Source organism: Massilia aurea (assembly GCF_040790145.1).
Taxonomy (GTDB): Bacteria; Pseudomonadota; Gammaproteobacteria; order Burkholderiales; family Burkholderiaceae_D; genus Telluria; species Telluria aurea_C.
In genome coordinates, this window is the sequence record NZ_JBFMMP010000017.1 from 1 (window position 1) to 56,576 (window position 56,576).

Annotated in this window: 52 protein-coding genes (1 of these 52 running past the window's edge); 22 read left to right on the forward strand and 30 right to left on the reverse strand. The window is 65.2% G+C overall.

Translation table 11 applies throughout. From position 1 onward, the window contains the following. Positions 1-134 precede the first annotated feature (134 nt). The 8 genes from AB2N08_RS19125 to AB2N08_RS19160 all read right to left on the reverse strand — a co-directional run bounded on the left by AB2N08_RS19125 (position 135) and on the right by AB2N08_RS19160 (position 9,320). Positions 135-1,064 (reverse strand): electron transfer flavoprotein subunit alpha/FixB family protein, encoded by a 930-nt coding sequence (locus AB2N08_RS19125; RefSeq protein WP_367612492.1) that lies wholly within the window; start codon positions 1,062-1,064, stop codon positions 135-137. Between the two features lie 34 nt (positions 1,065-1,098). Continuing rightward, the gene (locus AB2N08_RS19130) at positions 1,099-1,848 is read right to left on the reverse strand and encodes an electron transfer flavoprotein subunit beta/FixA family protein (protein WP_367612493.1); all 750 of its coding nucleotides are present in this window, start codon (positions 1,846-1,848) and stop codon (positions 1,099-1,101) included. Between the two features lie 220 nt (positions 1,849-2,068). Beyond that, complete coding sequence (locus AB2N08_RS19135) at positions 2,069-2,296, reverse strand: sulfurtransferase TusA family protein (protein WP_367612570.1); 228 nt, start codon at positions 2,294-2,296, stop codon at positions 2,069-2,071. 312 nt (positions 2,297-2,608) lie between these two features. Further along, positions 2,609-3,610 carry an OmpA family protein gene (locus AB2N08_RS19140; RefSeq protein ID WP_367612494.1) on the reverse strand — a complete coding sequence of 334 codons (1,002 nt, stop codon included), beginning with the start codon at positions 3,608-3,610 and terminating at the stop codon, positions 2,609-2,611. A 113-nt stretch (positions 3,611-3,723) separates the two neighbouring features. Continuing rightward, positions 3,724-6,345 (reverse strand): alanine--tRNA ligase, encoded by a 2,622-nt coding sequence (alaS, locus tag AB2N08_RS19145; protein WP_367612495.1) that lies wholly within the window; start codon positions 6,343-6,345, stop codon positions 3,724-3,726. A 112-nt stretch (positions 6,346-6,457) separates the two neighbouring features. Next, positions 6,458-8,113 (reverse strand): flagellinolysin, encoded by a 1,656-nt coding sequence (locus tag AB2N08_RS19150; protein WP_367612496.1) that lies wholly within the window; start codon positions 8,111-8,113, stop codon positions 6,458-6,460. 92 nt (positions 8,114-8,205) lie between these two features. Beyond that, positions 8,206-8,958 carry a glycerophosphodiester phosphodiesterase gene (gene ugpQ / locus AB2N08_RS19155; RefSeq protein ID WP_367612571.1) on the reverse strand — a complete coding sequence of 251 codons (753 nt, stop codon included), beginning with the start codon at positions 8,956-8,958 and terminating at the stop codon, positions 8,206-8,208. 11 nt (positions 8,959-8,969) lie between these two features. Then, the gene (locus AB2N08_RS19160) at positions 8,970-9,320 is read right to left on the reverse strand and encodes a DUF1294 domain-containing protein (RefSeq protein WP_367612497.1); all 351 of its coding nucleotides are present in this window, start codon (positions 9,318-9,320) and stop codon (positions 8,970-8,972) included. A gap of 685 nt (positions 9,321-10,005) precedes the next feature. On the opposite strand from AB2N08_RS19160, the gene AB2N08_RS19165 reads away from it, so the two are divergent. Then, positions 10,006-10,434 carry a DUF3597 domain-containing protein gene (locus AB2N08_RS19165; protein WP_367612572.1) on the forward strand — a complete coding sequence of 143 codons (429 nt, stop codon included), beginning with the start codon at positions 10,006-10,008 and terminating at the stop codon, positions 10,432-10,434. Between the two features lie 61 nt (positions 10,435-10,495). Here AB2N08_RS19165 and AB2N08_RS19170 read toward each other — a convergent pair whose 3' ends face one another. After that, positions 10,496-11,545: a serine endopeptidase gene (locus AB2N08_RS19170; protein ID WP_367612498.1), complete on the reverse strand. Its 1,050-nt coding sequence runs from the start codon at positions 11,543-11,545 to the stop codon at positions 10,496-10,498. A 125-nt stretch (positions 11,546-11,670) separates the two neighbouring features. Next, positions 11,671-12,714, reverse strand: a complete 1,044-nt coding sequence (gene trpS, locus AB2N08_RS19175) for a tryptophan--tRNA ligase (protein WP_367612499.1) — start codon at positions 12,712-12,714, stop codon at positions 11,671-11,673. 300 nt (positions 12,715-13,014) lie between these two features. Between trpS and AB2N08_RS19180 the strand changes: the two genes are divergently transcribed. The 3 genes from AB2N08_RS19180 to AB2N08_RS19190 all read left to right on the forward strand — a co-directional run bounded on the left by AB2N08_RS19180 (position 13,015) and on the right by AB2N08_RS19190 (position 18,631). Continuing rightward, positions 13,015-15,330: a family 1 glycosylhydrolase gene (locus AB2N08_RS19180; RefSeq protein ID WP_367612500.1), complete on the forward strand. Its 2,316-nt coding sequence runs from the start codon at positions 13,015-13,017 to the stop codon at positions 15,328-15,330. Between the two features lie 234 nt (positions 15,331-15,564). After that, on the forward strand, positions 15,565-17,346 hold the full coding sequence (locus AB2N08_RS19185) for a cation:proton antiporter domain-containing protein (RefSeq protein WP_367612501.1): 1,782 nt from the start codon (positions 15,565-15,567) through the stop codon (positions 17,344-17,346). Positions 17,347-17,380: 34 nt separating this feature from the next. Next, complete coding sequence (locus AB2N08_RS19190) at positions 17,381-18,631, forward strand: CaiB/BaiF CoA transferase family protein (RefSeq protein ID WP_367612502.1); 1,251 nt, start codon at positions 17,381-17,383, stop codon at positions 18,629-18,631. A gap of 46 nt (positions 18,632-18,677) precedes the next feature. Here the strand turns inward: AB2N08_RS19190 and AB2N08_RS19195 are convergent, their stop codons facing one another. Then, on the reverse strand, positions 18,678-19,076 hold the full coding sequence (locus tag AB2N08_RS19195) for an ASCH domain-containing protein (RefSeq protein WP_367612503.1): 399 nt from the start codon (positions 19,074-19,076) through the stop codon (positions 18,678-18,680). Further along, entirely contained in the window at positions 19,073-19,276 is a 204-nt protein-coding gene (locus AB2N08_RS19200) for a hypothetical protein (RefSeq protein ID WP_367612504.1), read from the reverse strand. Before AB2N08_RS19200 ends, AB2N08_RS19195 begins: the two co-directional genes overlap by 4 nt. 268 nt (positions 19,277-19,544) lie before the next feature. Between AB2N08_RS19200 and AB2N08_RS19205 the strand changes: the two genes are divergently transcribed. Beyond that, complete coding sequence (locus tag AB2N08_RS19205; protein ID WP_367612505.1) at positions 19,545-21,194, forward strand: DUF4394 domain-containing protein; 1,650 nt, start codon at positions 19,545-19,547, stop codon at positions 21,192-21,194. A gap of 90 nt (positions 21,195-21,284) precedes the next feature. Here the strand turns inward: AB2N08_RS19205 and AB2N08_RS19210 are convergent, their stop codons facing one another. From AB2N08_RS19210 to AB2N08_RS19225, 4 genes are read right to left on the reverse strand one after another with little or no spacing between them, the layout of a single operon-like run. Continuing rightward, on the reverse strand, positions 21,285-21,980 hold the full coding sequence (locus tag AB2N08_RS19210) for an anti-sigma factor (RefSeq protein WP_367612506.1): 696 nt from the start codon (positions 21,978-21,980) through the stop codon (positions 21,285-21,287). After that, the gene (locus AB2N08_RS19215) at positions 21,977-22,534 is read right to left on the reverse strand and encodes a sigma-70 family RNA polymerase sigma factor (protein ID WP_367612507.1); all 558 of its coding nucleotides are present in this window, start codon (positions 22,532-22,534) and stop codon (positions 21,977-21,979) included. The genes AB2N08_RS19210 and AB2N08_RS19215 overlap by 4 nt, the downstream gene beginning before the upstream one ends. A gap of 28 nt (positions 22,535-22,562) precedes the next feature. Further along, positions 22,563-24,299 carry a response regulator gene (locus AB2N08_RS19220; protein WP_367612508.1) on the reverse strand — a complete coding sequence of 579 codons (1,737 nt, stop codon included), beginning with the start codon at positions 24,297-24,299 and terminating at the stop codon, positions 22,563-22,565. Continuing rightward, positions 24,289-25,776 carry an ATPase domain-containing protein gene (locus AB2N08_RS19225; RefSeq protein WP_367612509.1) on the reverse strand — a complete coding sequence of 496 codons (1,488 nt, stop codon included), beginning with the start codon at positions 25,774-25,776 and terminating at the stop codon, positions 24,289-24,291. Before AB2N08_RS19225 ends, AB2N08_RS19220 begins: the two co-directional genes overlap by 11 nt. Before the next feature lie 453 nt (positions 25,777-26,229). On the opposite strand from AB2N08_RS19225, the gene infA reads away from it, so the two are divergent. Continuing rightward, positions 26,230-26,496: a translation initiation factor IF-1 gene (infA, locus tag AB2N08_RS19230; protein WP_183549881.1), complete on the forward strand. Its 267-nt coding sequence runs from the start codon at positions 26,230-26,232 to the stop codon at positions 26,494-26,496. 93 nt (positions 26,497-26,589) lie between these two features. Here the strand turns inward: infA and AB2N08_RS19235 are convergent, their stop codons facing one another. From AB2N08_RS19235 to AB2N08_RS19255, 5 genes are read right to left on the reverse strand one after another with little or no spacing between them, the layout of a single operon-like run. Beyond that, positions 26,590-27,798: an MFS transporter gene (locus AB2N08_RS19235; RefSeq protein ID WP_367612510.1), complete on the reverse strand. Its 1,209-nt coding sequence runs from the start codon at positions 27,796-27,798 to the stop codon at positions 26,590-26,592. 16 nt (positions 27,799-27,814) lie between these two features. Beyond that, complete coding sequence (locus tag AB2N08_RS19240; RefSeq protein ID WP_367612511.1) at positions 27,815-28,693, reverse strand: hypothetical protein; 879 nt, start codon at positions 28,691-28,693, stop codon at positions 27,815-27,817. Positions 28,694-28,707: 14 nt separating this feature from the next. Next, positions 28,708-29,511, reverse strand: coding sequence for a hypothetical protein (locus AB2N08_RS19245; protein WP_367612512.1), 804 nt, complete (start codon positions 29,509-29,511; stop codon positions 28,708-28,710). Beyond that, entirely contained in the window at positions 29,501-30,010 is a 510-nt protein-coding gene (locus AB2N08_RS19250) for a hypothetical protein (RefSeq protein ID WP_367612513.1), read from the reverse strand. The genes AB2N08_RS19245 and AB2N08_RS19250 overlap by 11 nt, the downstream gene beginning before the upstream one ends. 56 nt (positions 30,011-30,066) lie before the next feature. After that, positions 30,067-30,360 carry a DnaJ domain-containing protein gene (locus AB2N08_RS19255; protein WP_367612514.1) on the reverse strand — a complete coding sequence of 98 codons (294 nt, stop codon included), beginning with the start codon at positions 30,358-30,360 and terminating at the stop codon, positions 30,067-30,069. A 175-nt stretch (positions 30,361-30,535) separates the two neighbouring features. Here AB2N08_RS19255 and AB2N08_RS19260 point away from each other — a divergent pair, with 175 nt between their 5' ends. The 4 genes from AB2N08_RS19260 to AB2N08_RS19275 all read left to right on the forward strand — a co-directional run bounded on the left by AB2N08_RS19260 (position 30,536) and on the right by AB2N08_RS19275 (position 37,509). Next, positions 30,536-32,290: a glutamine--tRNA ligase/YqeY domain fusion protein gene (locus AB2N08_RS19260; protein ID WP_367612515.1), complete on the forward strand. Its 1,755-nt coding sequence runs from the start codon at positions 30,536-30,538 to the stop codon at positions 32,288-32,290. A 141-nt stretch (positions 32,291-32,431) separates the two neighbouring features. Then, complete coding sequence (locus tag AB2N08_RS19265; protein ID WP_367612516.1) at positions 32,432-34,627, forward strand: metallophosphoesterase; 2,196 nt, start codon at positions 32,432-32,434, stop codon at positions 34,625-34,627. Between the two features lie 189 nt (positions 34,628-34,816). Next, positions 34,817-36,670, forward strand: coding sequence for a sensor histidine kinase (locus AB2N08_RS19270; protein ID WP_367612517.1), 1,854 nt, complete (start codon positions 34,817-34,819; stop codon positions 36,668-36,670). 227 nt (positions 36,671-36,897) lie between these two features. Then, the gene (locus tag AB2N08_RS19275; RefSeq protein ID WP_367612518.1) at positions 36,898-37,509 is read left to right on the forward strand and encodes a glycine-rich domain-containing protein; all 612 of its coding nucleotides are present in this window, start codon (positions 36,898-36,900) and stop codon (positions 37,507-37,509) included. A 21-nt stretch (positions 37,510-37,530) separates the two neighbouring features. Here AB2N08_RS19275 and AB2N08_RS19280 read toward each other — a convergent pair whose 3' ends face one another. Then, the gene (locus AB2N08_RS19280) at positions 37,531-38,418 is read right to left on the reverse strand and encodes an NAD(P)H-binding protein (RefSeq protein ID WP_367612519.1); all 888 of its coding nucleotides are present in this window, start codon (positions 38,416-38,418) and stop codon (positions 37,531-37,533) included. A 154-nt stretch (positions 38,419-38,572) separates the two neighbouring features. On the opposite strand from AB2N08_RS19280, the gene AB2N08_RS19285 reads away from it, so the two are divergent. Together AB2N08_RS19285 and AB2N08_RS19290 are read left to right on the forward strand one after the other, a co-directional pair. Next, positions 38,573-39,601: a CDP-6-deoxy-delta-3,4-glucoseen reductase gene (locus AB2N08_RS19285; RefSeq protein WP_367612573.1), complete on the forward strand. Its 1,029-nt coding sequence runs from the start codon at positions 38,573-38,575 to the stop codon at positions 39,599-39,601. A 5-nt stretch (positions 39,602-39,606) separates the two neighbouring features. Then, a complete protein-coding gene (locus AB2N08_RS19290; RefSeq protein WP_367612520.1) occupies positions 39,607-40,878 on the forward strand; it encodes an MFS transporter in 1,272 nt (423 codons plus the stop codon). Positions 40,879-40,882: 4 nt separating this feature from the next. Here the strand turns inward: AB2N08_RS19290 and AB2N08_RS19295 are convergent, their stop codons facing one another. Next, positions 40,883-42,499 carry a methyl-accepting chemotaxis protein gene (locus tag AB2N08_RS19295; protein ID WP_367612521.1) on the reverse strand — a complete coding sequence of 539 codons (1,617 nt, stop codon included), beginning with the start codon at positions 42,497-42,499 and terminating at the stop codon, positions 40,883-40,885. A gap of 216 nt (positions 42,500-42,715) precedes the next feature. Between AB2N08_RS19295 and AB2N08_RS19300 the strand changes: the two genes are divergently transcribed. After that, complete coding sequence (locus AB2N08_RS19300) at positions 42,716-43,108, forward strand: HPF/RaiA family ribosome-associated protein (protein ID WP_367612522.1); 393 nt, start codon at positions 42,716-42,718, stop codon at positions 43,106-43,108. Positions 43,109-43,167: 59 nt separating this feature from the next. On the opposite strand, the gene AB2N08_RS19305 is transcribed toward AB2N08_RS19300, so the two are convergent. Further along, positions 43,168-43,968, reverse strand: a complete 801-nt coding sequence (locus tag AB2N08_RS19305) for a helical backbone metal receptor (protein ID WP_367612523.1) — start codon at positions 43,966-43,968, stop codon at positions 43,168-43,170. A gap of 132 nt (positions 43,969-44,100) precedes the next feature. On the opposite strand from AB2N08_RS19305, the gene AB2N08_RS19310 reads away from it, so the two are divergent. Beyond that, complete coding sequence (locus AB2N08_RS19310) at positions 44,101-45,063, forward strand: GGDEF domain-containing protein (RefSeq protein ID WP_367612524.1); 963 nt, start codon at positions 44,101-44,103, stop codon at positions 45,061-45,063. A 108-nt stretch (positions 45,064-45,171) separates the two neighbouring features. Then, positions 45,172-46,620, forward strand: coding sequence for an exodeoxyribonuclease I (sbcB, locus tag AB2N08_RS19315; protein WP_367612525.1), 1,449 nt, complete (start codon positions 45,172-45,174; stop codon positions 46,618-46,620). Positions 46,621-46,745: 125 nt separating this feature from the next. Here the strand turns inward: sbcB and pyrF are convergent, their stop codons facing one another. After that, entirely contained in the window at positions 46,746-47,570 is an 825-nt protein-coding gene (pyrF, locus tag AB2N08_RS19320; protein ID WP_367612526.1) for an orotidine-5'-phosphate decarboxylase, read from the reverse strand. 149 nt (positions 47,571-47,719) lie between these two features. Here pyrF and AB2N08_RS19325 point away from each other — a divergent pair, with 149 nt between their 5' ends. Genes AB2N08_RS19325 through AB2N08_RS19335 form a run of 3 tightly spaced genes read left to right on the forward strand, consistent with a single transcriptional unit; the run spans position 47,720 to position 49,707 of the window. Next, positions 47,720-48,331, forward strand: a complete 612-nt coding sequence (locus AB2N08_RS19325) for a LemA family protein (RefSeq protein WP_367612527.1) — start codon at positions 47,720-47,722, stop codon at positions 48,329-48,331. Positions 48,332-48,340: 9 nt separating this feature from the next. Then, the gene (locus tag AB2N08_RS19330; RefSeq protein ID WP_367612528.1) at positions 48,341-49,195 is read left to right on the forward strand and encodes a TPM domain-containing protein; all 855 of its coding nucleotides are present in this window, start codon (positions 48,341-48,343) and stop codon (positions 49,193-49,195) included. Next, positions 49,195-49,707, forward strand: a complete 513-nt coding sequence (locus AB2N08_RS19335) for a TPM domain-containing protein (protein ID WP_367612529.1) — start codon at positions 49,195-49,197, stop codon at positions 49,705-49,707. The genes AB2N08_RS19330 and AB2N08_RS19335 overlap by 1 nt, the downstream gene beginning before the upstream one ends. On the opposite strand, the gene AB2N08_RS19340 is transcribed toward AB2N08_RS19335, so the two are convergent. The 3 genes from AB2N08_RS19340 to AB2N08_RS19350 are packed head-to-tail and all read right to left on the reverse strand — an operon-like array spanning position 49,697 to position 50,975. Then, the gene (locus AB2N08_RS19340) at positions 49,697-50,308 is read right to left on the reverse strand and encodes a hypothetical protein (protein WP_367612530.1); all 612 of its coding nucleotides are present in this window, start codon (positions 50,306-50,308) and stop codon (positions 49,697-49,699) included. The genes AB2N08_RS19335 and AB2N08_RS19340 overlap by 11 nt on opposite strands. Beyond that, positions 50,305-50,811, reverse strand: a complete 507-nt coding sequence (locus AB2N08_RS19345) for an RNA polymerase sigma factor (protein WP_367612531.1) — start codon at positions 50,809-50,811, stop codon at positions 50,305-50,307. Before AB2N08_RS19345 ends, AB2N08_RS19340 begins: the two co-directional genes overlap by 4 nt. Further along, positions 50,808-50,975, reverse strand: coding sequence for a hypothetical protein (locus AB2N08_RS19350; protein ID WP_367612532.1), 168 nt, complete (start codon positions 50,973-50,975; stop codon positions 50,808-50,810). The genes AB2N08_RS19345 and AB2N08_RS19350 overlap by 4 nt, the downstream gene beginning before the upstream one ends. Before the next feature lie 146 nt (positions 50,976-51,121). Between AB2N08_RS19350 and AB2N08_RS19355 the strand changes: the two genes are divergently transcribed. The 4 genes from AB2N08_RS19355 to AB2N08_RS19370 all read left to right on the forward strand — a co-directional run bounded on the left by AB2N08_RS19355 (position 51,122) and on the right by AB2N08_RS19370 (position 53,985). Next, a complete protein-coding gene (locus AB2N08_RS19355; RefSeq protein WP_367612533.1) occupies positions 51,122-51,889 on the forward strand; it encodes an SDR family NAD(P)-dependent oxidoreductase in 768 nt (255 codons plus the stop codon). Positions 51,890-52,459: 570 nt separating this feature from the next. Further along, positions 52,460-52,765, forward strand: coding sequence for a hypothetical protein (locus AB2N08_RS19360; RefSeq protein WP_367612534.1), 306 nt, complete (start codon positions 52,460-52,462; stop codon positions 52,763-52,765). Positions 52,766-52,882: 117 nt separating this feature from the next. Next, complete coding sequence (locus AB2N08_RS19365; protein WP_367612535.1) at positions 52,883-53,308, forward strand: VanZ family protein; 426 nt, start codon at positions 52,883-52,885, stop codon at positions 53,306-53,308. A 155-nt stretch (positions 53,309-53,463) separates the two neighbouring features. Continuing rightward, positions 53,464-53,985 carry a hypothetical protein gene (locus tag AB2N08_RS19370; RefSeq protein ID WP_367612536.1) on the forward strand — a complete coding sequence of 174 codons (522 nt, stop codon included), beginning with the start codon at positions 53,464-53,466 and terminating at the stop codon, positions 53,983-53,985. A gap of 96 nt (positions 53,986-54,081) precedes the next feature. Here AB2N08_RS19370 and AB2N08_RS19375 read toward each other — a convergent pair whose 3' ends face one another. Continuing rightward, positions 54,082-55,917: a glycoside hydrolase family 2 protein gene (locus AB2N08_RS19375; protein WP_367612537.1), complete on the reverse strand. Its 1,836-nt coding sequence runs from the start codon at positions 55,915-55,917 to the stop codon at positions 54,082-54,084. Then, a protein-coding gene (galK, locus tag AB2N08_RS19380) for a galactokinase (RefSeq protein WP_367612538.1) crosses the window boundary here: on the reverse strand, positions 55,904-56,576 show its 3' portion. 443 nt of this gene lie beyond the right edge of the window; 673 of the gene's 1,116 nt are visible here — the last part of the coding sequence; its start codon lies off the right edge, out of view; its stop codon occupies positions 55,904-55,906. Before galK ends, AB2N08_RS19375 begins: the two co-directional genes overlap by 14 nt.

Sequence of the window (56,576 nt, forward strand, 5' to 3'; positions counted from 1 at the left end):
AAATCAGGGATGTCTATTCTGATGCGACAGTCAACAAGATTATTCCGGACAGCAGTGCGCCTGCGCGGGAACGACGGTTTGTTATACGTTGGCAAAGGAAGCAGACGGATACGCATCGCTTCCCCGCCTGATGCCTAGCCCAGTTCCTTGACCAGCTCCGGCACTGCCTCGAACAGGTCGGCCACCAGACCATAGTCGGCCACCGAGAAGATCGGCGCTTCCGGGTCCTTGTTGATGGCGACGATGACTTTCGAGTCCTTCATGCCGGCCAGGTGCTGGATCGCGCCCGAGATGCCGACGGCGATGTACAGCGTTGGCGCGACGATCTTGCCGGTCTGGCCAACCTGCCAGTCGTTCGGCACGAAGCCGGCGTCGACGGCGGCGCGCGAGGCGCCCATGGCCGCGCCCAGCTTGTCGGCCAGCGGTTCCAGGATCTTGAAGTTGTCGGCAGAGCCGATGCCGCGACCACCCGAGACGATCACCTTGGCGGCGGTCAGCTCAGGACGGTCCGACTTGGCCAGCTCGCGACCGACAAAGCTCGACGTGCCGGCGTCTGCCACGGCAGCGATGGCTTCGATGGCAGCCGAGCCGCCAGCGGCGGCGGAGTCGAACGCCGTGCCGCGCACGGTGATGATTTTCACGCTGTCGCTCGACTGCACGGTGGCAATCGCGTTACCGGCGTAGATCGGGCGCTCGAACGTATCGGGCGAGTCGACCTTGGTGATTTCGGAGATCTGCGCGACGTCGAGCTTGGCAGCCACGCGCGGCAGGATGTTCTTGCCGTAGGCGGTGGCTGGCGCCAGGATGTGCGAGTAGCTGCCGGCGATCGCCAGGATCTGCTCGGCGACATTCTCGGCCAGGCCGTCGGCGAAGTGCGGCGCGTCGGCGACCAGCACTTTCGACACGCCTGCGATCTGCGCGGCGGCTTCGGCGGCGGCGCCGCAATTGGCCCCAGCGACGAGGATGTGCACGTCGCCACCGCACTGGGCGGCTGCGGTCACGGTGTGGTGGGTAGCGCCCTTCAGGGAGCCGTTGTCGTGTTCAGCAATGACTAATGCGACCATGTTGATTCCTATTCTTTAAGTGACGACAGACAGCTCAGATGACTTTGGCTTCAGTGCGCAGCTTCTGCACCAGCGTTGCGACATCGGGCACCTTGACGCCAGCCGAGCGCTTGGCCGGCTCGACGACTTTCAGGGTTTTCAGGCGCGGCGCCACATCCACGCCCAGGTCGTCCGGCTTGATCGTCTCGAGCGGCTTTTTCTTGGCCTTCATGATGTTCGGCAGCGTCACGTAGCGCGGCTCGTTCAGGCGCAGGTCGGTGGTGATGACCGCAGGCAGCTTGAGCGCCACGGTTTCCAGGCCGCCGTCGACTTCACGGGTCACGGTGACCTTGTCGTCGTCGAGCACCACTTTCGACGCGAACGTCGCTTGCGGCCAGCCCAGCAGCGCGGCGAGCATCTGGCCGGTCTGGTTCGAATCGTCGTCGATCGCCTGCTTGCCCAGGATGATCAGCTGTGGCTGCTCTTTGTCAGCCAGCGCCTTCATGATCTTGGCCACGCCCAGCGGCTCGGTGTCGCCTGCGGTCTCGACCAGGATCGCGCGGTCGGCGCCGATCGCCAGGCCGGTGCGCAGGGTTTCCTGGCACTGGGCCACGCCGATCGAGACCGCCACCACTTCGGTAACCTTGCCGCCTTCTTTCAGGCGGGTCGCCTCTTCCAGCGCGATTTCGTCGAACGGGTTCATCGACATCTTGACGTTGGCGATATCCACACCGCTGTTGTCGGACTTGACGCGAACCTTGACGTTGTAGTCGACCACGCGTTTGACGGGTACCAGGACTTTCATGGGGTGCCTTTTAAAATGAGATGGAGACAGACTAAAGTGGCTCAGATTATAAGAGAAATCGGGGCGACGGGCCAAATTAAAGCACGAGCGTGCGATTTTTTAGTAGAGGAAATCACCTAAAGTGCTCGTTCTGCCGTGGATTCGGGGGAGACAGACGGGGCGCACGCCCCGTCACAACATTGCGCGCTCTGTGTCGACAGGCGCAACAAGGTCGGTTGTATTACTTGCGACGCATCAGGAAAGTGAACTCGCCGTGCTCAAAGGTGTGGGCCAGCAGCGCATTGCCGGTTTGCTTGGCAAATGCCTGGAAGTCACGCACGGAGCCGGTGTCGGTGGCCACGATGCGCAGCACCTGGCCACTCTCCATTTCGGCGAGCGTCTTCTTCGCTTTCAGGATGGGCAACGGGCAATTGAGCCCCCGCGCATCCAGATCTCTCTGGAATTCCATGGTGTCGGTGTCGGTGTCGAAAATGATGTCGCTCATCGCATTCCTGATCAGTAGGATGGTGCTGGAACTCGAATACTACTCCAATTCAAGCAGTATGACGCACCGCACCAAAATAGTCACACATTGTTGCGAGACTGCAACCTGGTGTTAAATGCTTGACGAACTTACACCGGGTCTGTACTGGATGCTCACGAAAAAGCACTGCGGCGGTGCATCATGCCAACAAGATGTGGTCCAAAACGGCGCGCGCAATAGACGTTCCGGCAAGCTGGCGGAATAAAACGTCGCGGTGTTTGCGCTTGATGTCAGACCTTACTGCTCGACCAGTTCGACCCGCCGGTTCTGCTGGCGACCCGCCTCGGCACGGTTCGACGCCAGTGGCGCGTACGCCGCCACGCCCTTCGGACTGAGCCGGGCCGCATCGACCTTGTAGGTGCCGGCCAAGGCCCCGACAACCGATTCGGCGCGCCGTTGCGACAGCGCCAGGTTCTGGGCCACGGCGCCCTGATTGTCGGTATGGCCGACCACGAACACCTTGAGCTTCGGAGCTTGCTTGAGCATGGCGGCCATCTCGGCCAGCGCCGCCGCCGATTCGGGCTTGACGTCGGCCTTGCCGGTGTCGAAGTAGACGCCGTAGATCGCGATTTTGCCGTCCGTCGCGATGCCCTTGGCCATGTCGGCCGCGTTCAGGTTAGCGGCCACCTTGCCCCCTTCCATCGGCTGGCCTTCGACGATGTCGAGATACACACCGCCCAGCTTGCCCTTGACCGGATCGACAACGTACACGGCGACGGTGAGCGCGGACCCATCGGGCCGGGCACCCGATGCGAGCAGATAGCGGTTGTCATTGCGGCCGTAGTTGAAGGGCGAGTACGCCGCCTCGCCGCCTTCGATGAAGTTGTTGCCAACCCGCTGCTGCTGGAAGAAGTCGCCGAAATCCTCGCCGCAGGTTTCCTTGACGCAGGCGAACGTGCTCTTCATGCCGGCCTTTTCCAACGCCGCCTGGTAGTTGCGCAGGACTTCGAGCGACGAACGGTCCTGGGGATAGACATAGGCGATGCGGGTGTACTTGCCTTCGAGGCGCAGGGTTTTCTCGAAGCCCCACTTGCCTGCGATACGGGTGCGCTTGCCCGCCGGCAGCATGGCCTCGTCGAATTGCTTGACCTCGTAGCCGACCAGTTTCGCGCCCTCAAAGCGCGTGAGCAGCGGATGATCCTTGCCGCCCTTGACCGTGTCTTTCGCCGGCATCTGGGCCTGCGCCACCGATACCACCGTTGCCAGCAAACCCGTTACCAGAACCCGAAGTGTCAGCATGATCGCCTTGATGAAGGTTAACGTTCGTGCACGATTCTATGAGGACGATGCAAAGAAGGCAATAAAAAACGCCGCCAAAAAGTGGCGGCGTTTTTTAATTGGCAGAATGTTGCTTACGCGCGCTGACCCACCCAGCCAGCCACGCCGGCCAGCGCCGTCGGCAAGCCCGATGGATCGGTACCGCCGGCCTGCGCCATGTCCGGACGGCCGCCGCCTTTGCCGCCCACCTGCTGGGCCACGAAGTTGACCAGTTCGCCGGCCTTGACCTTGCCGGTGGCATCCTTGGTCACGCCCGCGATCAGGCTGACCTTGCCATCGAGCACACTGGCCAGCACGATGGCGGCAGTGCCCAGCTTGTCCTTGAGCTTGTCCATCGCTTCGCGCAGGGTCGCCACGTCGGCGCCTTCCATTGTTGCGGCCAGCACCTTGATGCCGTTCACGTCGATGGCTTGCGCGATCAGCTCGTCGCCCTGCCCCGAGGCCAGCTTCGACTTCAGCGCGGCGACTTCTTTCTCGAGCAGCTTGACTTGCTCTTGCACCTGGCCGATGCGGCTGGTGAGTTCGTCAGGATTGGTCTTGAGGGCGCCGGCCGCTTCGATCAGCTTGCGGTTGATCGATTGCACCAGTGCCAGCGCGCCTTCGCCCGTGACCGCCTCGATGCGGCGGATACCGGCCGCGACGCCGCCTTCCGACACGATCTTGAACAGACCGATGTCGCCGGTGCGGGTCACGTGGACGCCGCCGCACAGCTCTTTCGAGGTGCCGATATCGAGCACACGCACCGTATCGCCGTATTTCTCGCCGAACAGCGCCATGGCGCCGTGCTTGACCGCGTCATCGAACGTCATATTGTGCGATTGCGTGGCGTGGTTCTCGAGGATCTCGCGATTGACGATCGCCTCGACCTGCGTGATCTCGTCGAGCGTCAGCGCCTGCGGATGGCTGAAGTCGAAACGGGTCTTGTCCGGATCGACCAGCGAACCTTTTTGCTGGACGTGCGTGCCCAGCACTTCGCGCAGCGCCTTGTGCATCAGGTGCGTTGCCGAGTGGTTGCGGATCGTGCGGGCGCGCTTGGCCGTGTCCACCTGCGCGTCGACCGTCGCGCCAACCTTCAGGGTGCCTTCGCGCAGCACGCCGTGGTGACCGAACACGTCAGCCTGGATCTTGAGCGTGTCTTCGACCTCGAAACGGATCGCGCCGTCGCCACCAAGGTTGCCAATGAGACCCTGGTCGCCCACCTGGCCGCCCGATTCGGCGTAGAACGGCGTGGTGTCGAGCACCACGATACCGGCCTGGCCAGCCTTGAGCTCGTCGACCTTCACGCCATCGGCATACAGCGCCAGCACGTGCGTGTTGTGGGCCAGCGAATCGTAGCCGACGAATTTCGTTTTTTCGCCTGCGTAGTCGACGTTGGCGGCCATCTTGAACTTGCCGGCGGCGCGCGCGGTTTTCTTTTGCTGTTCCATCGCCGCGGTAAAGCCCGCTTCGTCGAGCGTGATGCCACGCTCGCGGCAAATATCGGCCGTCAGGTCGAGCGGGAAGCCGTAGGTGTCGTACAGCGTGAACGCCGTGCCGCCGTCGAGGTTCTTCGGATCCTTGGCCAGCTGGGCTTCGAGGATCTTCATGCCGTTTTCGAGCGTTTCGCCGAAACGTTCTTCTTCCGCCTTGAGCACTTGCGCCACGCGCTCTTTCGCGCTGCGCAGTTCCGGGTAGGCTTCACCCATCTCGGTGTCGAGGTCGGCGACCAGCTTGTAGAAGAATGGCTTGGTCTGGCCGAGCTTGTGGCCGTGACGCAGCGCGCGGCGCACGATGCGGCGCAGCACGTAGCCGTGGCCTTCGCTGCTCGGGATGATGCCGTCGACGATCATGAACGATGCGGCGCGGATGTGATCGGCGATGACCTTGAGCGAATTGTTCTCGAGGTCAGGGGCGGCGGTTTCGCGCGCGGCGGCCTTGATCAGATTCTGGAACAGGTCGATTTCGTAGTTGCTGTGTACGTTCTGCAGCACGGCGGCCAGGCGCTCCATGCCCATGCCGGTGTCGATCGACGGCTTTGGCAGAGGGGTCAGCGAACCGGACTCGTCGCGGTAGAACTGCATGAACACGAGGTTCCAGATTTCAATGAAGCGGTCGCCGTCTTCTTCGGCCGAGCCAGGAGGACCGCCCCAGATGTCGGCGCCGTGGTCGTAGAAGATCTCGGTGCACGGACCGCACGGGCCGGTGTCGGCCATCTGCCAGAAATTGTCCGACGCGTAGCGCGCGCCCTTGTTGTCGCCGATGCGGATGATGCGCTCTTTCGGCACGCCGATTTCGTTGGCCCAGATATCGTAGGCTTCGTCATCCTCGAAATAGACAGTGATGGTCAGCTTGTCGGCCGGCAGCAGATACACCTTGGTCAGCAGTTCCCAGGCGAGCTGGATCGCATCGCGCTTGAAATAGTCGCCGAAGCTGAAGTTGCCCAGCATTTCGAAGAACGTATGGTGACGCGCGGTGTAGCCGACGTTTTCCAGGTCGTTGTGCTTGCCGCCGGCGCGCACGCAGCGCTGCACGGACGTGGCGCGCGAGTACGGGCGCGAATCCAGGCCCAGGAAGACATCCTTGAACTGCACCATGCCACTATTGGTCAGCAGCATGGTCGGGTCGTTGCCCGGCACCAGCGGGCTGGAACGCACGATGGAATGGCCTTTGGATTCAAAGAACTTGAGGAACTTTTCGCGAATGTCGGAGGATTTCATGTCTGATCGGTGGGCGGAGTGAGGCAGCGTGCCAATAAAGGAACGATTATAGCCTAGCTCCCCCACGGAATATCGGTCGCACCGATATTGACACCTGCCGTGCGCGGCGCCGTCAGCGCAGCAGGTTCAGCACCGAGCGCGGCTGGCCGTTGGCCTGCGCCAGCATTGCCGACGCCGCCTGCTGCAGGATCTGCGAGCGCGTCAGCCGGGCCGTGTCGCTGGCGTAATCGGTGTCCTGGATGCGCGAGCGCGCCGCCTGCATGTTCTGCGCACCCGTCTCCAGCGTGCTGGCGGCCAGGTCGAGGCGGTTGCTCGACGCGCCGGTGCGCACGCGTTGCTCGTTCACGAACGCCAGCGCCCGGTCGATCGACAGCAGCGCCACGGTCGAGCGCGTCATGTCGAGATTGGCCAGGCCCAAGGCGCGCGCGTTCATCGACGAGAATTGCAGGTCGATCAGGTCGCCCGCATTATCGCCGGCCTGCACCTGCACGCGCCGCACGCCGGAAGCGCCGCCTTCGTCCGGATACAAGACCTTGAAGCCGGCCAGGCCGTCCGCCGCATTGTTCGTGCCGCTGGCTGGCACCACCGCACGGGCGTCACGCACGGCGCCGCCGTCGGCGTCGAAACCACCGATGGCGCCGGTATCGGCATTGGTCAAGTTCATTTTTGTATTGATAAATTGTTCGCCGTTGGCGCCGAAGTCGGCCAGGAACGCGGCGTTGCTGGTGTACACGCCTTTTGAGACGGCATCGAGCGCCTGGTCGAGATTGGCGGACTGGTTGTTGTTCAAATATTGCATGACGCCCTTGACGCCGCCCTCCACGCCCAGGTCTTTCATGCGGTCGTGCAGGTAACGGCTGGCGGCATACCCGCCTTCGTACGAGAAGCCCCCGCCGGCGATGGTGGCGACCACGCCCGCCATGCTGCCAGCGCCGGCCAGGCGTTCGTCGGCGCCATTGATCAGTTCGGCTGTGCCTTCGACGAACCATTGCGGCAGCGCGCCCATATTCATCGTGCGGCCCATCACGGCGTGCACCATTTCATGGGCGACGATGCGGTCGCTGTAGAGCGGCGCACTGCCGCCGTCCGGCGTGGCCGCGCTGCCGAAATCGGCCATGTCGAGGTTCAGGTGCAAGTTGCTCATCTTGCCGCCGGACGTGGTGCCGGACACCGAGGCGAGCACGTTGTAGGCGCCGTCCGTGGTGTCGAGGTTGACGGTCAGTGTCGCGCCGTCGCCCATCAGCCCGTAGTGCTGCTTGATCATGTCTTCGGCCGAACTGAGCCAGCCCCCTTGCAGGCCGTCAAGCACGGCGCGCCGTTTCTCATCGCCACCGATACTGACCGTGTCTTGCGAAAACACTTGCTCGCCGTTGAAGCGGGTATCGGCGCCAACCTGCGTGATGTGTTTCAGCAGTTCCTGCGCCTCTTTCTGGAGCGCGCCGCGATCGCCGTCCGTGTAGCTGCCATTGCCGGCCGCCACCGCCAGTTCGCGCAGGCGCTGCAGGGTGTCGGTGACGCTGGCCATGGCGCCGTCGGCCACCTGCAGCATCGAGGTAGCGTCGCTCAAACTGCGCATGGCCTGGCTCGCGCCGCGCAGGTTCGACGTCAGGCGTGTGGCGATCGCCTGGCCGGCCGCATCGTCGGCGGCGCGGTTGATGCGCATGCCGGAACCCAGGCGCTCGATGAGTTTGGCCTGTTCGGTGTCGTGCGTGCGCAGGCTGCGCTGCGTACTGAGCGATAGCGTGTTGGTGGTGATGGAAAGTGCCATGGCGGCAACCTTGTCCCGGTGATCGTCATTTCTTAACGTCAACCATCCAGCGGTTCTTGAGGCCTGTTTGTAAATATATTGCGTGCTTGGCGTCAGGCGAAATCGGGGCCGATCAGGTCGATGCGGTCGGTGCAGAAGGCATCCACGCCCCAGTTCAGCAATTCGCGCGCGCGGCCCGCATCGTTGACGGTGTAGCAGAACAGACTGTAACCCGCGTCTTTCACGGCGCGCGCCTGCGCCTGGCTCAGATGCAGGTGATTGGTATGGATGGCGCGCGCACCGAGTGCCGCCGCCCGCGCCTGCCAATCGGCGCCGAGCGCGCTGATCAGGCAGGCGCGCGGCACCGCCGGCGCCGCCGCACGCGCGGCCGCCAGCGCCACGTCGCTGAACGACGACAGCAGCGGCGCTGCGGCGGTGTCGCCGGATACGAGCGCGTCGGCAAACAGCGCGGCCGTCATCTGCGCCACGGTACGGCCGGTTTCCAGTTCGTAGCCGGGCGCCGGCTTGATCTCGATATTCATCCAGATGCCGTGGGCCTTGCACAAGCAGGCAAACGCGTCGAACAGCGGCACCGGCTCGCCCGCGAATGCGGGGGCGAACCAGCTGCCGGCGTCCATCGCGGCCAGTTCCGATGCATCGTGTTCAAACACGCTGCCGCTGCCCCGCACGGTGCGGCCCAGGCCGGGATCGTGCAGCACCACGGGGACGCCGTCGCGCGCCAGCATGACGTCGAACTCGATTGCCCGAAAGCCGGCTGCCATGCCGCAGCGCAGGCCGGCGACCGTGTTTTCGGGCGCGAGCGTGCCGCCGCCACGGTGCGCGAGGATGCGCGGCCAGGGCCACACAGGATTGTTCTTCACGACGCGGCCGGTTGCGCGAAGCGGTACGCGAGCCAGGCAAACATGCCCAGGTTCAGCGCCACCGTCGCTTGAAACTTCCACTGGAAAGAGTGCTTGCTGGTCTTGTGCCGCAGCCATTGCTGCGCCAGCACGGCGCCGGGCCAGCCGCCGATCAGCCCCAGCAGCAAAAGCGTCGCTTCGGGCGTGCGCCAGCTGCTGGCGCGGGCGGCCGACTTGTCCATCGCGTAGGCCACGAAGCAGGTCAGGCTGATGACGAGATAGGCGGCCCCGACGATCTGCGACATGCTCCAGGCCAGGCTGGCAAACAGGTACAGGACAAGGAAGACGACGAGCGCGAGATAGGGCATGCCGACAGCTTACCGCCCGCTGCGGGCACATGTCCACTTGGCAAATTGGCGCCGGACGCCCTGGGGGTTCGTCATCGAACAGAGCGCTCCCGCTCAACGGCCTACGCTGGTCGTCCATTCCCGGATTCACGGAGCAGGAGAGCATATGGCTTTTGATTTAGGAAATTTGTTGCAACAGTATCTCGGCGGTGCAGGCGCCGCCGACACCAATGGCAAGGCTGCCGCTGACTTCGACCAGGTGGCGCAAAACGCGCCCCGGGCCAGTGTCGCCCAGGGCATCGCCAGCGCACTGCGCTCGGACCAGACACCACCCTTCTCGCAGATGGTCAGCCAGCTGTTCGGCCAGAGCGACCCGAACCAGCGCGCCGGCATGCTCACCAGCTTGCTGGGTGGCGCCGGCGGCGGCGTGTTGTCGTCGGTTGCCGGCGGTGCACTGAGCAAGATATTTGGCAACAATGTGCCAACGCAAGTGACGCCCGAACAGGCGGCGCAGGTCTCACCTGAGCAAGTGCAAGAACTGGCTGAAAAAGCGCAACAACAGAATCCCGGCATTGTCGACCGTATGAGCGATTTCTATGCCGAGCATCCGACGCTGATCAAGGCTGCCGGGGGCGCCGCCCTGGCCGTTGCATTGGGCTATATGGCAAACAATATCCGAAAGCAATCACCAGAAAAGGAGGGTCCCGTGGGTATCCTGAGCAATATTTTCCATAAAATTTTCCCTGGCAAGAAAGATGCGGCACCGGCGGCAACGCCAGCGGCCGCACCTGCTGCACCGACTGCTGCCCCAACCGCAGCACCGGCGCCAGCAGCACCAGCGGCCAGCGCACCGGCACCGGCAGCGGCGCCGGCCCAGCCGGTCGACGTCGAGCAAATCCTCAACGGCATGCTCGCCTCGTCGGGCCAGCAACTGAACTGGCGCACGTCGATCGTCGACCTGCTCAAGTTGCTCGGCCTGGACAGCAGCCTGCAGTCGCGCAAGGAACTCGCTGCCGAACTGAACTACACCGGCGACACGAACGATTCGGCCAAGATGAATATCTGGCTGCACCGCCAGGTCATGAACAAGCTGGCGGCCAACGGCGGCAAGGTGCCAGCCGACCTGCGTGACTGATCCCGGTTAGCGTATTACCTGCAAAACCGCAACCGGCCCGGCCGGCTGCGGTTTTTTTTCATCAATCGGCCAGCGTGGTGTTAGCAGCCGTGCCGCAGGCGAAGCAGAAGCGCGCAAACGCATTCTTGCGCGTCGTACAGGCCGGACAACCGTTGAACAGGCAGATGCCGCAGTGCGGGCAGAAATCGTTCTTGCCATCCTTCAGGTCGACGGCCCGCTCGCAGCCCGGACACAGGCTTTTGGCAATCCGGGTCTGGGCCACGTCGTAGCGCATCCCCTGGCGCCGCTCGGCATCGGGCATCGCCTCGGCCAGTTTCTGGCGTGCCAGGTAGCCCTGCAGCCAGGCAATGGCATAGCGCCCGGCAACCACCGTCAGGATGATGCCGACGATGTAGCGCACGTAACCGCCATAACTCGGGAGGTGCGGCACCAGTTCAAAAAAGAACGTAAACAGCGCAAACAGGATGAAGCCCCAGGCGAATGGCCAGTCGGGCGTCTTGCGCTTGTGCTTGAACAGCCAGCCGGCCACGAGCAACAGCGGCAGGGTCAGCGCCAGCCGATACCCGAACACGCGCAGCTCGCGGGCATCGATCTCCTTCATCAACGCTTGCCGGGCCGGCGCTTCCAGCGCGCTCCAACGCAGGCTGGCGCGCTCTTGGGCCTGGGTTGCGTCCAGCAGTGCCTGCTGCTCGGCCTCGACTGCCGCCAGTGCCGTGCGTTCGACGCGCGCCAATTCATCGAGTGCTTCGGTGCGCCTGATCAGTTCAGGGTCCTGGTCGGGCCGCGCAGTCGCTTGCCGGGTTGCCAGCCAGTTGCTGAACGTCTCCTGCGCCGAGCTTGTGTTCGACTGCGCTACCCTATGCTTCTGGCTGGCTTGTTCAAGCCGGGATTGCGCCGCGTCGCGGGCCTTCTCCGCAGCATCCACCTCGGCGCGCGTCCTGGCCGCCTGTGCCGGATCCATGAACTGCTCGACCTCCAGTGGCGCTTCGACGTTGCGCAGGTTTTGTACGATCAGACCGCCCAGCCCGATCAAAAAGCCGGCAAACGCGAAAGCAACGAGCCACAGGGCGCCTTGCATCCATTTTTCAGTCAGGCGCAAGCCTTTGCTCATGAGAACCCCCGGGTAATTGGACAGGCGTGAAGCTTGCCATTCCCGGGATCGTCACGCTACTGGCAGAACCGATAGCGTCGCGCCGCGCTACCGGCGGCATTGTTTGACGCTACTCAAGGCGCACTTTAAAAGTAAGACAGGCCCAGCGCCTTCTTGACTTCATCGGTGGTCGCCGCCGCCACTTCGCGCGCCTTCATCGTGCCGTCCTTCAGCATCTGCATGACGTAGGCCGGGTCTTTCGCAAACTCTTCGCGGCGGGCGCGGATCGGCGCCAGCATCTCTTGCAGGATGCCTTCGAGGCGCTTCTTGACGATGCTGTCGCCCAGGCCGCCGCGCTGGTAATGCGCCTTCATCTCGGCCAGGCCGTCCTTGTCGGTATCGAACGCATCGAGGTATGTGAAGGCGACGTTGCCCTCGATATGGCCTGGATCGGACACCTTCAGGTGCAGCGGGTCGGTGTAGACATTCCGGACGGCGGCGCGGATCTCGTCGGCGCTGGCGCCCAGGTTGATCGTGTTACCGAGCGACTTGCTCATCTTGGCCTTGCCGTCGATACCCGGCAGGCGCCCCACTTCGGGCACGAAGGCCTTGGCTTCGACCAGGATGTCGCGCCCGACGATGCGGTTGAACTTGCGCACGATCTCGTTGCACTGCTCGATCATCGGGATCTGGTCTTCACCCACCGGCACCATATTGGCCTTGAAGGCGCTGATGTCGGCGGCCTGGCTGGCCGGGTAGGTCAGGAAGCCGGCCGGGATGTCGCGCTCGAAGCCGCGCAGGACGATTTCGGCCTTGACGGTCGGGTTGCGCTCGAGGCGCGCGACGGTGACCAGGTTCAGGTAATAGAACGTCAGTTCGGTCAGTTCGGGAATCTGCGACTGGATGAACACGGTGGTCTTGCCTGGGTCGATCCCGACAGCAAGGTAATCGAGCGCCACCTCCACCACGTTCCGGTGTACCTTACCCAAGTCATCCATATTGTCGGTCATGGCCTGCGAGTCGGCGAGCATCACGAACTGGCGGTATTGATGCTGGTAAGCGACGCGATCGCGCAGGCTGCCGACGAAGTGGCCCAGGTGCAGTGGGCCCGTCGGCCGGTCACCGGTAAGGATGATCGAATTTGCAGCAGGGGTCGTTGGAGCAGTCGTAGTAGTGGTAGGCAGTGTCATCGAGGTTCCTGGTTCTATGCCCCGATCGCTGCGTCACAAAGTGAACGCCGCCTGAATCGAGGCGGCTATGAAATGCACATCATTTCCCGTGGCCGCGCGCTATCAGCGGCGCCACCAGGAAACAAGAATTGGATGTGCTTTCGGAAAGATCATGGACCGCATGGTTGCAGGTTGACGCCGCCCTGTCAACCGCAACCCGATCCATGGCTCGGCAGCAGGGCTCTCCCATACACAGCACCGATGATCCAGAGCACTTCATGTCGACCAGCTAGTTGCAATAATATTAAGGAATAACAAGCCATGAACAAGAGCACGAACAGCCAGAACCATCCACTCGAACTTTGGGGCGGCCTCGAATGCACCGTCAATCGGGTGCAGGACGAGTACTTCAGCCAGCTCGACCGTAACGGCCACACCGACCGCCCCTGCGACATCGCCCGCTTCGCCGCACTTGGCATCCGCGCCATCCGCTATCCCATCTTGTGGGAACGCACGGCCCCGGACGGCCTCGAACACGCCAGCTGGCACTGGCCCGACGAACGCTTGAACGCCCTGCGCGATGCCGGCGTCACCCCGATCGCCGGCCTGGTGCATCACGGCAGCGGCCCGCGCCACACGAGCCTGGTCGACCCGGCCTTCGCGCAAGAACTTGCCGACTACGCCGGCGCCGTCGCCGTGCGCTATCCGTGGCTCGAGTACTACACCCCCGTCAATGAAATCTGCACCACGGCGCGCTTTGCCGGCCTGTATGGCGTGTGGTACCCGCACGGCCGCGACGACCGCACCTTCATTCAGGCATTGTTCAACCAGTGCCGCGCGACCGTGCTGGCGATGCGCGCGATCCGCGCCGTCAATCCCGATGCCAAACTGATCCAGACCGACGATCTCGGCAAGACCTACAGCACGCCCGAACTGAGCGAGATCGCCGACTTTTACAACGAGCGCCGCTGGCTGGGCTGGGATCTGCTATGCGGCAAGGTCGGTCCCGAGCATCCGCTCTGGCACTACCTGCTGCGGAGCAGCTTCGAGGCTGCCGAGATCCTCTGGTTCCGCGAAAATCCGTGCCCGCCCGACATCATCGGCTGCAATTACTACGTCACCAGCGAACGCTGGCTCGACCACCGCCCCGAGCGCTATCCGGCGCACCACCGCGGCATGGCCGATGGCATCCCATGCGCCGACGTCGAAGCCTCGCGCGTGCTGGCCACGCCCACGCCCGGCATCGCCCCGCTGCTGCTCGAGATCTGGGAACGTTACGGCATTCCGCTGGCAATCACCGAAGCGCATATCGACGCCAACCGCGAAGACCAGATGCGCTGGCTGCTTGAAATCTGGGAAGCGGCGCAGCAGTCGCGCGCCAACGGCGTCGACGTGCGCGCCGTCACGGTCTGGGCGCTGCTCGGTTCCTTCGACTGGAATTGCCTCGTCACCGCCAATCGCGGCTATTACGAACCGGGCCCGCTCGACGTGCGCTCGCCGCTGCCGCGCCCCACCGCGCTGGCGGCCATGATGACCGAACTGGCGGCCGGTACGCCGCTGTCGCATCCGGTGCTGCGCGCGCAGGGCTGGTGGCGCCGCCCGGGGCGCTTCGTGTGCCAGCCGGTCGCCACGCCCGACGCGCTCACGTCGATCGCCGCCGACGGCCACCGCCTGGTCGGCTCGAGCGCTGCGCCGATCCTGATCCTGGGCGCCACCGGCACGCTGGGCCGCGCCTTTGCCCGCATCTGCGAAAAGCGCAACCTGGCGCACCGCCTGCTGTCGCGCCAGGACATGGACATCGCCGACGCCGAGTCAGTCGAGCGCGCGCTGGCCCGCTACAAGCCGTGGGCGGTCATCAATACCTGCGGCTATGTGCGCGTGGACGACGCCGAGCGCGAACTCGAACGCTGCATGCGCGAAAACACGGTGGGCGCGGCCACGCTGGCCGCCGCCTGCGCGCAGCATGGCATCCACCTGACCACGTTCTCGAGCGACCTCGTGTTCGACGGCAGCAACGAGCGCCCGTATGTCGAGTCCGACCCGGTCGCGCCGCTGGGCGTGTACGGCCGCAGCAAGGCCGAGGCCGAGCGCGTCGTGCTGCTCAACCACCCGGGCGCGCTGGTCGTGCGAACGAGCGCCTTCTTCGGCCCGTGGGACGGGCACAACTTCGTCACGCAGGCACTGGCCGCGCTGGAACGGGGCGACTCGTTCGTGGCCGCCAGCGACCTGACGGTCTCGCCCACCTTCGTGCCCGACCTGGTGCATGCGTGCCTGGACCTGGCGGTGGACCGCGAAGCCGGTATCTGGCACCTGGCGAACCAGGGCGAACTGACCTGGGCCGATCTGGCGCGGCGCGCTGCCGACCTGGCCGGCATCGACGCGGGCCGGCTGGAAGCGCTGCCGGCCGAAGAGTTCGGCTTCACGGCGCCGCGCCCACGGTATTGCGCACTCACCAGCGAACGGGGCGCGCTGCTGCCGTCGCTGGACGACGCACTGCGCCGCTATGTCGACCTCCGCAATGCCGATCGCGATGAGCGGCGCGAGCTGGAGGCAGAAGCCGAACGGCGCCAGGACGTGGCCGGTGGGGACAGCCGGGTCGAGGCTGAGGACGTGGAAGCGGTGCAGTCGGGGGCGTAGTCATGTGAGGCCGCGGGTCGGCGTGCAGACTTGGGTTCCCGCCTCCGCGGGAACGACGGGTTGAAGCATGGGGCACGAAGTTCACCTTTGGCACGCGACCTCAGCACGTCGTCCCCGCGGAGGCGGTGACCCAAGTTCCTGCCCGACGTCGCCAGCTGCGAACAACCCCGACAATCACAGCGACCCACCACCCACAAGTTACAATCCCCCGGCCCCTCACCAACAGGCCACCCAGTGAACGACCACCACGCCTTCCCCTTCCTGCGCGAAATCCTGCTGTTCCTGATCCTGGCCGGCATCCTCATCCCCACCCTGCAGCGCCTGCGCATCAACCAGGTGCTCGGCTTTCTCGCGGTCGGCGCCCTGCTCGGCCCCTTCGGCCTGGGTTCGCTGGCGCCCGCCACGCCGTGGCTTTCCTTTCTCACCTTTCCCGCCGGCCCCGGCATCTCGATGCTTGCCGAAATCGGCGTGCTGTTCCTGATGTTCATGATCGGCCTGGAGCTCTCAGCCGCCCGCCTGTGGGCGATGCGGCGCTGGGTGTTCGGCGCCGGCAGCGCGCAGGTCGCGGCCAGCGCCAGCCTGATCGGCGCCGCGCTGTACATCTACGGCCTGGCGGGCCAGGCCGCCGTCATCCTCGGGCTCGTGCTCTCGCTCTCGTCCACCGCCGTCGTCATGCAACTGCTGAACGGGCAGCAAAGCACCGGCACGCCCCTCGGCCAGGCTGCGTTCGCGGTGCTGATGCTGCAGGACCTGGCCGTGGTGCCGATCCTGATCCTGATCGGCGCGCTGGCCAAGGGCGCGGGCGGTAGTGACGCCAGCGGCGACCACGTGGCAATGCTCGCCGCCATCACGCTGGCCAAGGCCGCCGGCGCCATCGCCATCATCTACCTGGTCGGCGGGCGCGTCGTGCATCCGCTGTTTCGCGCCTTCGCCCGCCAGCGCCAGCCCGACGTGTTCATGGCGCTCGTCCTGCTGGCGACTTTCGGCATCGCCGCGCTGTCAGCCGCCGCCGGCCTGTCGATGGCGCTGGGCGCACTGATCGCCGGCCTGTTGCTGGCCGAGACCGAATTCAAGCACGAAGTCGAGCTGATGGTCGAGCCGTTCAAGGGCCTGCTCATGGGCCTGTTCTTCATGACCGTCGGGATGACGATCGACACCCGCCAGATCCTCGATGCGCCGCTGTGGCTCGCCACCTTCGTGCTCGGGCTGGTGCTGGTCAAGGGCGTCGTGATCGCCCTGCTGTTTCGCATCGGCGGCCTGCCGTGGGGCCGCGCCGTCGAGGGCGGGCTGCTGCTGGGCCAGGGCGGCGAGTTCGCCTTCATCGTGATCGGCTACGCGGCCAGCAGCGGCGTGCTCGATCCGGCGCTCGGTGCGCGCGTGATGCTGGCCGTGGGCCTGTCGCTGTTCATCACGCCGTTGATGGCGCGCCTGGGCACGGCCATTGGCGAGCGTATGGAAACGCGCGCGGACCAACTGGCCGCGCAGCACGACCACGCGGCGCTGGAGGGCGCACGCGGGCAGGTCGTCATCGCCGGCTTCGGCCGCGTGGGCCAGCAGCTGGGCAAGCTGCTCACCGCGCAGAACATCGCCTTTGTGGCGTTCGAGACCGATGCGCGCCTGGTGGCGCAGCTGCGCGCCGAAGGCTGGCCGGTCTGGTTCGGCAATGCCGCCCGCCCCGAACTGCTGCGCCGTGTGCACGCCGGCGAGGCGCCCGCGATCGTGCTCACGATGGACCAGCCCCTTGCCGCGCTGCAGGCCGTGCACGGCATCCGGCGCGAGTTCCCGCACGTGGCCTTGTTTGCCCGCTCGCGCGACGAGAAGCACGCGCGCGACCTGCGCCAGGCCGGCGCCTCGGTCGTGGTGCCCGAGACGCTGGAAGCGAGCCTGCAACTATCCAGCTTCGTGCTCGAGGCGATGGGGCTGGAGGCCCGCACGGTCGACGCCATCGTCGAGCGCGAACGGGCGCTGTTCGCGGCTGGGTTGCTGGCGCCAAAGCCCACGCCCGGCCCGCTATAATCGGCGCTTCCCGACCGCTCATCCCGATGCCTCCATGACGCCATCCAACGCCCCCGCTTCCCTGCCCAAGGCCCTCGGCCACATCCGCGTGCTCGACCTGTCGCGCGTGCTGGCCGGGCCATGGTGTTCGCAGAACCTGGCCGACCTGGGCGCCGACGTGATCAAGATCGAGCGCCCCGGCAGCGGCGACGATACGCGCGCCTGGGGCCCGCCGTATGCGAAGGACGCCGCCGGCCGCGACACGCCGGAAGCGGCCTATTACCTGGCGGCCAATCGCGGCAAGCGCTCGGTGACGGTCGATATCGCCAGCAGCGAAGGCCAGGCGCTGCTGCGCGAGCTGGTGCTGTCGTGCGACGTGGTGCTCGAGAACTTCAAGGTGGGCCACCTGGCGCGCTATGGCCTCGACTACGCGAGCCTGAAAGTGCTGAAACCCGACCTGGTCTACTGCTCGATCACGGGCTTTGGCCAGGACGGGCCGTACGCGCACCGCGCCGGCTACGACTTCCTGATCCAGGGCATGGGCGGCCTGATGTCGGTGACCGGCGAGCGCGACGACCTGCCCGGCGGCGGGCCGCAAAAAGCCGGCGTGGCGCTGACCGACCTGATGACCGGGATGTATGCGACGGTGGCCGTGCTGGCCGCGCTCACGCACCGCGACCGCAGCGGCGAAGGCCAGCACATCGACATGGCGCTGCTCGACACGCAGGTGGCGATGCTGGCCAATGTCGGCAGCAATTACCTCAACAGCGGCAAGGCGCCGCAGCGCTGGGGCAATGCGCACGCCAATATCGTGCCGTACCAGACCTTCGCCTGCCTCGATGGCCACATCATCGTCGCCACCGGCAACGACGGCCAGTACCGGAAGTTCGTCGAGGCCGGTGGCCGGCCCGAGCTGGCGGTCGACGCGCGCTTTGCCACCAACCCGCTGCGGGTGCAGAACCGCGACGTGCTGGTGCCGCTGCTGGCCGCGATGGTCGCCACGAAGTCGCGCGCCGACTGGATCGCGCTGCTGGAAGAACACGGCGTGCCGTGCGGGCCGATCAACGACGTGGGCGAAGTCTTCGCCAATGAGCAGGTGCGCGCGCGCGCGATGGCGATCGCGCTGACGCATCCGAGCGCCGGCCAGGTCACGCTGGTGCGCAATCCAATCCGGATGTCGGCCACGCCGGCCACGAGCGACATCGCCCCGCCGACGCTGGGCCAGCACACGCTGGACGTCTTGCGCGATGTGCTGGGCAAAAGTGACGAAGAGATCGCGGCGCTGCAGGGCCGTGGGGTAGTGTAGATCCTGGCGCACCCGAAGCACGATCCAGGCACGACCCCGGCACGGGCTACCCAGCGACGATCTCGACCAGCTCGAAGTGCAGCGTGACGAATTCAAAGTCATCATGCAGGTCCAGGTGCGGCAGGCAGTCGATATGCACCTGCCTGAATTCCTCGGCGCTGGCAAAGGTTTCGCCGCGCCATACCTCTTCGGGAATCTCGCCGAACCGGATCACCATCACCTTCGTCGCCCGGATGATGCAGCGCAGCCGCTGCTTCAGGTCATACACCTCGATGACGTCGCCCGGCGCATAACTGCCGTCGCCATAGTCGCCATACGGCTTGTAATAGTCTTCGACCGTATCGGCGGTGACGGTCTTGTGGCCCGCCATCACGCTGCGCGGCAGGCTGTCGTCATCGTCGTGCGCGCCCCAGAACGTCAGGCGCTTGCGCCGGCCCATGCTCATCGCACCCGTGTCCACGCGCGCACCGATGCAAAGGCCAGCAGCAGTAGCGAACAGATCAGCATGCTGAAGATGCCGCTGGCGATATAGAACGCCGGGCTGAACTCCGCCTTCGACAGGACCGACCAGGTCTTGATCCCCGAGCTTGAAAACGCCACGGCAAACGTGACGACAGAGACGACCTCACCCAACGAGACACGCATGAAAGAACCATTGATCAGAGGTTAGTGGTGCAAAACAATCGCAGCAGAATTTCATAACAGTAACATGCGACATTGTTATCAAAATGCGTGCATTCTCACGCCTATGCGAAATGCATGAGCACGGCGGGCTGTTTGACAAAATAATTTTTAAACTGCTGCATCCAATCCTGCATCTGGCGCGTAGTACCGGTGTCGATATCGCAAGCCTGCCGGTTGCGATGCGCCCCGATTCATCAATGACGACTAATTCTACTAATAAGGACACACCATGAACAAACCACAATTCGCCAAGCTCGTCCTCGCTTCTTCGATCGCACTTGCCCTGACCGCCTGCGGCAGCGATGACGACGATTACGTCGATGTGACGCCGCCGACCACCCCGCCGCCGGCATCCGCGACTGTTGGCGATGTGGTTGCCCTGACCGTCAGCAACCGTCTGGTCTCGTTCGACCGCGCCACCCCGGCCACCATCCGCACCAATGTGCTGGTTACCGGCCTGCAAAGCGGCGAAAACCTGGTCGGCATCGACGTGCGCCCGGCCGACGGCATGCTCTACGGCGTCGGCTCGACCGGCCGCATCTATACGCTGGACGCCGCCACCGGCGCCGCCACCAACAAGTCACGCCTGGCCGCGGACGCCACAGACACGACCGACGCGTTCACCGCGCTGGCTGGCGCCAACTTCGGCGTCGACTTCAACCCGATGGCCGACCGCCTGCGTATCGTCAGCAACACGGGCCAGAGCCTGCGCATCAACGTCGACACCGGCGCGACGACCACCGACGGCAGCATCAACGGCGGCGCGGCCAATACTGCGATCAGCGCCTCGGCCTACACCAATTCGTTCGCCGGCACCGGCTCGACCACGCTGTATGGCATCGATGCCGTCAACAACACGCTGTATTCGCAGATCCCGCCAAACAACGGCACGCTGGCCAGCCCGGTCCCGCTGGGCATCGTCACCGGCCCTGTGAATGGTTTCGATATCGATGCGCGCACGAACATGGGCTATATGGTTGCCACCGTCGGCGGCGCCCGCAATCTGTACGGCGTGAACCTGGCCGCCACCACCGCCCCGACCACGCTGGTGGGCGCGCTGGGCGTGACCGAAGACATCCGCGGCATCGCACTGCGCGCGGCGCAGGCGCCGGTCGTGCTGGGCCTGACCGACAATAACCGCCTGGTCGGCTTCAAGGTGACCACGCCGAACACGCTCGACACCAATGTCGCCATCAGCGGCCTGGCTGCCGGCGAAGTGGTGCTCGGCATCGACGTGCGGCCGCGCGACAATATGCTGTATGGCCTGACCTCGACTGCCCGTCTGATCACGATCGATCCAGCCACGGGCGTGGCCACCGTGAAGGCGACGCTGGCGGCCGACGCCACCGACACCACGCTGCCATACACCGCGATTGCCGGCACCGCGTTTGCCGTCGACTTCAACCCGGTGGCCGACCGCCTGCGCGTGATCAGCAACAGCGGCCAGAGCCTGCGCATCAACGTCGACACCGGCGCGACGACCACCGATGGCGCCATCAACCGCGCCGGCGTGGCGCCAGTCGTGGCAGCTGCCGCCTACACCAACAGCATCCCGAACGCGACCGCGACCCAGCTGTTCGACGTGGACAGCGCCAGCTCGGTGCTCGCGCTGCAGAACCCGCCGAATGACGGCACGCTGGTCAATGTCGGCCCGCTGGGCGTGACGATCGCCGGCGACGGCGGCATGGACATCGCCGGCGGCGCCAACGGGCTGGTGCTGGCGGCCCTGCGCACGACCGACGGCGGCCCGACGTCGCTGTACCGCGTCGACATCACCACCGGCGCCGGCACGCCGATCGGCGGCGCCGCCACCCCGGCCACCTCGGTGATCGGCAGCGGCACGCCGGGCGTGAAGGACATCGCGATCTGGCTGCGTTGATCTGGCTGCATTGATCACGTTGTAGATTGAAAAAGGGCGTTCCCGCTTGCGTGGGAACGCCCTTTTTTTGTTGTACCGTTTTTGCTTTGTTCAGATCACAACGGCGCGGCCGATGAACAAAATCGGGCCGGTCGGCTTGCCGATCGGCGAGCCGGCTTCCGGTTCGAGCGTGATCTCGAACAGCTGGTTCGGCACGACCTTCGGCAGCTTGTCGAGCCTGACCTCGACGCTCTCGCCCGGCTTGACGAGGCCCAGCGACACCGGCCCGCTCCAGTCGTCGGCCTTGGTCCACAATTGCAGCGCGCGCTGGGCCGGCACGGCGGTGGCCACGAGCGGTTCGAGGCGCAGCGTGGACTCTCCCGTCATCTTGAGCACCCAGCCCGGCGCCGCGTTCTGCGGCGCGGCCAGCACGACCATATAGCGCGGCTGCTCGACCTCGACCACGCGGATCCCCACCACCACCGCCATCACGGCAGCGGCGGCAAAACCACCTGCGGCCAGGCCGCGCCACAGGCCCAGGCGTTCCCACCAGCTGCTGCGCGCGGCAGGTGCCGGCGTGGCCACCGGCCCCACGCTGCGCTCGATGCGCGCCCACAGCGACGCCGGCGGCGTGCTCGGTTCTACCAGCGTGGTCAAGGGCAGCAGGCGTTCTTCCCAGAAGGCGACGCGGGCGCGCAGCGTCGCATCATTGGCCAGCGCCGCATCGACCGCGAGCCGCTCGGCGCGCGGCAGCGTGCCAAGCACGTATTGGCCGGCCAGGTCGTCATCATCGTGTGTCGCGTTCATACCATGCACTCCCGCAGCGCGCTCATGCCGCGCTTGATCCAGGCCTTGACCGTGCCCAGCGGCGACTTGAGCCGCTCGGCGATTTCACTGTGCGAGAAGCCATCCACATAGGCGTGCAGGATGCTGTTGCGCTTGGCCGGGTCGAGCCGCGTGAGGCACTCGTGCAGGCGGCCCATGTCCTGGCGCAGCTCGAAGGCATCCGCCATGTTCGGGTCGAACGCATCGGCATCGAGCGCGTCGAGCGTGTCTTCGTCGACGCCGACTTCGTGGGCGCCGTCGCGCACGGCGTCGAGCGCAGCGTGCCGCACGATCGTGTACATCCAGCCGCGCCCGGAGCCGCGCGTGGCGTCGAAACTGCCGGCGCGGGTCCAGATGCTGACGAAGGCATCGTGCACGACGTCTTCGGCGCTCTGGCGGTCGCGCACGATGCGCAGCGCCACGCCCAGCAGGCGCGGGCTTTCTTGGTCATACAGCCGGCGCAGGGCGTGCCGGTCGCCGCGGGCGCAGGCGCCGATGGCGGCTTCGTAGTCGAATGGGGCAAGTGCGGTCGTCACGATCGTCCGTTGGCTAGTGGCAGTGCAGTCATATTAGCGCAGCGCTGTCGCGCTGGCGCTGGCGGTCCAGGGCCTGGCCGACGCTCACCGCCAGCTCGGCCAGCTGGAACGGTTTGCGCAGCACGATATCGTCGCCGATGACCTGTTCGATCACCTTCATGTCGGCGTAGCCGGTAGCGATGATCATCGGCAGGCCGGGGAACATCGCGCGCGTGCGCACCATCAGGTCGGCGCCGGTCATGCCGGGCATCAGGTAGTCGGTGATCAACAGGTCGGGCCGCGCCTTCTGCAGCGCCGCCAGGCCGGCTTCGCCGTCAGCGGCCTGCGTGACCTGGTGGCCCAGCGCTTCGAGCGACGAGACCATCGAGGCGCGCACGAAGTCGTCGTCCTCGACGATCAGGATGCGCGCCGGCTGGCTGGCCACCGGCATCTGCGCCAGCGGGGCCGGCTCGGCGTCGAGCGTGCCGGTTGCGGCGCGCAGCCAGATTTCCACCGTGGTGCCCACGCCCTGCTCGCTGAGGATACGCGCAGCGCCCCCGGATTGCTGCGCCATCCCGTACACCTGGCTCAAGCCCAGGCCCGTGCCCTTGACGCCCTTGGTCGTGAAGAATGGCTCGAACACCTTGGCCACCAGTTCCGGCGCCATGCCTTCGCCGCTGTCGGTCACCGCGATGCGCACGTAGTCGCCCTCGGCCAGCAAGCCCGCCGGCGGCGCCGACAGGGCTGCTTCGAACACCAGTTCGCCGCCGACCGGCATCGCGTCGCGCGCATTGATGGCCAGGTTCAAGAGGGCCATCTCCATCTGGTTGGCGTCGGCCAGTACCGCCGCGCAGCCGTCGTCGACCGCGAAGCGCAGCCGGATCGCCGAGCCGAGCGAGCTGACCACCAGTTCGCGCACGCCGTCGAACAGCAGGCCGATATCGGTTTCGCGCAGGTCGAGGCTCTGGTTGCGCGCAAACGCGAGCAGCTGGCTCGTGAGCTTGCCGCCGCGCTGGCAGGCGCGCCGCGCGATTTCGGCGCGGCCCTTGGCCACATCGTCCTTCGACATCAACAGGATCAGGTCCATGCTGCCCTGGACCACGTTGAGCAGGTTGTTGAAGTCGTGCGCGATGCCCCCGGTGAGGCGCCCCACCGCTTCCATCTTCTGGTACTGCGCCATGGCCTGCTGCACGCGTTCGCGCTCGATGATCTCGTTCATCAGGCGGTCGTTGGCCTGGGCCAGCGCGCGGGTGCGTTCGTCGATGCGCGATTCGAGCGTTTCATTCAGGGTGACCAATTCTTGCCGGCTGTCGTGCAGGCTTTGGGCCGTCTGTTCGCGGTCGGCCAGCACGTCGCGCGCCTGGTATTGGCGGCGCCGAGCGCGCAGGGCCGAGATGCTGGCGCTGCGCAGCGTCTGCGCATTGAGCGGCCGTTCGAGCAGGATCACGTTGCCGTAGTCGCCCAGGCGCTCGCGCGCCGCGCCCTGCTGCAGCCCGACCGTCTTGGCCAGCAGCACGATGAACGGAAAGTCCGACCAGGGCGGCTGCGCGTCGAGCCAGGCGTGCAGCGCCTTGGGATCGATGTCCTGCAGCGCCTCCTCGGCCAGGATGGCGGCGCCGGCGCCGTCCTCGATCGCTGCGGCGATGCGGGCGAAGTCGAAGAAGGCTTCGCACCGCAGGCCATCGCGCTGCAGCACCGATGCCATGACTTCGGCATCGCGCCCGCGCGGCGCGAAGATCAGGATGCGTTCTTCATGCGCGCTGCGCCTGGCGCTATTACCCGGCATGCGCGGCAGGCGGCAGCATGGGCGTGCTGCCCCGGTAGTTGGGAATGCCGGTGAGAACGCCCTCGAAGCCGTCCAGCGGCGCGCCGATGCGCACCCCGCCCTGGCCCAGTTGCAGCTCATGGATCGTCTGCGCGTGCTGCGCGGTGCGGCTCTTGATCACGCTGATGGCGCGCCGCACATTGCCGCTCGCCTCAAAGAAGCGCATCAAGACCGTGCTGTCGCTCAGGTAGCTCAGGTCGACGTCGGTGCGGCCTTCGGCCATCAGGCCGTGCTGGCCCAGGATCATCATCGTGGTCACGCCCTGCTGGTTCAGGTAAGAGAGCAGCTCGTGCATCTGCAGCGTCAGGAAGTGCTCGCCCGGCATCGCCTGCAGGTAGGCGTTCAGGCTGTCGATCACCATGAAGCGGGTGCCGTGCTGTTCGACGGCGTCGCGCAGCATCTGGGCGAATTCGCCGGGCGACAGTTCGGCCGGATCGAAGTGGCACATGGTGAGCTGGCCGCTGGCCAGGTAAGGCCGCAGGTCCAGGCCCAGCTGCGTGCTGCGGGCAAAGAAGGTGCCCAGGCCTTCATCGAACAGGTAATAGGCGGCCTTTTCGCCGCGCTCGAGCGCCGCCAGCAGGCAGCGCGTCGACAGCGTGGTCTTGCCGATGCCGGACGGGCCGACGATCAATGTATTGGTACCGCGAATCAGGCCGCCGCCAAGCAGCGTATCGAACTCGTCGGAACCGCTCGAGCCCACCTGCGGCACGAAGTCGCGCACGTGCTCGGCCGCAACCAGGCGCGGGTACATGACGATGCCGCCCGTATCGAGCGCGTAGTCGTGGTAGCCGCCGCGAAAGCGGATGCCGCGCATTTTGAGAATGTTCACGCGGCGCCGTTCCTTGCCGTACTCGCGCGCGATCTGCTCGAGACTGATGACGCCGTGGGCGATGCTGTGCAGGTGCTGGTCGGACTGGCTGGTTTTGTCGTCCAGCAGCAACACCGTGCAGGCGCGTGCCGAAAAGAATTGTTTCAGCGCGAGGATCTGGCGCCGGTAGCGCAGCGAGTTCTGCGCCAGCAGGCGCACCTCGGACAGGCTGTCGAACACCACCCGCACGGGGCGCAGCTCGTCGACCCGGTCCATGACCTTGCGCGTCGTTTCGCCCAGTTCGATCTCGGACGGATGGAACACCGATTGCTGCGCATCCGGGTCGAGATCGTCGTCGCCAGCCAGTTCGAAGATCGCCAGCTTGCCCAGGTCCCAGCCATGGCTTTGACCTACCGCAATCAGTTCGTCGGTAGTTTCGGACAAGGTGATGTATAAACCGCTTTCACCGCGCGCCAGGCCGTCGAGCAAGAACTGCAGCCCCAGCGTGGTCTTGCCGGCGCCGGGCGAGCCCTCCACCAGATACACCCGTTGCGGCGTCAAGCCGCCGCCAAGAATATTGTCGAGGCCAGGAATGCCAGTGGAAATACGGTCTGCAGCGTGGTCGGTCATGAACGAAGCCCAAGGAGTCGGCCGTTACACACGTGGGCACACGTGGCATGCAGAAGACCCGGTGAAAAGCGTTGCGTTTTGCAACGGAAGTTGGGCAGATTATATCGCCATTGAGTCCGTGCATGAGCCGCAGCCCGGCAACCGTGCTACACTATCGCTTGTATGGCATCGCTCACTCCTCCACGATCACAAAGTTTCAGGAATGACAACACGAGATTGCCACTGGAAATTTCAACTACCGTCCCCATATCGTGTTCCTGTGGACAAATGATGCGCGCTCAGCGCGCTGCCACGGCACGAGATGGCACACGGGCCGCAATACCCAGCGAAGTCAACAACATTATTCCCACCCTGACACTGCCTGCTTCTTGCGGGCCGCATCACCCGCCAGCCCGGGCGCCGCGCGCCAGGCTGGTCTGATACCCCTATATTAAAATTTACAGGAGCTCCATCATGGCAAAAGAAGAACTCATCGAAATGAATGGCGTCGTGGCTGAAGTGCTGCCGGACTCGCGTTATCGCATCGACTGCGAAAACGGCCACAAGCTGATCGCCTACACCTCGGGCAAGATGCGCAAGAACCACATCCGCATCATCGCCGGCGACCAGGTCAGCCTCGAACTGTCGCCGTACGACCTGAGCAAGGGCCGGATCACTTTCCGTCACCTTGGTAAAACCGGCGGCGCACCGCGCCCGCAAAACCGCGCAGCGCGCCGCTGATCGCACAACGCCACGCTTCGCAGCGTGGCGTTTTACTTTGTGGGGCCGGTTTTCAGCCGCTGCACCGCTACCGCATGCACCGGGGTTGAACCGTTAGTATTTAATTGGCAACGGCACCAAGTGTCGCAAACGCAACGCAATCGCCAGTCCCACGCCCAATATCCCCGCCAGCAAGACCACGACACCGGTCCAGTCCCAGTGCTCGTAGACATACCCGCCCGACCACCCCACCACGCTCGACCCCAGGTAATAGCAGAACAGGTAGAGGCCCGAGGCCAGCGCCTGCGGCGCCTGCGCACGCCGCCCCACCCAGCTGCTGGCCACCGAGTGCGAGGCGAAAAAGCCGAAGGTCGCCAGGCCCACGCCCAGCACGATCGCCACCAGTGAATCGACCAGCGTGACCAACAAGCCGGCGATCATCAGCGCCATTACCAGCCACAACACATTGCGCCGCCCGAGCCGGTCAGCCAGCTTGCCGGCCCACATCGAGCTGACGATTCCCAGCAGGTACAGCAGCGAGAGCAGCCCGACCGCGCTCGGGCGCAGCTTGAACGGCGCACCCAGCAGCCGGTAGCCGATGTAGTTGTACAGCGTGATAAAGGCGCCCATCAGCAGGAACGACAGCGCGAACAGCCACGGCAGCCCCGGATCGCGCAAGTGAATGCGCAAGCCATCGATGAATCCGGGGCCACGCGCCGGGAGCGTGCTGCCGTGGCGCGACGCGGGCAAGCTGCGCGAAAATTCCCACGCCGCATACAGCCCGGCGGCGCCCAGCACACCGAGCGCAATGCGCCACGACGCGAAATCGCTGATGAAGGCCGACAGCACGCGCCCGGTCATGCCGCCGAAGGCGCTGCCGCTGATATACATGCCCATTGACAGGCCAAGGGAGGTGGGTTCGATCTCGTCGCCCAGGTAGGCCATCGCCACGGCCGGCAAGCCGCCCAGCATCAGGCCCATCAGCGCGCGCAGCGCCACCAGGTGACTGTAGTCGGCCGCGAACGCGCAGGCCAGCGTGAAGACCGCGCCACTGACCATCGAGGCGACCATGACCTTCTTGCGCCCGAACCGTTCGGCGACATTGCTCGAGCCGAGCAAGGCCAGCGCCAGCGTGGCCGTCGACACCGACAGCACCAGGCTGCTCTGCGCCGGGGACAGGTGAAAATCGTCGCCCAGCAGCGGCATCAGCGGCTGCACGCAATACAGCAGTGCGAAGGTGGAAAAGCCGCCAAACGCCATGGCCCGGTTGATGCGCCGGAACGCAACACTGCCGGTGGCAATGCGTGCGCCCGATACCGTCATGACCGAACCACCACCATCACGGATACTCGGGATCGAGCTCCGATCCGGCGTAGTTTTCCATCTCGGCCATCAACTGGGCGATGGTGGCCTTGGTATGGATCAGCTGCAGCACCGTGCAGCTGGCGCGGTAGGTGGCGATGCGCGCGGCGATTACCGGCTGGTGCGCCGGCGGCACGCGCGCCATCAGCTCGGCCCAGCCGGCTTCGAAGTCGGGATTGTGCTTGCGCACGGCTTTCACGAAGCGTTCGAATTCGCGCTGGCCCGTGCGCGCCGTGATGCGCGCGCCGCCCTCGGCCGCGAAGATGATCGCCATCGCGATCACGCCCTCGGCGTTCAGGTCAGGGTCGACCACCGCCCCTTCGTAGTGATTCTTGCGCAGCCACTCGGCCGCCTTGACCACCGCTTGAACCTCTTGGCGCTGCTGGACCTGGCCCAGGTAGCGCTCGTAGCCCGACCATGATTCGCCCGGATCGGCCGTGCAGATGTCGACGAACAGGTCTTTCAGGCGTCGCTGCGAATACACCGGATCGAGGTCATATTCGCTCACCAGGCTGTCCTCGGGCAGCGCGGCCAGCTCGCGGATCAGGCGGAAACCCGCCTGGAACGCGTGCTCGGCGCCCTCCCCGATCAGGATGTCGAGCGCATCGAGGTCGCCTTCTTCTTCGGTCTGGATCAGGTGCTCCAGGCCCAGCGAGATGCCGCCGATGGTGAGCAGCAGCGCGCGGCCGATGCCTTCGGCGGTGCGGTCGTTGGTGAACTTTTCGGCCACCATGGCGGTGATGCCGGACAGTTCATCGGCCAGGATCGCCGCTTCGTCGGGCGTAGCGTCGACCGGCAGCAGCCGGATCGCGCGCACCAGCCGGGGCGGCTTTTCGATGACGATGGCAGGCAACATGCTGGGGCCTGCCGTCACGAGAAGATGTCCGTGCCCAGGCTGCGGCGCGGGCTGCGGCGCGGCATGCTGCGCACCGACGGCACTTGCTTGCGCAGGCGCAGCAGCAGGTCGCGGGTCGAGCGCTGCATGAATTCGGACTCTTCGTCCGGATCGTCCGGCAGCTCGATCTCGGCCATCTCGGCGCTATGCCGAAACTCGGGGAACAGCTCGAGCAGCGAACGCTCCCAGCCATCTTCGCTGGCCTTGGCCAGGTCGACCGCCAGCGGCACGATATCGCTGTCGGCGCTCGTCTGGCCACTGACATAGCGGCCCTTGGACAGGATCTCGCCCGCCACTTCGAGGATTTCGCGCGGGGCCAGCGACCACATGATCGCGAAGATCGTCGCGCCATGGTCGGTGGCCGACGCGGCTTCGAGCAGCTCGTTGCGGCGCTCTTCGTCGTCCTGCGCATACACCACACCATGGACGTGGTTGAACAGGTTCTCGGCGATGCGCTCGGGATCGTCCTCGATCAGGTTGTCGGGCCAGGTGGCGGCGATATAGGCCAGGCTGTCGGCCCAGGCCTTCGGCGGCACCAGCATCGTCGCCAGCGACGTCTTGCCGCCATCGAAACCGGCCAGGTGCAGCGCGGTCACTTGCGGCGGCAGGTCGCTCAGCACCTGCGCCACGGCGTAGTCGCCATGCTCGTCGGCCGCTTTCGAGAACACCTCTTCGGCGTGGTCGAGCGAGCCGGCCAGCACCAGCTCGCCCACCTGCTGCGTCAAGGCCGGCAAGTGTTCGCTTTTGTGGCGATCGTTGCTGCCTGTTTCATCGCTCATCGCGGTCTCCTTCGTCGAACAGGCCACTGAAGTCTTCGGTTGCTTCGCCATCTTCGTCGACGTCGTCGCCATCGTCGTTGCGGCCCAGCTGCTCGAGCGACTGGTCTTCATCGTCCCAGCGATTCTGGTTCTTGAACAGGAACGCAGTGATGATCGCCTGGCGCGCCAGTTCAGGGAAGTTGGCGGTCATGGCTTCGTACATTTTCGCGCCATCGTCGCCCGTGCACTCGGCCATCGCGAACACCTTGGCCGGGTCGCCGTCGGCGTAGTCGAGCGCTTCGCGCATCAGGCCCTTGGCATCCAAAAAGCGGATCTTGTCGACCAGCGCAAAGGCCATCATGTTGACGTCGTCGATGCCGCCGCCATCGGCGTACTCGGCCACCAGGGCATTGACCATCATGTCGTAGTTCTTGCGGTTGGGCGGATCGCCCAGGGTGCCCTCGATCTGGCCTTCCAGTTCACGCGACTGGAAAGAGAATTCGGGGTGTACGTTTTTCATAGTGGGTCCTGTAGATGGTTTGGCGGGGCCGCCTGCGCGGCCCTGGCGTGACTGGGTCAGTGCGCGGGCAGGTTGACGCCGTTCAGGGCGAACAGCGAGCGCCACAGCTCGAAAGCCTCGGCTTCGGCGTCGAGCACGATGCGGTGGTTCACGCTCTGGTTGTATTCTTCGCGCTTCGTGCGGTCCGAGAGGATCTCATAGGCCTTGCTCACGGCCTTGAAACGCGCCTCGGCGCCCGGCGCCTGGTTGCGGTCCGGGTGATAGCGCATGGCCAGCGAGCGGTAGACCTTCTTGATCTCGTCGTCGGTGGCGTTCGGGGCCACGCCGAGGATCGCGTATAAATTTTCCAACAGAAACTCTCCCGGCATCGGCCGTCAAGCAAATAAAGTGAGATTATCCTATAGAAAAGGTTTGGCGGGGCGCGAGCGCCCGCTTCCCTATATAGGGGCGCCAGCAACGGCGGCACGCTACACGCCCGCCGTCTACGGTAAAATGCCCAACAACTTACCCTCCCAGAACTATCTCATGAGCAACGACAAGAATTCCCCGACGCCGGGCAACGCACCGTCGTCGAACTTTGTGCGTGCCATCGTCGAATCCGACCTGGCCGCCGGCACGCATACCCGCGACGGCCTGCCGCCGGTGATCACGCGCTTCCCGCCCGAGCCCAACGGCTACCTGCACATCGGCCATGCCAAATCGATCTGCCTGAACTTCGGCCTGGCGCGCGACTATGCGGGCCTGTGCCACCTGCGCTTCGACGACACCAATCCCGAGAAGGAAGACCAGGAATACGTCGACACGATCATCGACAGCGTCAAGTGGCTCGGCTTCTCGTGGCAGCAGGACGGCCAGGAACACCTGTACTACGCCAGCGACTACTTCGACCAGTTGTACGCAATGGCCGAGTACCTGATCCAGAATGGCAAGGCCTACGTCGACAGCCAGAGCGCCGAAGAAATGGCGAAGAACCGCGGCAATTTCGGCACGCTGGGCACCAACTCGCGCTTCCGCGACCGCCCGGCCGAAGAGTCGCTGCAACTGTTCCGCGACATGAAGGCCGGCAAATACAAGGACGGCGAACACATCCTGCGCGCCAAGATGAGCGAAGACGCGATGTCGTCGCCGATCATGACGAACCGCGATCCGGCCCTGTACCGCATCCGCCATGCGCACCACCACCGCACGGGCGACGCCTGGTGCATCTACCCGATGTACGACTACACGCACCCGATTTCGGACGCGATCGAGAACATCACGCACTCGCTGTGCACCCTCGAATTCCAGGATCACCGCCCGTTCTACGACTGGCTGGTCGAGACGCTGGCCGAAGGCGGCTTCTTCAGGCAGCCAGTGCCGCGCCAGTATGAATTCGCGCGCCTGAACCTGACCTATGTCGTCACCTCCAAGCGCAAGCTGCGCGCGCTGGTCGACGACGGCACCGTCACCGGCTGGGACGATCCCCGCATGCCGACCATCGTCGGCCTGCGCCGGCGCGGCTACACGCCCGAGTCGCTGCAGCTGTTCTGCGAGCGCATCGGCGTGTCGAAAGCCGACGGCTGGATCGACATGAGCACGCTCGAAGGCGCGCTGCGCGACGACCTCGACCCGAAAGCGCCGCGCGCCATTGCCGTGCTGCGGCCGTTGAAACTGATCGTCGACAACTTCCCCGAGGGCGAGTCGCACGAATGCAGCTCGCCGGTGCACCCGCACCACCCGGAGATGGGCAAGCGCACCTTCCCGTTCACGCGCGAACTGTGGATCGAGCAGGAAGACTTCATGGAAACGCCGGTGAAGGGTTATTTCCGCTTCACGCCCCCGCAGGGCGACCTGCCGGGCAGCCGCGTGCGCCTGAAGTATGGCTACGTGGTCGAGTGCACGGGCTTCGACAAGGATGCCGACGGCACCGTCACCGCCGTGCATGTGAAATATTTCGAGGATTCGAAGTCGGGCACGCCGGGCGCGGACAACTACAAGGTCAAGGGCAATATCACGTGGGTGAGCGCGGCCAGCGCGCTGGAAGCCGAAGTGCGCCTGTACGACCGCCTGTTCCTCGATGCGCAGCCGGATGCCGGCGGCAAGGACTTCAAGTCGGTGCTCAATCCGAACGCGCTCGAGACGATCACCGCGTACCTGGAGCCGGGCCTGAAGGATGCCGTGGGCGACCAGCGCTTCCAGTTCGAGCGTCACGGCTACTTCGTGGCCGATCGCGTCGACTCGACACCGGGCAAGCCCGTGTTCAATCGCGTGACGACGCTCAAGGATAGCTGGGGCAAGTAAGCACGCCAGACGCCAGCACGGCATGGGCGCCGCCGGTCGCGACGGCGCCCGTGACAGCCTTACCATTAAATGACACATCTGTAACAGCCCGGTCATGCAAGTTTGCAATCATCCCGTCACCTTAGCTGACCGGAGTAATGCATGACCCGTCTCACTCTCACCTGCACCGCCACCTGCACCGCCACCTGCACCACAGCGCTGGCGCTGGCCCTGCTGGCAGGCTGCAGCCCCAGCGACAGCGCCGCGCCCGTCGTCACGCCGCCACCCGTCCAGACCCCGGACCCGGCACCTGCGCCGGTGAGCACCGCCGTGGCCTTCATGAGCGATGTCCACTTCCAGAACGTCTACGGCGACTTCAAGAGCAGCCAGTTTGCCGGCATCCCGACCAAAGACGGCAGGAACGCGACCATCCGCACGATGTACGCGCAACTGACCTCGACGCGCCTGTTCAACGAGAACTACTTCGCGTTCTACGCCGCGCTCGACGACGCCTACGCCAAGGGCATCCGCGTCGTCGCGCTTCCGGGCGACTACACCGACGATGCCCAGCCGATGAACGTCGACGGCATCGCCGAGATCATGAAGCAGTACCAGGCCAAGGGCATGCGTTTCTTCCTGGCGCCCGGCAACCATGATCCCGTCGAGCCATACGATGACAACGAAGCGGGCAAGAATGACTTCCTGACCAAGGAAGGCAAAGAACAAAAGATCTATGCCACCGGCAATCCGGCATGCATCGCCAAGGATCCCACCGTGATCTGCACCGACCAGGTGATGGAGCAAGGCACCGAACGCCTGATGGTCAAGATGGGCGAATTCGGGTTCATGCCGAACAAGGCCGACCTGCTGTGGGAGACGCCGTTCAGCAACTACGCCGCCGGCAAATATACCTACGACGCGGCGCTCGCGCAATCGACCGGCAAGAGCCGTCAGTTCGAGATCTGCGCCGAAGGTTCGGGCGGGACCTACAAGGCTGCCGGCGAGGCAAAGCTTGGCAAATCCTTTACCAAGTGCACCAGCATGATCGACACCACCTACCTGGTCGAGCCAGTCAAGGGCCTGTGGCTGCTGTCGATCGACGCCAATGTGTTCGTGCCGAACGCGAAGTTCGACCCGGCCAATCCGACCAGCTTCAAGGGTTACGATGGCGCCGGGAATGCCGGCTGGAACAAGGTCATCACCCACAAGATGTTCCTGATGGATTACATCAAGTCGGTGGCGGCCCGCGCCAAGGCCGAGGGCAAGCAACTGATGGCCTTCTCGCACTACCCGACCATGGACTTCTACGCCAACCAGACGCAGGCCATGAAGGATGTGTTCAAGGCGGGCGCGTTCCAGACTGCGCGCGTGCCGGACCAGACCGTCGCCAACGCCGTGGCCGGCACCGGCCTGCGCCTGCACGTGGGCGGCCACATGCACTTCAACGGCACCAACGACCACACTGACGGCAGCGGCAACTACCTCGTCAATGTGCAGTCGCCTTCGCTGGCCGTGTATGGCGCCGCCTACAAGATCGTCACCTACAAGAATGCCGACACGATCGACGTCCAGACCATGCCGTTGTCGACGGTGCCGCGCTTTGCCGAATTGTTCCCGCACTACGTGGTCGAGAACGACTACCTCAAGGGGAGTGCCGTACCGGGCGACGCGGTCAAGCGCTGGGACCGCAGCATTCTCGATACCCGCTCGTATGGTGAATTCACGCACCAATATTTCGGCGAGCTGTCGCGCCTGCGCTTCATGGACGAGTACTGGCCATGCGAGATGAAAGAGGCGGCGATGGCCCTGGACGGCAAGCAGATGCTGATCCTGTCGCAGCTGCAGACCCAGGTCACGCTGGCGCAGCTGAAGGATGCGCCCGGCGTGTTGCCGCTCACTGCCTCGTGCGCCGCCGCCGGCACGCCGCCGGCCACCACGGTTGCCGCCTCGACCCTGGCCACCGATTGGCAGGCGGCCACCGTGCGCGCCGAACGCCTGGCAACGAGCGCTGGCCTGCGCCTGGATGACTTCGCGGGCTTGAGCCCGTACGCGTTCTACGGCGACTTCCACCGCACCGTGTATGCGGGCGAACTGGCCCTGCGCGACATGGGCCAGGCGCGCGTGAACCAGTACAAGGTCTTGATGGCGGCCTTCCCGGCCAACCCGGCGCCGATCGTGCGCATCGGCGACAAGCCGTCCGACCAGAACCCGGTGCACGTGCCGTTCCAGCAGCAGTTCAAGGGCGTGTTCGCGATCCTCAAGGGCCTCGGATCGGCCAAGCCGAGCGACCATTTCACGGTCGACCTCAAGGGCAAGAAAGTCAGTAACGCCAGCAACAACGGGCTGAGCTTCAACTAAAGACGTCAAACCTGCCAGACCACGGCGCCCCGCTCCCAGAGAGCCGGGCGCCATTTTTATTTCATTGTGGAACCGACATTTTCAAGAACCTAGTAAACCTGCTAGCTACGGCAGACGCCGACAATGCTTAGCGTAGGAACCTCAGATGCGCCCGCTGCAACAACAGGCGTCCCGTTCGCGAGACCACCCATGCATCCAGACCGCCAACCCGGGACATTCGTACCCGCCGCCATGATCGTCGGCGTGGTGCTGACGCTGGCGTTCGGGGCCGGCGGTTACTTCGCCACGTCCGAGGCCATCGAAAGCGACGCGCAGGCGCGCTTTCGCGCCATGGCGCGCGCCGCCCAGACCAATATCGACGCCCGCCTCAAGAGCTACAGCGACGTGCTGCGCGGCGTGGCCGGCCTGTTTCGCTCCGAACCCAATATCAGCGCGGCGCAGTTCCGCCAGTATGTCGGCGAACTCGACATCAAGCGCAACTTCCCCGGGATCGTCAACATCAATTATGCGCGCGCAGTGCGCGCCGACCGCCTGCCGGCGCTGAACGACGAACTGCGCGAGCGCCTGGCGCGGCGCGGCGTCGTGCACGAATCCCTGCTGCCAGAGCCTGACCGCGACACCTACACGGTGCTGGTGTACCTCGAGCCGCTACCGGCCAATCTGCTCGACAAACTGGGACTGGACCTGGAAGCGCGCGGCACGACCCGGCGCTCGCTGGCCGTGGCGCGCGATACCGGCAGCTCGAGCGCCTCGGGCACGCGCATCGCCTTGCGCCCCGGCCCCAACCAGAACGCGCTGGCGCTGCGACTGCCTGTCTATCGCAGCGACTTGCCCAATAACAGCGTGCAGGAGCGGCGCCTGGCGTATGTCGGCTCGGCCGGCCTGGGCTTCGGCATCTCGCCGCTGGTGGCCGGCGTGCTCGATGAATTCCCGGTCGAAGGCGTGCGCCTGGTGCTGACCGAGCTGACCGCGCTGGCGCCCGAGCCGGGCGAGGCGCCGCCGCGCGCGGTACTGTATGACAGCCTGGCGACGCCCGCGCAGCCCAACCCGGCCCAGCCGCCGGATGACGATACGATCTTCGCGGCCAGCCTGCCGGTGGAGTTCAACCAGCGCGTCTGGCGGGCCGACTTCAGCATCCCCAAAGCCGAGCTGTACACGCGTTTCGACATGTATTACCCGTGGCTGGCGGCGTTTGCCGCCGGCATGAGCACTGCCCTGCTGTACGCGCTGTTCCAGACGCTGGCCTCGTCGCGCCGCAACGCGCTGCGCATGGCCGGTGAAATGACGCGCGAACTGCGCGCGTCCCAGGCCAAGCTGCAGGCCAGCCATGAAAAACTGCGCCTGCTTGCCGCCCATGCCGAGCAGATCAAGGAAGGCGAGCGCAAGCGCATCGCGCGCGAAATCCACGACGACCTGGCGCAGAACCTGCTGGCGCTGAAGATCGAAGCCGAACTGCTGGCCAACCGCACCCGCGCCGGGCAGCAGCGCCTGCACGCGCGCGCCGTGGCCACGGTGCGCCAGATCGACGTCACCATCCGCAGCGTGCGCCAGATCATCAACGACCTGCGCCCGAACGTGCTCGACCTGGGCCTGTCGGCCGCGGTCGACTGGCAGGTCGCCGACTTCGCGCGCCGCACCGGCATTGCCTGCGAGCTGACGGACGACGATGGCGAATACCGCATCGACGACAATTCGGCCACCGCGTTCTTCCGCATCCTGCAAGAGTCGCTCAACAACGTGGCGCGTCACGCGCGCGCGACCCGCGTGAGCATCGCGCTGCAGCAGCACGCCGACATGCTCACCATGACCATCCGCGACAACGGCATCGGCCTGCAACCAGGCAGCCGTAACCGCCATGGCTCCTTCGGCCTGGTGGGCATCGAGGAACGCATCGCCATCCTCGGCGGCTCGTTCTCGATCAGCAGCAGCCAGGGTGTCGGCACCACGATCGTGGTCAGCATCCCGGTGGCCGAGGTGCCCGCCGACACCCCGGCGCCCGGCCTGCGCGCCGACAGCGCACCGATCTCCCCAGTCGTCGTCTGACGGCCCTTCCACGCACAGTGACGACGTCGTTGTCAAACGAACTCGTCCATTCCCTCAAGTTTGATCTAGCGCAATTGTTGTACTGAGCCATCGCATGACAATGGATGTGTCTGTCACAGGTCAACACCGCTGGAATTCTTGAAATGCGTTGTGGAAACACCCTGCACATGACCGCGACAAACCACAACACAACCCGATTCGTCCACAAACCACACGAGGTGATTACGATGTCGACCCAAACCGAATATGCCGCTTTCGATGCGCTTGACCTGAACCCGATCAAGGCGAAACTGATGCACGAAGCGTCCGGCGAAGGCTGGTCCGAAGCGCGCACCAATGCCGTGGAAACCGAATACCGGCGCTTCCTGTTCCTGATGAAGAAATACCCTGAAGCCGGCGCCTCGCCAACGGTCGACGTCGATACCTTCTGGCATTACCACATCCTCGACACCATGAAGTATGCCCGCGACTGCGAAGCCGCCTTCGGCTTCTTCCTGCACCACTATCCGTACGTCGGCATGACCGCCGGCACCGAACACGAGCATGTCGAGGCCGGCGAGCGCATGCGTGAGCTGTACGAAACCGAGTTCGGCGTGGTGATCAAGGGCGACGCCGCATTCTGCGCCTATCCGGGCAAGCCAGGGGCGCAAGCGGGCAGCACCGCGTTCTGCGCCTATCCGGGCAAACCGGCCGCCGCAGCGGATGGGATCGCCTTCTGCGCCTATCCCGGCAAGCCGGCCGCCAAGGCCGCCGACAGCGCCTTCTGCGCTTCGCCGGGCATGCCAGCCGTCCTGGCCAGCCGGACCGCGTTCTGCGCGTCCCCGGGCAAGCAGGCCTGATCCGGCCAGCCGGGTTGATCGTTAGCGCCGCAGGCGCGCCAGCGCCGTGGCGACATCCGGGTACTGCAGGTGCACCCGCAGTTCGCGCGCCAGGCGCGTGTTATCGAGCTGGCGCGACTCGGACATGTACGACAGCAGCACGGGCGATACCACCCGGGCCAGCTCGGCGCGCGGCAGGCGCGGCGCGCGCGGCAGGCCCACCGTGTCGGCCACGGCGTCGAAGTAATCGGCCATCTTCATGCGCGTGCCGTCAACCGCGTGGTAAAGGCGCCCGGGGCGCCCGCGCACCAGCGCCAGCATCACGATGCGGGCCAGGTCGTCGGCGTGGATATGGTTGGTGTACACATCGTCCTCCGGCCGCAGTGCGGGCGTGCCCTGCTCCAGGCGCCGCAGCGGCAGGCGGTCGGCCGCGTAGATGCCGGGCGCGCGCACGATCGACAGCGTCGCGCCGGCCGCCAGCGCCCACGCGCGCAGGATGCGTTCGGCATCCACGCGGCGCCGGGCGCGCCCGTTCTTCGGCGCCACCGGGCGGTGCTCTTTCACGAGCGCCCCGCCGCAATCGCCATACACCCCGCTGGTGCTCACATACACGATGCGGCGCACCTCGCCCAACGCCGCCACCAGGTGGCGCGTGCGGCGGTCGGTGTCGCCGTCGGGCTGCGGCGGGGCCAGGTGCAGCACCCACGGCGCCAGCGTGCGCAGGCGCGCCAGGCTCGCGGGCCGGTCGAGGTCCGCGATGACGGGCACCGCGCCGGCCGCGCGCAGTTCGGCGCAGCGTTCCGGCTGGCTGGTCAGGGCAAACACACGAAAGCGCCCGGCCAGCAGCGGCAAGAGGCGCATGCCCACGTCGCCACAGCCGACGATCAACAGGCGCGGACGGGCGAAGGCGGGGCGGGATGGCAGGGACATGGGCTGAGCGTGGGATAGAGCGGGTCGCGAAGGCGGCAACTGTAGCACAGGGCGCGCCCGGCAAAACAGGGGCCGGTGTAGAATGGCGGCCTGTCGCCGCACGCCGGCGCACCCGACCAACCACCCGCATTCGCGTCCAATCGCCCCCATTCGCATGACCTTCCAGATCACCGTCCAGCCCAGCGGCAGCCAGTTCGGCTGCGAAGCCGATGAAACCGTGTTAGCCGCCGCGATCCGCGCCGGCATCGGCCTGCCGTATGGCTGCAAGAACGGCGCCTGCGGCTCGTGCAAGGGCAAGGTGCTGGACGGCGCCGTCGAGCACAAGCCGTACCAGCAGCGCGCGCTGAGCGATATCGAAAAGACCGCCGGCATGGCGCTGTTCTGCTGCGCGGTGCCGGGCGCCGACCTGACGATCGAGGCGCGCGAAGTGGGTGGCAGCTCGGACTACCCGCTGCGCAAGATGCCCACGCGCGTCGCCGGCATCCGCAAGGCCGCGCCCGACGTCGCCATCGTCAACCTGCAGTTGCCGGCCAATGAATTGCTGGCCTACCGCGCCGGCCAGTACATCGAATTCCTGCTCAAGGACGGCAAGCGCCGCGCCTACTCGATCGCCAACGCGCCGTCGTTCGAAGGCCCGCTCGAACTGCACATCCGCCATCTGGCCGGCGGCCTGTTCACCGACCACGTGTTCGGCGCCATGAAAGAGCGCGACATCCTGCGCTTCGAAGGCCCGCTTGGCACGTTCTTCCTGCGCGAAGAATCCGACAAGCCGATCGTGCTGCTGGCCTCGGGCACGGGCTTCGCGCCGGTCAAAGCCCTGGTCGAGCACCTGATGCACCTGAAGTCCGCGCGCAAGATCACGCTGTACTGGGGCGGGCGCCGTCCGCAAGACCTGTACATGGACGAACTGTGCCGCGCCTGGGAAACCACCCTGCCCGATTTTACGTACGTGCCGGTGATTTCCGACGCGCTGCCCGACGACGCCTGGACGGGCCGCACCGGCTACGTGCACGCGGCCGTCGTGCAGGACATCATCGATCTCTCGGGCCACCAGGTGTATGCCTGCGGCGCGCCGGTGATGGTCGATTCGGCCCGCCGCGATTACGTGGCGCTGTGCGGCCTGCCCGAAGACGAATTCTTCGCCGACGCCTTCACCACCGCAGCCGACCTGGCCAGCCAGTAAGGCCCATGGCGCTCATCTCTCCGACCGGGCGCCTGGGCGTCCTGCGCAACCGCAATCTGGCGTTCTACCTGTCAGCGCGCTTTCTCGCCACTTTCGCCGTGCAGATGCAAAGCGTGGCGATCGGCTGGCAGGTGTACCAGATCACCGGCAGCCTGTTCGACCTGGGCCTGATCGGCCTGGCGCAGTTCGCACCGTTCCTGGTGCTGATCCTGTGGGCCGGCCACGTGGCCGACCGCTACAACCGGCGCCTGATCGTGCTCGCTTGCATGGCCGTGCAACTGCTGTGCAGCGCGATGCTGATTGCCTTCACGGCCAGCGGCAGCACGACCGTATGGCCCGTGTTTGCGATCCTGGTGCTGTTCGGCAGCGCGCGCGCCTTCATGATGCCGGCCTCGCAGGCGGTACTCAAGAACCTGGTGCACGACCGCGACTTCAGCCAGGCCGTGGCGCTGGGCTCGTCGACGATGCACGTGGCGATGATCCTCGGCCCGATCGTCGGCGGCCTGCTGTATGTGCTGGGCCCGCAGACAGTGCACATGACGTCCGCCTCGCTGCTTGCGCTGGCCGTGCTGTTGATGACCAACACACGCACCATCGCGCAGGTGGTCAACAAGGCCCCCGTGAGCTGGCACACGCTGCTCGAAGGCTTGCGCTTCGTGCGTTCGCGCCCGATCGTGCTGGGCGCGATTTCGCTCGACCTGTTCGCCGTGCTGTTCGGCGGCGCGACCGCCCTGCTGCCGGCCTACGCGCACGACATCCTGGGCGCCGGGCCGTCCGGCCTGGGCTTTTTGCGCACGGCGCCGGGCGTGGGCGCGGCCCTGTGTTCGATCGCGCTGGTGATGTTCCCGATCACGCGTCGCGTCGGCGCCTGGATGTTCGGCGGCGTGGCCCTGTTCGGACTGTGCGTGATCGTGCTGGGCCTGACGGACAACTTCGCCATCGCCTTCGGCGCGCTGTTCCTGCTCGGCGTGGGCGACATGGTCAGCGTGTATATCCGCCACCTGCTGGTGCAGTACGAAACGCCCGACGAGATCCGCGGGCGTGTGAGCGCCGTGAACTCGGTGTTCATCGGCGCCTCGAACGAACTCGGTGAATTCGAGTCGGGCGTCACCGCCGGCTGGCTGGGCCTGACGCGCGCAATCCTGCTCGGCGGCGTGGCCACGCTGGTCGTCACCGGCGTATGGGCCTTGCTCTTCCCGGTGCTGTCGAAGATGGACCGCTTTCCGCATCACGAGAAAGAGCGCGGGGACAGCCTGCAAAAAGACCCGGCCGGCTAACGGATCAAGCGGCGTGCAACGTCAGCGCGCGCGGCGCTTCCACGTTACGGCGTGGATTGGACACGCGGCGTGCCGTGTCGCCGACCTGGAACACGCTGACCGTCTCGGCCAGGCGCGCCGACTGCTCCTTGAGCGACTCGGCGGCCGCCGCAGCTTCTTCCACCAGCGCGGCATTCTGCTGGGTCACGGCGTCCATCTCGGTGATGGCCTGGTTGATCTGCTCGATGCCGCTTTCCTGCTCCTGGCTGGCGGCCGTGATCTCGCCCATGATGTCGGTCACGCGCTTGACACTTCCGACGATCTCGTCCATGGTGCTGCCGGCCTGGCTCACCAGGCGGCTGCCCTCGTCCACCTTGGTGACCGAATCGTCGATCAGGGCCTTGATTTCCCGGGCCGCGCTCGCCGATCGCTGCGCCAGGTTGCGCACCTCGCTGGCCACCACCGCGAAACCCCGGCCCTGCTCGCCGGCGCGTGCCGCTTCCACTGCCGCATTCAGGGCCAGGATATTGGTCTGGAACGCGATGCCGTCGATGACCGAAATGATGTCGACGATCTTGCTGGCCGACGAATGGATGGCGGTCATGGTATCAACCACGTCGGCCACGACCACGCCGCCACGGGTGGCGATGTCGGACGCCGAGCGTGCCAGCATGTTGGCCTGGCGGGCGTTCTCGGCGTTCTGCTTGACGGTGGACGTCAGTTCTTCCATCGACGACGCCGTTTCTTCCAGCGAGCTGGCCTGCTGCTCGGTGCGCGCCGACAGATCGAGGTTGCCCGTTGCGATCTCGTCCGAGGCGGTGGCGATGGTCTCGGTGCCGTCGCGCACCTGGCCGACGATCGTGCGCAGGTTGGCGTTCATGTCTTTCAGTGCCGCGAGCAACTGGCCGGTTTCATCGGTCGAATGCACGTGGATGTCGCTGCTCAGGTCGCCGGCAGCGACGGTGCGTGCGACCTCGACCGCGCGGTTCAGGGGCCGCGTGATCGAGCGGGTGATGAGCCAGGCGACGACGATCGAGGCCAGCAGCGCGAAGCCACCGACGCCCAACATCATGATCCTGGCTTGTACATAGGCCTGGTTACCGCGTTCCTGATCCTGGCCATTGCGTGACTTCTGCAACTCGAGCATCTCGTCGATCGCCGCAGTCCACGGACGCATTGCCGGCACGAACCGGGTGCGCAGGAACACACCTGCCCCTTCCAGGTCATTGGCCATTGCCAGCGTTTCGCCTTGCGAGATCAAAGGCAGCATCGCATCGCGGTTGGAGACGATGTTGGCGTGAATTGCCCGGCTTTCTTCCGAGAGGAGCATATTGCCAAGCGTGGTTTCGGCCTGCGCATATGCGCTGCGGGCGCTGGCGATGGTCTTCGAATACTCTTGCATCAAGGCGGGGTCGCTCGCGATGGTCATGTCGCGTACGGCAATCGAGATCCGGCGCAGCGAGTCACGCATCGTGCTGGCGGCGTCGATGCGCGCGCCGTTGACCTCCACGACCTTGACGAGCAGCTCGTCCATCGCTTGGAGCTTCTGGATGCCGGTGAACAATACTGCAGCCAGCAAAAACAGTATCAGGGCGAATGCCAGCGCGAGCCGCTGGCCAATTTTCAGTTGATTCAGATGCATGTGAATATCGTGTCCAAGTCGTTGAAACATTTGGTGAGATTTACTAAACGCCAACGATTGTAGTAGGACTAATCCTACAATACGAGGACTGAATTGCAATGTGGAAATTCGGCAACAATGATACTTTTATGACAATCTCAGCACGTTAGGCCTTGCGGACGCGGGAAAAAGCGCGGGCCGTGTAAGATAAAGCCATAACGATTACAGGAGCCATCCATGCAGATCAACGTCAATACCGATAACACCATCAATAAACATCAAGGCCTGGACGAGCACGTGGACACCGTCGTGCGCGCCTCCATCGGTCGTTTCAGCGAGCAAGTCACCCGCGTCGACGTTCACCTGAGCGATGAGAACAAAGAAAAGAAAGCGGACGGCGGCAACCACTGCATGCTCGAAGCGCGTCTGGCCGGCGTGGCCCCGATCGTCGTGCACGATCACGCCAACGACCTGCACCAGGCGATCAACAACGCCAGCGGCAAACTGGCCCGCGCGCTCGACAGCACCATCGGTCGCCTGCACGACAAGCATCGCCACACCGCCGCCCCGGTGGTCGACGGTGACGCCGACATCGACGCCACTGCCGACAAGCACCTGACCGACTCGTAATTCACCAGTAATTCCCCCTGCGCCCGCCACGGGCGCAGGGGACAGCCAGCCAGCCGCCCCTATTCCAGCATCTCCCGCAGCGTCTCCAGATACCCCACACCCGCCAGCGCGCGACTGCCGTACCACGACAGCATTTCGCCATCGACCAGCAGCACCGGGATGCCGATCTGCTTTTCCAGCGCGTCCACGTGCGCCTGCGTGAAGCGGTACGGTTCGGTCGACAGCAGCACGGCGTCGAGGCCGTCGACCAGGCGCTCCGACCAGGCAAAGCGCGGATAGCGATCGTCGCCCAGGTGCGGCACGCGCCAGCCCAGTTCTGCCAGCATGGCGGCGATATAGGTGTCGGCCGAGATGCTCATCCACGGATCCTGCCAGATGCAGTACAGCACCGTACGAGGTGGACCGGCGGGCCGGGCGCGCAGCGCGGCCAAGGCTTCTTCGAATGCAACGCACCAGGCGTCGGCCGCGACTTGTACGGCGAAGATGCCGCCCATCAGCCGGGCCAGCGCCAGGTTGTCGTGCGGCATTACGGGATGCGTGACGATCACGTGCGGCACGAATTGCACCAGCGCGTCGTACACGGGCCGGGTGTTTTCATCGAGATTGACCACGACGTGGGTTGGCGCCAGTGCGCGGATCTTGTCGAGATTGACGTCCTTGGTGCCGCCTACCTTCGGGATAGTCGCGACGAGCGCCTTCGGATGGATGCAAAAACCCGTGCGGCCGACCAGCTGCGGCGCCAGGCCCAGGTCGCACAGCAATTCGGTGATGGATGGCACGAGCGAGACGATCCGCGCGCCCGGCGCCGGCTGGTAGCCCTGGCCCAGCACATCGATCAGGGTGATGGTCGAAGATGGCATACTGTCATTTGAACACTGTTATTTAAAATTGTGTGAAACCCGTTTTGCCAAACGCGCACGCGCTTCACAATCGGCTATGATTCCGCTGATGTAATAACACTTGCCAATCCGGCATACCGCTTGAGGACTCACTTGGAACAGATCGGCACTTTTGGCGAGAGCCACACCCCCATCAGCGACCTGCAGCTGTTTCGCGACGAGACTGACCCGGAAGTCACCGCGATGCTGGCCGCCTGCGCCATCGTGCGCGTGCCGCAGGGCGTTCGCATCGACGACGGCGGCCAGGCGCGCCTGTACATCGTGTTGTCGGGCCAGCTCGAGATCGAATCCGATGCCCACGCCGGCGATGAAACCGGCACCACCCGCGCCTTGCCGGGCGAGAGTGTCGGCGAACAGGCGGTGCTGGACGATGCGGCGAACCTGGCCGCGATGACGGCCCTCGAAGACAGCGAGCTCCTGGTGATCGAGTCGAGCGTCGTCTGGACGCTGATCGACCATTCGAGCGTGCTGGCACGGAATCTGCTGCGCCTGCTGTCGTTCCGCATCCGCACCACCAACGCCCTGCTGCGCCGGCGCCAGAAGCTCGGCGAATTCTACCGCCAGCTCTCGCTCAATGACCCGCTCACGGGCCTGTACAACCGCGCCTGGCTGGACGACATGCTGCCGAAACTGGCCGCCCGCGCCGCCCGCACCGGCAGCGGCCTGTCGCTCGTGATGATCGACCTCGACCATTTTAAACAGTTCAACGACACCCACGGCCACATCGTCGGCGACGTGGCCTTGTCGGCTGCTGCCAGCCTGATCCGCGACGCCCTGCGTCCGTCCGACTATGCGGTGCGCTTCGGCGGCGAGGAAATGCTGGCCGTGCTGCCCGACACCGGCATCGAACTGGCCACGATGGTGGCCGAGCGCCTGTGCCAGCGCCTGCGCGACACCGTGGTGTTCACCGACATGCGCGTCGAGTTGCCGCACCTGACCGCGTCGTTCGGCGTGGCCACGCTGGGCGATAACGGGGACGAATACGCACTGATGGCGGCCGCCGACGCCGCCCTGTACCGGGCCAAGGAAGCCGGGCGCAACCGCGTCTGCCTCTGAGCATCACCACCAGGGCAAACCGCCCCGTGACGGCGATCCGTGACGGGATCGCCCATCTGTGCCACCATGTCGCCGACGCTGCGTTTGCAGCCAGGACAAGAACAAGACATGAGCCCGCACACCTTCCTCTGGCACGACTACGAAACCTTCGGCGCGACCCCGCGCCGCGATCGCCCGGCCCAGTTCGCCGCGATCCGCACGGACGCCGAACTCAATGAAATCGGCGAGCCGATCATGCTGTACTGCCAGCCGGCCAACGACTTCCTGCCCGACCCCGAGTCATGCCTGATCACCGGCATCCTGCCCCAGCAGTGCCTCGAACAAGGCGTGCCCGAACACGAGTTCGCCCGCCAGATCGAGGCCGCTTTCAGCGAGCCTGGCACCATCGGCGTGGGCTACAACACGATCCGCTTCGACGATGAAGTCACGCGTTACCTGTTCTGGCGCAACCTGATCGATCCGTACGCGCGCGAATGGCAGCACAACTGCGGCCGCTGGGATTTGCTCGACGTCGTGCGCATGGTCCATGCGCTGCGCCCGGAAGGCATCGAATGGCCGACGCGCGACGACGGCAAGCCGAGCTTCAGGCTGGAACACCTGACCACGGCCAACGGCCTGGCGCACGAGGCCGCGCACGATGCGCTGTCGGACGTGCGCGCCACCATCGCGCTGGCGCGCCTGATCCGCAGCAAGCAGCCGCGCCTGTTCGATTTCTGCCTCGAACTGCGCCGCAAGGACCGCGTCGCCGCCGAAATCGGCCTGCACCTGGCCCCGAGCGAGCGCCAGCCGTTCTTGCACGTGTCGGGCATGTTCCCGGTGGAATACGGTTGCCTGGCGCTGGTCTATCCGCTGGCCCAGCACCCGACCAACAAGAACGAAATCCTGGTCTGGGATTGCCGCTACGATCCGTCCGAACTGTTCGCGCTCGATGCCGAGACGATCCGCACCCGCATGTTTACGCGGATGGCCGACTTGCCCGACGGCGTGACGCGCCTGCCGATCAAGAGCGTGCACCTGAACAAGTCGCCGATGCTGGTCGCCAACCTCAAGACGCTGCGGCCTGATCTGGCCAAGCGCTGGGAGATCGACCTCGAGCAGGGCCGCGCGCATGCCGCGCTGGCAGCAAGTGGCCCCGACCTGCGCGCAGTGTGGGCGCAAGTGCTGCAGAAACCGGTCTCGGGTACGCCAGTGGATATCGATGAAGATTTGTACGGCGGCTTCGTCAGCAAGGAAGACCGGCGCCAGCTGGAATCGATCCGCATGCAAAAGCCAGCCGCGCTGGCCGGCAAGCGCTTCAGTTTCGAGGACGAGCGCCTGAACGATCTGCTGCTGCGCTACCGGGCGCGCAACTTCCCCGAGACATTGTCTGAGGAAGAAATGCAGACCTGGGAAGCGCACCGCGCGGCGCGCCTGTTCGAAGGCGCGGGCGGGGCAAGGACGATCGATCAGTTGTTCCAGGAGATCGATGCGTTGTCAGAGACGGCCGATGAGCGGGCCGAAGCGATTCTTGGGGCGTTGTATGACTATGCGGAGATGATTGCGCCGGAGTTGCATTGAGGGGCTACGGTGCGTCACTTGGGTACCCGCCTCCGCGGGTACGACGCGCTTGAATCAATCGCTAACCATAAAACCGTCGTTCCCGCGGAGGCGGGAACCCAAGTTCTCAAGCAGCACCAACCACGCTACAAAGAACGCGCCGCATTGATCGCGTCACGCGTCTCCATCGCCACCCTGCGCGCCGCCTGCGCGAAGTCTTCCCCTCCCTGCGGCGTCGCATAGAGGATCGCGCGCGACGAGTTGATCATCATGCCCGCGCCGCCAGCCGTGCGGCCCGCCTTGACGGTTGCCTCGACATCGCCACCCTGCGCGCCCACGCCCGGAATCAACAGCGGCATGTCGCCCACCAGCGCGCGCACTTGCGCGATCTCTTCCGGGAAGGTCGCGCCCACCACGAGCGCGCACTGGCCGTTGCGGTTCCACTTCTCGGCCACCAGTTGCGCCACGTGCTGGTACAACGGACGCCCGCCCACGTCCAGGAATTGCAGGTCCGAGCCACCCGCGTTCGACGTGCGGCACAGCACGATCACGCCGCGGTCCGGCCACGCCATGTACGGCTCGACCGAATCGAAGCCCATATATGGATTGACGGTCACAGCGTCGGCGCCGTAGCGGTCGAACGCTTCGCGCGCGTACTGGTGCGCGGTGGCGCCGATGTCGCCGCGCTTGGCGTCGAGCACCAGCGGGATGTGCGGGTACGTCTCGCGCAGGTAGCGGCAGATTTCTTCGAGCTGGTCTTCGGCGCCGAGTGCGGCGAAATAGGCGATCTGCGGCTTGAAGGCGCAGGCCAGGTCGGCGGTGGCGTCAATGATGGCCTTGCAGAATTGAACGATCGCATCGGGCTGGCCGGCCAGGTGCGCCGGGAAACGCGCCAGGTCCGGGTCGAGGCCAACGCACAGCAGCGAATCGTTGCGGGTCCATGCGGCCGCGAGTTTGTTTATGAAAGTCACCTCAAGCCCCTTGTATCTTGGTAATAGCAAACCCGATATTGTACCCGCCGCCGCGACGCAGCTTCGGGGCCGGGGCCGCAGAAACGCCGGCTGCCGTGGCTTTCAGGTATATTTTGATCATTCGACAACTTGCACGGACCTTCCTCACCATGACCGACACCTTCATTTTCCGCTGGACCCGCCTGCTGGGCAGCGCCATCCTCGCCGGCGTCCTGCTGTCAGGCTGCGGCTACAACGACTTCCAGACCAAGGATGAAGCCACCAAGGCCGCCTGGAGCGAAGTCGTCAACCAGTACCAGCGCCGCGCCGACCTCATCCCGAACCTGGTCAACACCGTCAAGGGCTACGCCTCGCACGAACGTGAAACGCTCGAAGCGGTCACGCGCGCCCGCGCCTCGGCCACCAGCTTCCAGATCACGCCCGAAGTGCTGAACAATCCGGAAGCGTTCCAGAAATTCCAGCAGGTGCAGGGCGAATTGTCGGGCGCGTTGTCGCGCCTGATGATGGTGTCCGAAAAATACCCCGACCTGAAGGCCGACGCGAGTTTCCGCGACCTGGCGTCGCAGCTTGAAGGCACCGAGAACCGCATTACGGTGGCACGCCAGCGCTACATCGCCTCGGTCCAGGATTACAACGTGACCGTGCGCCAGTTCCCGAAAAACCTGACCGCAATGGTGTTCGGCTACGAGACCAAGCCATCGTTCACGGTCGAGAATGAAAAGGCGATCTCGACCGCACCAGCAGTCGACTTCGGCAAGTAAAGGCAGGCAATGACGGCCTTCCTGCGTTTGTTTTCCACGCTCCTGCTCGCGCTGACGACCCTGTTCGTCGGCGCTGCGCCGGCCTTTGCACAACTCAAGGAAGTGCCGAAGCTCACCACCCGCGTGACCGACCAGGCCGGCATGCTCGAGGCCACCCAGCGCCAGCGCCTCGAAGCCGTGCTGGCCGATTACGAGACCAGGACCGGCAGCCAGATCGCCGTGCTGCTGGTGAAATCGACCGAGCCGGAAGCGATCGAGGCCTACAGTATCCGCGTTACGGATGCCTGGCAGCTCGGTCGCAAGGGCGTCGACGACGGCGTGCTGCTGGTCGTCGCGCGCGACAACCCGTCAGCGCTGCGCCGCCTGCGTATCGAAGCGGGCCGTGGCGTGCAGGGCGTGCTGACCGACGCGCAATCCAAGCGCATCCTGCAGGACGTGATCGCGCCGCATTTCAGGGAAGAACATTTCTATGAAGGCCTGGTGGCCGGCGTGGGCGCGATTGCCACGCTGCTCAACCAGGAAGCGTTCCCGGCGCCTGCACAGCAAGCGAAGCAGCAACCGCAGCGGCAACAAGAAGCAGCGGGCGGCGGCGGATTTCCGCTCATCGCCATCTTCGCGATCATCATCGGCGCATTTTTGCTGCGCTCGGTCTTCGGCTCGAAGCGCGGCCGCACGGTGGCCAGCAGCCGTGGCCGCTCGAACTGGGGCGGTGCGACCACCGGCTTCATCCTCGGCAATATCATCGGCAATATGAGCCATGGCGGTGGCGGCGGGTTTGGGGGCGGCGGCGGTGGCTTTGGCGGCGGCGGGTTTTCAGGTGGCGGCGGCAGCTTTGACGGCGGCGGCGCCTCGGGAGACTGGTAATGGGATCGTTGATACAAAAAATAGCGCGCGCGTGGCGCCATGCCACCAGCAGCGCGGCCGAGGCGAAGCACGCGTTTCCCGAAGCGACGCTGACGGCGATTGCCGAAGCGATCGATGCAGGCGAACGCACGCACCGCGGCGAAGTGCGCCTGATCGTCGAGAAGGCCCTGCCCTTTGACGCGGCCTGGGACGGCGTGACCAATCGCCAGCGCGCGCTGGCCCTGTTCGCCGACTACGGCGTGTGGGACACCGAAGACAATTGCGGCGTACTCATCTACGTGAACCTGGCCGAGCACAAGGTCGACATCGTGGCCGACCGGGGCATCGACCGCAAGATCGACGCCGCCACCTGGCAAGCCGTGTGCCGCACCATGACCGAAGGCTTCAAGGGCGGACGCTTCCATGACGCCACGCTGGCCGCAGTTGCCCAAGTCAATGCACTGCTGCGCCAGCATTTCCCGGCCAGCGGCGAGCGGACCAACGAATTGCCCGACCGGCCCATCATGCTATAGCCACCTCGCCCGCTGGACCGGGCGATTCATCGAGCCACTCCTGCGCCAGCGCGTCGACCTCGGCGATGTCGGCGTTCATGCGGGCGCGCTTGCGCTGCGCCCAGACCCATCCTCCAACCAGCACCAGCGCCGTGACCACCAGCCCGGTGATCCCGCCCTGCGTACTGCGCGCCGTGGCCACGACAATCAGCGGCGCCGGCAACAAGGCGACCGTCGTCCAGCGCGTGAAGCGCGCCAGGCGCAGGCCAAGCTGCGCGCGCCGGCGGCGCAGCGCCAGCCAGTCGCGCAGGCTCGTGCCGGTCGGTTCACGCAGGGCGGCCAGGCGGGTCCAGGTAAAGACCACCATGATCACGCCCATGAGCAGCGTCTGGAAGCCAAGCCACAGGGTCTCGACGCCGTTGGTCGCGGCATGCGGCCAGCGCGTCACGATCGCCGCCGCCGCAACGGCCAGCATCGCCCACTCGCCCGCCAGCACCAGCACCGTCAGGCGGCGTTCCCGCCGCGCACGCGCGATCATCAGGCCGACGTCGGGCATTGTGGCGGCAGGCCGGCTCGCGCCCCACGCATCCTGCAAGCTGGCCCATTCGTCTTGCTCGTTCATCGTTCCTCCAGTTGTTCCTTGAGCGCTGCCCGGGCGCGGTTCAGGCGTACGCCCACATTCCCGACCGTGATGCCAAGCAGGTCGGCGATCTCGTCGTAGCGCAGCCCTTCGAGCGCCAGCACCACCAGCTGGCGCTGGCCGACGGGCAAGCCGCGCAGCGCGGCGAACAGGCGCGCCTGCTGCTGGTTCAGGCCTGCCAGCGCTTCGGGTCCCGGCTGGCCGTCGACCCATTCCTCGTCGAGTTCCTCATGGCGCGGCTGCGCCACCTCGCGCATCACGTGCGTCGCGCAGCGCCGGTGCGCCACGCCGATGAGGTAGGTTTTCAGGCTCGCGTCGCCCCGAAACGCGGGCAGCGCCTGCCACACGGCCAGCAGGATATCCTGCACCAGGTCTTCGCGCGCATGGCGGTTGCGCTCGAAACTGGCCGCGAAGCGCGCCAGCATGGCGCCGTGCTCGGCGACCACGCGGGCAAACGCGGCATCCTGCGTCCCGCGCATCTTCATGCCGGCATCCGCGCATCCTGATCGGGTTGGACGACACCGGTCGGCGCCGATGCACGGCACGCGACCTGCTCGGCCGGGCGCGACAGATGGCAGAGCGGCAGCGCCGACGCCATGCAGTGGTAGCTCAGGGCCGTGAGGGCAAACGCGAGGTGTTTCCAGTTCATCTTGTTCTCATTGAAGGGCGATGGATCATGTAGTACGTTGCCGCGAGAAAAACTTACACGGAAATTGCTGTTTTTTTCCGTCAACTGCGGGGCGCCGCCGCGGGTGGTTAAAATGGCGGCCTTTGCCACATCGTCGAAAGCCTGCCATGAAACTACACCAGAAGATCGCCATCGTCACCGGGGCCAGCCAAGGCATCGGCCTGGCCTGCGCCGAGCGCCTCGTGCGCGAAGGCGCGCGCGTGATGCTCGTCGACATCCGGCCCGAAGTCGAGCAAGCCGCCGCCAGCCTGGGCGAGGCCGCCCGCTTCTACCGCGCCGACGTCGGCATCAAGGTCGACGTCGATGCGATGATCGCGGCGACCCTGGCCGAATTTGGCCGCATCGATATCCTGATCAACAACGCCGGCGTCACCCATGCGGCCGAGTTCCTCGACCTGCACGAGGACGACTTCGACCGCGTGCTGCGCATCAACCTGAAATCGATGTTCCTGTGCAGTCAGGCGGCGGCGCGCGACATGGTGGCGCGCGGCGAAGGCGGCTGCATCATCAATATGTCGAGCGTGAATGCCGAGCTGACCATACCGAACCAGGTGCCGTATGTGGTGTCGAAGGGCGGCGTCAACCAGCTCACGCGCGTGGCGGCGATCGCCCTGTCGCAGTACAACATCCGCGTGAACGCCATCGGCCCCGGCACCATCCTGACCGAGCTGGCGAAAAAAGCCGTGCTGGGCAGCCCGGAAGCGCGCCACACCATCTTGTCGCGCACGCCGCTGGGCCGCTGCGGCGAACCCGAAGAAGTCGCGTCCATTGCCGCCTTCCTGGCCAGCGACGACGCCTCGTACATGACCGGCCAGACGTTGTACGCCGATGGCGGGCGCATGGCGCTGAACTACACGGTGCCGGTGCGCGACTGACACGTAGCACGTTGCAATTAAGAGATATTGACGAATCGCATGTCTGGTATCCGAATTCGCAATTGGACGCTCGATGACTTGATCCCTATAGTTACACCTGTCTCCACTATTCTCCTCCAAGAAAATAGTTTCAAGCCCGCCCAGCGGGCTTTTTTTTTGCCTGAATGTTTTTGCATAGTCCAAGTGCTGGCAGGGCGTATTGCAATAAAATTAATTAGCACGTCCCTTTTGCCGCTGTATGACCAGAACCTTGATAGAGGTCACGGACTCGTCACATTCGCTGCCTATACTAAGAATCACCTGACATACACGTAACCGATATGCGTGATGGCAGCAGGTGTGGGGCACCCAGGGTGCTGCACACCAACCAGTTTTCCGCACTCTTGGCCCGATCTTGGGTTGTGCCCGCCTAGCGCGGGCATTTTTTTCTGGATTGTCGCAACTCGGTCCAGAAAAAATTGTCTATGTGCTTGAAGCCGACTCCAATGTGGCTATCATGAAGCTGAGACGCCCCACTTTGCAGCCATGTGGAAAACCGCGTACAACGAAACGCTCACGGGAGATCGTCCGATGAATTTACGTGAACCAGAAACAACGCTTTCGCCCGACAGTTGCCGTCGCCAGCAAGATCCGAGCGACCTTGTCCTCAGCGAACTCAATCCGCGCGCCGTTGTCGATCACATCGATCACGACAGCGCCCCTCTCAATCTGCTCACCTTCGGCAGTGTCCGCGAAGTGTGTCCCAAGTGCCAGCAGACACACCTGAAACTCGTCTTGCGACAGGCGAGCGTGCGTATGGCGCACCTGTTCTGCGCCGACTGTGCCAGCTGTTTCGACGCGCACTACGCCGACGGCGCCCCGGCACTGACCGTTTAAAGCACTGCCCTGGCGTCTGATCAATTACAGCAGCGCATGGGCACAACAAGGGAACAACCCGCACACAATGTGCGCACGACATGGTACGGTTGACGTTTGCACCGTCACCGCCACGCCATGCCTGCCCTGTCGACCCTGTTGTATGCCGAATCCCGCCTGCGCCGTGCCATGCACGCTGCCGCGCTGCTCATCTTTGCTGGCATCGTGATCGCCGGCTCGATGCCCGGCGCGCGCGCCGAGGTGGGCGAATATGCCTCCGGCCTCGTCCTGCACAGCCTGGCTTATGCCAGCCTGGCGACGTTGTGGTTCCTGGGCAGCAGCGGTAGCGGGTTGCAGCGCGCTCTCAAGGCCGTGCTGGCGATCGCGCTGATGGGCGCCATCGACGAGGGCGTGCAGCACTTCCTGCCCTACCGCTCGGGCACGGTACATGACTGGCTGGTCGACGTCAGCGCCGCCACCGTCGCCGCCACCCTGCTGGCCATGCTGGTCGCGCGCCTGCCGATGCCGGATGCGCTGCGGCCCGCCCCCGTCCGTCCGCGCTGACCATCTTTGTGCGGATGGGTTCCAACGACAACCCATCTGCTTGATGCAACCTGCCCTCGGACCGAGTCAGCTGGAACGCTGACGCGCTTCCCGCCTCTTATCCTCGTGGCGCGCAGCATCGTCACATCCCCACACACCACTACGAGGAGTTGATCATGAAGCAATCACACCAGAGCGTGGCCCTGGCGGGCCTGCTGGCTGTCGTGCTCGCCATATCAGGCTGCGCCTCCACGCGCGGCGCCGGCGCCCCATCCAGCGGCACCAGCGGCGCCAGCGGCAGTACGGGCACCTATGATGCGGCCACCGGCACCGGTACCGGCGCCGATGCAGCGGGCATCGTGACCGCTTCAGCCGTAACGTCAGGTAGTTCGGTGTCGTCCGGCCTGCAAGACGACCGGGGCAACCGGGCCGCCACCAGCCCGCCCGCCACACCGGTGCCCAACAGCACCGTGCTGGCCATCGAGATCCTGCCTGCCACAGTTGGCGTGAGCGAAGGCGACTCGTCCATGGGCACCAGCGGCACCACCGGCACAGCAGGCAGCTCCGGGGCCGGCCAGGCCTATCGCGTCACGGTGCGGATGGACGACGGCAGCACCCAGGTTGTCACCCACAACACCACACCCGGCTTCCGTAGCGGCGACCGCATCAATGTAACGAGCGGCGCGATCCGGCGCTGATGGCGCACTTGTGCAAAGGCCACATGCGCTGGCGCGACATGTGGCCTGGTGGTGTCTCAGCCGGCAGGCCGTGCCGGCCCTGCCCCCTCGCTGGCGCTACGGCGCGCCAGGGCCCTTGCACGCGTCCTTGCCCGTTTCTTTGCCTTCTTCCACCTCGCGGTGAAACAGGGGGATATTGCGTGTCGCCGCGCTGATCACCTCGAGCGGCAGCTTCGGCGAGCGGTCGGCATTGAGCAAACCGTTGGCTTCCTGGAAGGTGTCGGTGAACTGCGTGTAGCAGAAGCCGCTGAACATGAAGGTTTCGTTGACCACCTGCAGCAGGCGCCGGTACTGCTTCAGGTAGCTTTCGGCCGTGTGCGCCCGGCTATAGCCCCAGGTAGTTTCGTCCGGGTTCGGCGTCTGCTTCGGATCGTAGGCAATGCCGCCGAATTCTGTCAGCACGATCGGCTGGCCGCGGTGCGGGAAACCGTCGAGGGTCAGGATACGCCCGCCTGGCCGCCGCTGATCGAACAGCGTGCGCACCGGATCGGTCACCGCGTAGCGCGCCTGCACCTTCTCGGGATCGCTGTCGTAATCGTGGATGCCCAGGATATCGGTGGCTGATGCCTCCCAACCATCGTTGCCGATGACGGGGCGCGTCGAGTCGAGCGTGCGGGTCAGGTGGTACAGCGCCTCGACGGCATTGCGATGCGCCTGCGTGAGGGTCAGGTTCGGCACGCCCCACGATTCGTTGAAGGCCACCCACACGATGATGCAGGGGTGGCTGTAGTCACGCTCGATCGCCTCGGTCCATTCCTTGACCATACGCGTGATCGCGCGCGGGCTGAAGCGGTACGCCGACGGCATTTCTTCCCACACCATCAGGCCCAGCTTGTCGGCCCAGTACAAGAACCGGGGATCCTCGATCTTCTGGTGCTTGCGCACGCCGTTAAAGCCCATCAGCTTGACCAGCTCGACGTCGCGCTTCAGGTGCCCGTCGGATGGGGCCGTCATGAACGATTCGGGCCAGTAGCCCTGGTCCAGCACCAGGCGCAGCTGGTACGGCCGGCCATTGAGCATGAAGCGGTCGCGGTTGATCGACACTGAACGCAGCGCGGTATATGAGCGGATGCGGTCGAGCACCACGTCGCCCTTGCGCAAGGTGACTTCGGCGTCCAGCAAGGTCGGACGCTCGGGGCTCCAGAGAATTTCGTTGCGCGAATCGTCAATCCCCGGATCGGACAGCGCGATCTTGCGGTTCGCTTCACCGCCGAGCAGCTTGTAGTAATCGTCGGCCAGCAGCTGGTCACCGTGCCAGATCTTGACCTCGACGAACAGGTCGTCCTGGATATCGCCGGCGGCAAACACTTCGCAGCCGATTTCATAGGTCTCGAAGACCGGCGTCCAGCGCAGCTTCTGGATATAGGTGGGCGCGACCTGCTCGACCCACACCGTTTGCCAGATGCCGGTGGTGCGCGGATACCAGATCGAGTGGGCATCGAGCAGCCAGTCCTGTTTGCCGCGCGGCTTGGCCAGGTCGGCCGGATCGTCTTCGACCCAGACCGTCACGACCTGCTTGCCATCCGCATTCATCGCGCCCGAGATGTCGGCCGAGAACGGCGTGTGGCCGCCCTCGTGCTCGACGACCAGCTGGCCATTGACCCACACGCGCGCGCTGTAGTCGACCGCGCCAAAGTGCAGTATCGTGCGGCCCTCGGTGGGCTTTACCTCGAATTCGCGCTGGTACCAGACGAAGCGGTGAAAGCCCGTGTCTTCGATGCCGCTCATGGCGGTCTCGGGCGCGAACGGCACGGTGATCTCGTGCGTCCATTCGGTCACGTCGGACGGCAGCGTGAAGCGGCCCTCGTCGTCGAAACAGAATTGCCATTTGCCGTTCAGGCTTTGCCACTGGTCGCGCACCAGTTGTGGACGGGGATATTCAAACTGATTCATTCTTGTCCTTTCGGTCAGTTGGAACCGGAATCAGGATACGACCCTGAACGCCCTTTCCTGGTTCAAGGTGGTCTTGATAAGCCGCCAGCGCGGTGGTGGCTGCTTCTTGCGCCTGCCCCTTGCGGCACAGGGCGACGCAGGCGCCGCCAAAGCCGGCGCCGGTCAGGCGCGCGCCCAGCACGCCGGGCGCGGCCCGCAGCGCCTCGCACAAGGCGTCGAGCTCGGGGATCGAGACTTCGTAATCGTCGCGCAAGCTCACGTGCGACGCATTCATCAGCGCGCCGAAGCGTTCGGCGTCCACGCCCTTGGCCGCCTCGAGCACGCGCAGGTTCTCGTGCACCACGTGGCGGGCCCGTTCGCGCAGCGGCGACGGCAGCGTCTCGACCGAAGCCGGGTCGGCCACGTCGCGCAGGGCCTTCACGCCCAGGATGCGCGAACCTTCTTCGCATTCGGCGCGGCGCTCGTTGTACTTGCTCGCCGCCAGCGTGCGCGCCACGCCCGAATCGATGACGATCAGTTCGGTATCGGGCGGCAGCGGCGCAAGATGATGTGCCAGCGTGCGCGCATCGATGAACAGCATATTGGTTTCATCGGCCAGGCTCGAGGCCATCTGGTCCATGATCCCGCAGTTTACGTGCGCATACTCGATCTCGGCGCGC

Excerpts from the sequence above, each read along its gene's own strand:
- AB2N08_RS19135 (WP_367612570.1), bottom strand. The coding sequence starts at position 2,296 with ATGGAATTCCAGAGAGATCTGGATGCGCGGGGGCTCAATTGCCCGTTG.
- AB2N08_RS19170 (WP_367612498.1), bottom strand. The coding sequence starts at position 11,545 with ATGAGCAAAGGCTTGCGCCTGACTGAAAAATGGATGCAAGGCGCCCTG.
- infA (WP_183549881.1), top strand. The coding sequence starts at position 26,230 with ATGGCAAAAGAAGAACTCATCGAAATGAATGGCGTCGTGGCTGAAGTG.
- AB2N08_RS19365 (WP_367612535.1), top strand. The coding sequence starts at position 52,883 with ATGCCTGCCCTGTCGACCCTGTTGTATGCCGAATCCCGCCTGCGCCGT.
- AB2N08_RS19195 (WP_367612503.1), bottom strand. The coding sequence starts at position 19,076 with ATGAGCATGGGCCGGCGCAAGCGCCTGACGTTCTGGGGCGCGCACGAC.
- AB2N08_RS19260 (WP_367612515.1), top strand. The coding sequence starts at position 30,536 with ATGAGCAACGACAAGAATTCCCCGACGCCGGGCAACGCACCGTCGTCG.
- AB2N08_RS19220 (WP_367612508.1), bottom strand. The coding sequence starts at position 24,299 with ATGCCGGGTAATAGCGCCAGGCGCAGCGCGCATGAAGAACGCATCCTG.
- AB2N08_RS19305 (WP_367612523.1), bottom strand. The coding sequence starts at position 43,968 with ATGCCATCTTCGACCATCACCCTGATCGATGTGCTGGGCCAGGGCTAC.
- AB2N08_RS19240 (WP_367612511.1), bottom strand. The coding sequence starts at position 28,693 with ATGTTGCCTGCCATCGTCATCGAAAAGCCGCCCCGGCTGGTGCGCGCG.
- AB2N08_RS19280 (WP_367612519.1), bottom strand. The coding sequence starts at position 38,418 with ATGTCCCTGCCATCCCGCCCCGCCTTCGCCCGTCCGCGCCTGTTGATC.
- AB2N08_RS19325 (WP_367612527.1), top strand. The coding sequence starts at position 47,720 with ATGACCGACACCTTCATTTTCCGCTGGACCCGCCTGCTGGGCAGCGCC.
- alaS (WP_367612495.1), bottom strand. The coding sequence starts at position 6,345 with ATGAAATCCTCCGACATTCGCGAAAAGTTCCTCAAGTTCTTTGAATCC.
- AB2N08_RS19345 (WP_367612531.1), bottom strand. The coding sequence starts at position 50,811 with ATGAAGATGCGCGGGACGCAGGATGCCGCGTTTGCCCGCGTGGTCGCC.
- AB2N08_RS19160 (WP_367612497.1), bottom strand. The coding sequence starts at position 9,320 with ATGCCCTATCTCGCGCTCGTCGTCTTCCTTGTCCTGTACCTGTTTGCC.
- AB2N08_RS19250 (WP_367612513.1), bottom strand. The coding sequence starts at position 30,010 with ATGAAAAACGTACACCCCGAATTCTCTTTCCAGTCGCGTGAACTGGAA.
- AB2N08_RS19285 (WP_367612573.1), top strand. The coding sequence starts at position 38,573 with ATGACCTTCCAGATCACCGTCCAGCCCAGCGGCAGCCAGTTCGGCTGC.
- AB2N08_RS19245 (WP_367612512.1), bottom strand. The coding sequence starts at position 29,511 with ATGAGCGATGAAACAGGCAGCAACGATCGCCACAAAAGCGAACACTTG.
- AB2N08_RS19125 (WP_367612492.1), bottom strand. The coding sequence starts at position 1,064 with ATGGTCGCATTAGTCATTGCTGAACACGACAACGGCTCCCTGAAGGGC.
- AB2N08_RS19265 (WP_367612516.1), top strand. The coding sequence starts at position 32,432 with ATGACCCGTCTCACTCTCACCTGCACCGCCACCTGCACCGCCACCTGC.
- AB2N08_RS19180 (WP_367612500.1), top strand. The coding sequence starts at position 13,015 with ATGAACAAGAGCACGAACAGCCAGAACCATCCACTCGAACTTTGGGGC.
- AB2N08_RS19375 (WP_367612537.1), bottom strand. The coding sequence starts at position 55,917 with ATGAATCAGTTTGAATATCCCCGTCCACAACTGGTGCGCGACCAGTGG.
- AB2N08_RS19200 (WP_367612504.1), bottom strand. The coding sequence starts at position 19,276 with ATGCGTGTCTCGTTGGGTGAGGTCGTCTCTGTCGTCACGTTTGCCGTG.
- AB2N08_RS19130 (WP_367612493.1), bottom strand. The coding sequence starts at position 1,848 with ATGAAAGTCCTGGTACCCGTCAAACGCGTGGTCGACTACAACGTCAAG.
- AB2N08_RS19225 (WP_367612509.1), bottom strand. The coding sequence starts at position 25,776 with ATGACCGACCACGCTGCAGACCGTATTTCCACTGGCATTCCTGGCCTC.
- AB2N08_RS19205 (WP_367612505.1), top strand. The coding sequence starts at position 19,545 with ATGAACAAACCACAATTCGCCAAGCTCGTCCTCGCTTCTTCGATCGCA.
- AB2N08_RS19330 (WP_367612528.1), top strand. The coding sequence starts at position 48,341 with ATGACGGCCTTCCTGCGTTTGTTTTCCACGCTCCTGCTCGCGCTGACG.
- trpS (WP_367612499.1), bottom strand. The coding sequence starts at position 12,714 with ATGACACTGCCTACCACTACTACGACTGCTCCAACGACCCCTGCTGCA.
- AB2N08_RS19335 (WP_367612529.1), top strand. The coding sequence starts at position 49,195 with ATGGGATCGTTGATACAAAAAATAGCGCGCGCGTGGCGCCATGCCACC.
- AB2N08_RS19295 (WP_367612521.1), bottom strand. The coding sequence starts at position 42,499 with ATGCATCTGAATCAACTGAAAATTGGCCAGCGGCTCGCGCTGGCATTC.
- AB2N08_RS19210 (WP_367612506.1), bottom strand. The coding sequence starts at position 21,980 with ATGAACGCGACACACGATGATGACGACCTGGCCGGCCAATACGTGCTT.
- sbcB (WP_367612525.1), top strand. The coding sequence starts at position 45,172 with ATGAGCCCGCACACCTTCCTCTGGCACGACTACGAAACCTTCGGCGCG.
- AB2N08_RS19140 (WP_367612494.1), bottom strand. The coding sequence starts at position 3,610 with ATGCTGACACTTCGGGTTCTGGTAACGGGTTTGCTGGCAACGGTGGTA.
- AB2N08_RS19355 (WP_367612533.1), top strand. The coding sequence starts at position 51,122 with ATGAAACTACACCAGAAGATCGCCATCGTCACCGGGGCCAGCCAAGGC.
- AB2N08_RS19150 (WP_367612496.1), bottom strand. The coding sequence starts at position 8,113 with ATGGCACTTTCCATCACCACCAACACGCTATCGCTCAGTACGCAGCGC.
- AB2N08_RS19370 (WP_367612536.1), top strand. The coding sequence starts at position 53,464 with ATGAAGCAATCACACCAGAGCGTGGCCCTGGCGGGCCTGCTGGCTGTC.
- AB2N08_RS19190 (WP_367612502.1), top strand. The coding sequence starts at position 17,381 with ATGACGCCATCCAACGCCCCCGCTTCCCTGCCCAAGGCCCTCGGCCAC.
- AB2N08_RS19350 (WP_367612532.1), bottom strand. The coding sequence starts at position 50,975 with ATGAACTGGAAACACCTCGCGTTTGCCCTCACGGCCCTGAGCTACCAC.
- AB2N08_RS19270 (WP_367612517.1), top strand. The coding sequence starts at position 34,817 with ATGCATCCAGACCGCCAACCCGGGACATTCGTACCCGCCGCCATGATC.
- AB2N08_RS19340 (WP_367612530.1), bottom strand. The coding sequence starts at position 50,308 with ATGAACGAGCAAGACGAATGGGCCAGCTTGCAGGATGCGTGGGGCGCG.
- AB2N08_RS19360 (WP_367612534.1), top strand. The coding sequence starts at position 52,460 with ATGAATTTACGTGAACCAGAAACAACGCTTTCGCCCGACAGTTGCCGT.
- AB2N08_RS19275 (WP_367612518.1), top strand. The coding sequence starts at position 36,898 with ATGTCGACCCAAACCGAATATGCCGCTTTCGATGCGCTTGACCTGAAC.
- AB2N08_RS19300 (WP_367612522.1), top strand. The coding sequence starts at position 42,716 with ATGCAGATCAACGTCAATACCGATAACACCATCAATAAACATCAAGGC.
- AB2N08_RS19290 (WP_367612520.1), top strand. The coding sequence starts at position 39,607 with ATGGCGCTCATCTCTCCGACCGGGCGCCTGGGCGTCCTGCGCAACCGC.
- AB2N08_RS19235 (WP_367612510.1), bottom strand. The coding sequence starts at position 27,798 with ATGACGGTATCGGGCGCACGCATTGCCACCGGCAGTGTTGCGTTCCGG.